At 66.0% G+C, this 46,493-nt stretch carries 42 protein-coding genes; 21 read left to right on the top strand and 21 right to left on the bottom strand.

The features are described from left to right. Positions 1–284 precede the first annotated feature (284 nt). The 3 genes from ACIPVK_RS17295 (at position 285) to ACIPVK_RS17285 (ending at position 2,191) form a co-directional block, all read left to right on the top strand. Positions 285–1,307: an NAD(P)-dependent alcohol dehydrogenase gene (locus ACIPVK_RS17295; RefSeq protein ID WP_407613223.1), complete on the top strand. Its 1,023-nt coding sequence runs from the start codon at positions 285–287 to the stop codon at positions 1,305–1,307. 289 nt (positions 1,308–1,596) lie between these two features. Then, complete coding sequence (locus ACIPVK_RS17290; RefSeq protein ID WP_407613222.1) at positions 1,597–1,740, top strand: GntR family transcriptional regulator; 144 nt, start codon at positions 1,597–1,599, stop codon at positions 1,738–1,740. Then, complete coding sequence (locus tag ACIPVK_RS17285; RefSeq protein ID WP_407613221.1) at positions 1,727–2,191, top strand: FadR/GntR family transcriptional regulator; 465 nt, start codon at positions 1,727–1,729, stop codon at positions 2,189–2,191. Before ACIPVK_RS17290 ends, ACIPVK_RS17285 begins: the two co-directional genes overlap by 14 nt. A 317-nt stretch (positions 2,192–2,508) precedes the next feature. Here the strand turns inward: ACIPVK_RS17285 and ACIPVK_RS17280 are convergent, their stop codons facing one another. From ACIPVK_RS17280 to ACIPVK_RS17265, 4 genes are all read right to left on the bottom strand, one after another. Then, positions 2,509–2,907, bottom strand: coding sequence for a universal stress protein (locus tag ACIPVK_RS17280; protein ID WP_407613220.1), 399 nt, complete (start codon positions 2,905–2,907; stop codon positions 2,509–2,511). Then, positions 2,904–4,433 (bottom strand): tripartite tricarboxylate transporter permease, encoded by a 1,530-nt coding sequence (locus ACIPVK_RS17275; RefSeq protein ID WP_407613219.1) that lies wholly within the window; start codon positions 4,431–4,433, stop codon positions 2,904–2,906. Before ACIPVK_RS17275 ends, ACIPVK_RS17280 begins: the two co-directional genes overlap by 4 nt. A 24-nt stretch (positions 4,434–4,457) precedes the next feature. Beyond that, entirely contained in the window at positions 4,458–5,003 is a 546-nt protein-coding gene (locus ACIPVK_RS17270; RefSeq protein ID WP_407613218.1) for a tripartite tricarboxylate transporter TctB family protein, read from the bottom strand. Between the two features lie 68 nt (positions 5,004–5,071). After that, positions 5,072–6,073, bottom strand: coding sequence for a tripartite tricarboxylate transporter substrate binding protein (locus ACIPVK_RS17265; RefSeq protein ID WP_407613217.1), 1,002 nt, complete (start codon positions 6,071–6,073; stop codon positions 5,072–5,074). A 153-nt stretch (positions 6,074–6,226) separates the two neighbouring features. On the opposite strand from ACIPVK_RS17265, the gene ACIPVK_RS17260 reads away from it, so the two are divergent. From ACIPVK_RS17260 to ACIPVK_RS17240, 5 genes are all read left to right on the top strand, one after another. Further along, positions 6,227–7,114: a LysR family transcriptional regulator gene (locus ACIPVK_RS17260; protein ID WP_407613216.1), complete on the top strand. Its 888-nt coding sequence runs from the start codon at positions 6,227–6,229 to the stop codon at positions 7,112–7,114. Positions 7,115–7,303: 189 nt separating this feature from the next. After that, positions 7,304–8,254 carry a 5-dehydro-4-deoxyglucarate dehydratase gene (gene kdgD, locus ACIPVK_RS17255; RefSeq protein WP_407613215.1) on the top strand — a complete coding sequence of 317 codons (951 nt, stop codon included), beginning with the start codon at positions 7,304–7,306 and terminating at the stop codon, positions 8,252–8,254. Positions 8,255–8,320: 66 nt separating this feature from the next. Continuing rightward, positions 8,321–9,928, top strand: a complete 1,608-nt coding sequence (locus tag ACIPVK_RS17250) for an aldehyde dehydrogenase (NADP(+)) (protein ID WP_407613214.1) — start codon at positions 8,321–8,323, stop codon at positions 9,926–9,928. Then, positions 9,925–11,256: an enolase C-terminal domain-like protein gene (locus ACIPVK_RS17245; protein ID WP_407613213.1), complete on the top strand. Its 1,332-nt coding sequence runs from the start codon at positions 9,925–9,927 to the stop codon at positions 11,254–11,256. Before ACIPVK_RS17250 ends, ACIPVK_RS17245 begins: the two co-directional genes overlap by 4 nt. A 133-nt stretch (positions 11,257–11,389) precedes the next feature. Continuing rightward, positions 11,390–12,331, top strand: coding sequence for an AEC family transporter (locus ACIPVK_RS17240; RefSeq protein WP_407613212.1), 942 nt, complete (start codon positions 11,390–11,392; stop codon positions 12,329–12,331). Here ACIPVK_RS17240 and ACIPVK_RS17235 read toward each other — a convergent pair whose 3' ends face one another. After that, positions 12,332–13,258 (bottom strand): NAD-dependent epimerase/dehydratase family protein, encoded by a 927-nt coding sequence (locus ACIPVK_RS17235; RefSeq protein WP_407613211.1) that lies wholly within the window; start codon positions 13,256–13,258, stop codon positions 12,332–12,334. Between the two features lie 158 nt (positions 13,259–13,416). Here ACIPVK_RS17235 and ACIPVK_RS17230 point away from each other — a divergent pair, with 158 nt between their 5' ends. From ACIPVK_RS17230 to ACIPVK_RS17220, 3 genes are all read left to right on the top strand, one after another. Beyond that, the gene (locus ACIPVK_RS17230) at positions 13,417–14,598 is read left to right on the top strand and encodes a mandelate racemase/muconate lactonizing enzyme family protein (protein WP_407613210.1); all 1,182 of its coding nucleotides are present in this window, start codon (positions 13,417–13,419) and stop codon (positions 14,596–14,598) included. A 73-nt stretch (positions 14,599–14,671) separates the two neighbouring features. After that, the gene (locus ACIPVK_RS17225) at positions 14,672–15,484 is read left to right on the top strand and encodes a MerR family transcriptional regulator (protein WP_407613209.1); all 813 of its coding nucleotides are present in this window, start codon (positions 14,672–14,674) and stop codon (positions 15,482–15,484) included. 54 nt (positions 15,485–15,538) lie between these two features. After that, a complete protein-coding gene (locus ACIPVK_RS17220; protein WP_407613208.1) occupies positions 15,539–15,874 on the top strand; it encodes a nuclear transport factor 2 family protein in 336 nt (111 codons plus the stop codon). A 2-nt stretch (positions 15,875–15,876) separates the two neighbouring features. Here the strand turns inward: ACIPVK_RS17220 and ACIPVK_RS17215 are convergent, their stop codons facing one another. Beyond that, the gene (locus ACIPVK_RS17215) at positions 15,877–16,824 is read right to left on the bottom strand and encodes a LysR family transcriptional regulator (RefSeq protein WP_407613207.1); all 948 of its coding nucleotides are present in this window, start codon (positions 16,822–16,824) and stop codon (positions 15,877–15,879) included. Between the two features lie 102 nt (positions 16,825–16,926). Here ACIPVK_RS17215 and ACIPVK_RS17210 point away from each other — a divergent pair, with 102 nt between their 5' ends. From ACIPVK_RS17210 to ACIPVK_RS17180, 7 genes are all read left to right on the top strand, one after another. Continuing rightward, positions 16,927–18,255, top strand: coding sequence for a glucarate dehydratase family protein (locus ACIPVK_RS17210; RefSeq protein WP_407613206.1), 1,329 nt, complete (start codon positions 16,927–16,929; stop codon positions 18,253–18,255). A 5-nt stretch (positions 18,256–18,260) separates the two neighbouring features. Beyond that, positions 18,261–19,268, top strand: coding sequence for a 2-hydroxyacid dehydrogenase (locus tag ACIPVK_RS17205; RefSeq protein WP_407613205.1), 1,008 nt, complete (start codon positions 18,261–18,263; stop codon positions 19,266–19,268). Between the two features lie 208 nt (positions 19,269–19,476). Continuing rightward, complete coding sequence (locus ACIPVK_RS17200; RefSeq protein WP_407613204.1) at positions 19,477–20,772, top strand: glycosyltransferase; 1,296 nt, start codon at positions 19,477–19,479, stop codon at positions 20,770–20,772. A gap of 117 nt (positions 20,773–20,889) precedes the next feature. Beyond that, positions 20,890–21,342, top strand: coding sequence for a universal stress protein (locus ACIPVK_RS17195; RefSeq protein WP_407613203.1), 453 nt, complete (start codon positions 20,890–20,892; stop codon positions 21,340–21,342). Positions 21,343–21,377: 35 nt separating this feature from the next. Continuing rightward, positions 21,378–22,289, top strand: a complete 912-nt coding sequence (locus tag ACIPVK_RS17190; protein ID WP_407613202.1) for an ABC transporter ATP-binding protein — start codon at positions 21,378–21,380, stop codon at positions 22,287–22,289. Then, the gene (locus ACIPVK_RS17185; protein WP_407613201.1) at positions 22,289–23,908 is read left to right on the top strand and encodes an ABC transporter permease; all 1,620 of its coding nucleotides are present in this window, start codon (positions 22,289–22,291) and stop codon (positions 23,906–23,908) included. The genes ACIPVK_RS17190 and ACIPVK_RS17185 overlap by 1 nt, the downstream gene beginning before the upstream one ends. 394 nt (positions 23,909–24,302) lie before the next feature. Continuing rightward, the gene (locus tag ACIPVK_RS17180; RefSeq protein ID WP_407613200.1) at positions 24,303–24,428 is read left to right on the top strand and encodes a hypothetical protein; all 126 of its coding nucleotides are present in this window, start codon (positions 24,303–24,305) and stop codon (positions 24,426–24,428) included. Positions 24,429–24,464: 36 nt separating this feature from the next. On the opposite strand, the gene ACIPVK_RS17175 is transcribed toward ACIPVK_RS17180, so the two are convergent. The 14 genes from ACIPVK_RS17175 to ACIPVK_RS17110 all read right to left on the bottom strand — a co-directional run bounded on the left by ACIPVK_RS17175 (position 24,465) and on the right by ACIPVK_RS17110 (position 40,961). After that, on the bottom strand, positions 24,465–25,235 hold the full coding sequence (locus ACIPVK_RS17175; RefSeq protein ID WP_407613199.1) for an SDR family NAD(P)-dependent oxidoreductase: 771 nt from the start codon (positions 25,233–25,235) through the stop codon (positions 24,465–24,467). Positions 25,236–25,329: 94 nt separating this feature from the next. Beyond that, positions 25,330–26,970, bottom strand: a complete 1,641-nt coding sequence (locus ACIPVK_RS17170; RefSeq protein WP_407613198.1) for an FAD-dependent oxidoreductase — start codon at positions 26,968–26,970, stop codon at positions 25,330–25,332. A 30-nt stretch (positions 26,971–27,000) separates the two neighbouring features. After that, positions 27,001–28,056, bottom strand: a complete 1,056-nt coding sequence (locus ACIPVK_RS17165) for an alcohol dehydrogenase catalytic domain-containing protein (protein ID WP_407613197.1) — start codon at positions 28,054–28,056, stop codon at positions 27,001–27,003. 38 nt (positions 28,057–28,094) lie between these two features. After that, positions 28,095–28,379 carry a YciI family protein gene (locus ACIPVK_RS17160; protein ID WP_407613196.1) on the bottom strand — a complete coding sequence of 95 codons (285 nt, stop codon included), beginning with the start codon at positions 28,377–28,379 and terminating at the stop codon, positions 28,095–28,097. Positions 28,380–28,436: 57 nt separating this feature from the next. Next, entirely contained in the window at positions 28,437–30,203 is a 1,767-nt protein-coding gene (locus ACIPVK_RS17155; RefSeq protein WP_407613195.1) for an FAD-dependent oxidoreductase, read from the bottom strand. 37 nt (positions 30,204–30,240) lie between these two features. After that, positions 30,241–31,092, bottom strand: coding sequence for an aldo/keto reductase (locus ACIPVK_RS17150; protein WP_407613194.1), 852 nt, complete (start codon positions 31,090–31,092; stop codon positions 30,241–30,243). Between the two features lie 17 nt (positions 31,093–31,109). Continuing rightward, the gene (locus ACIPVK_RS17145; RefSeq protein ID WP_407613193.1) at positions 31,110–31,955 is read right to left on the bottom strand and encodes a sugar phosphate isomerase/epimerase family protein; all 846 of its coding nucleotides are present in this window, start codon (positions 31,953–31,955) and stop codon (positions 31,110–31,112) included. 51 nt (positions 31,956–32,006) lie between these two features. Continuing rightward, positions 32,007–33,161, bottom strand: a complete 1,155-nt coding sequence (locus tag ACIPVK_RS17140; protein WP_407613192.1) for a Gfo/Idh/MocA family protein — start codon at positions 33,159–33,161, stop codon at positions 32,007–32,009. Positions 33,162–33,353: 192 nt separating this feature from the next. Then, on the bottom strand, positions 33,354–34,733 hold the full coding sequence (locus tag ACIPVK_RS17135; protein WP_407613191.1) for an MFS transporter: 1,380 nt from the start codon (positions 34,731–34,733) through the stop codon (positions 33,354–33,356). A gap of 242 nt (positions 34,734–34,975) precedes the next feature. Next, complete coding sequence (locus tag ACIPVK_RS17130; protein WP_407613190.1) at positions 34,976–35,776, bottom strand: IclR family transcriptional regulator; 801 nt, start codon at positions 35,774–35,776, stop codon at positions 34,976–34,978. A 173-nt stretch (positions 35,777–35,949) separates the two neighbouring features. Beyond that, positions 35,950–36,831 (bottom strand): shikimate dehydrogenase, encoded by an 882-nt coding sequence (locus tag ACIPVK_RS17125; RefSeq protein WP_407613189.1) that lies wholly within the window; start codon positions 36,829–36,831, stop codon positions 35,950–35,952. Then, positions 36,828–38,177: an MFS transporter gene (locus ACIPVK_RS17120; RefSeq protein ID WP_407613188.1), complete on the bottom strand. Its 1,350-nt coding sequence runs from the start codon at positions 38,175–38,177 to the stop codon at positions 36,828–36,830. The genes ACIPVK_RS17125 and ACIPVK_RS17120 overlap by 4 nt, the downstream gene beginning before the upstream one ends. A 99-nt stretch (positions 38,178–38,276) precedes the next feature. Further along, positions 38,277–39,194, bottom strand: coding sequence for a LysR family transcriptional regulator (locus ACIPVK_RS17115; RefSeq protein ID WP_407613187.1), 918 nt, complete (start codon positions 39,192–39,194; stop codon positions 38,277–38,279). A 3-nt stretch (positions 39,195–39,197) separates the two neighbouring features. Beyond that, complete coding sequence (locus ACIPVK_RS17110) at positions 39,198–40,961, bottom strand: FAD-dependent oxidoreductase (RefSeq protein WP_407613186.1); 1,764 nt, start codon at positions 40,959–40,961, stop codon at positions 39,198–39,200. Between the two features lie 451 nt (positions 40,962–41,412). Between ACIPVK_RS17110 and ACIPVK_RS17105 the strand changes: the two genes are divergently transcribed. Together ACIPVK_RS17105 and ACIPVK_RS17100 are read left to right on the top strand one after the other, a co-directional pair. Next, a complete protein-coding gene (locus ACIPVK_RS17105) occupies positions 41,413–42,015 on the top strand; it encodes an NADPH-dependent FMN reductase (protein WP_407613185.1) in 603 nt (200 codons plus the stop codon). A gap of 390 nt (positions 42,016–42,405) precedes the next feature. Next, positions 42,406–42,846 carry a hypothetical protein gene (locus ACIPVK_RS17100; RefSeq protein ID WP_407613184.1) on the top strand — a complete coding sequence of 147 codons (441 nt, stop codon included), beginning with the start codon at positions 42,406–42,408 and terminating at the stop codon, positions 42,844–42,846. A 135-nt stretch (positions 42,847–42,981) separates the two neighbouring features. Here ACIPVK_RS17100 and ACIPVK_RS17095 read toward each other — a convergent pair whose 3' ends face one another. Continuing rightward, complete coding sequence (locus ACIPVK_RS17095) at positions 42,982–44,529, bottom strand: M20/M25/M40 family metallo-hydrolase (RefSeq protein WP_407613183.1); 1,548 nt, start codon at positions 44,527–44,529, stop codon at positions 42,982–42,984. A 537-nt stretch (positions 44,530–45,066) separates the two neighbouring features. On the opposite strand from ACIPVK_RS17095, the gene ACIPVK_RS17090 reads away from it, so the two are divergent. Then, a complete protein-coding gene (locus ACIPVK_RS17090; protein WP_407613182.1) occupies positions 45,067–46,431 on the top strand; it encodes an MFS transporter in 1,365 nt (454 codons plus the stop codon). The last annotated feature ends 62 nt before the right edge of the window (positions 46,432–46,493 follow it).

Genomic DNA, 46,493 nt, shown 5'->3' with positions numbered 1-46,493 from the left:
GGACGCATCATCTCCCTGGACCACTACGGCGCCTCGGCCGACTACAAGCGCCTGTTCACCGAGTTCGGGATCACCGCGGAGGCCATCACCGCCGCCGCCCTCGACTCCATCTCGGCCGCCCTCGGTTTGAACCGCAACGATGGCATCGCGCGGTTCGAGGAAGCGTAAGGCACAGAAAATCAGTGACGTCCGAACCGAAGCCATCAACGAAGTGAAGAGCACACCAAATGAGCTTTGACAAAAGCCTGCATGACACCTTTGGAAGCCAAGATTAGGAAGCCGCGATGATCCCGGAAAACATGAGCGCAAGTATCTTAATTGCCCCAAAACGCGTACAAGTACAGACGGTACCCGTTCCCATTCCCGAATCCGATCAGGTGCTGGTTCGGATTGAAGCTGTGGGTGTCTGCGGTTCAGATACGCACTTTTACCTCGACGGACATATCGGCGACATGGTTGTCACGGAACCACTAATTCTTGGTCATGAAGCGGCCGGAACCATAGTCGCTGTTGGCAGCGACGTAGATTCAGCGAGAATCGGACAACGTGTCTCCATCGAACCTCAGAAACCCTGCACCACTTGTGAATATTGCCTGTCCGGACGATACAACCTATGCGTCTGCATGGAGTTCTACGCTGCGCCCCCGGTCAACGGCGCCTTCGCAGAATACGCCGTGATTCAGGCGAAATTTGCCTATGAAGTACCCGACTCGGTGAGCATCGAAGCCGCAGCCTTGTTGGAGCCATTGTCTGTGGCGATCGCTGCGTGTCGCTCCGCGCGGGTCACCCCTGGATCTCGTGTCTTGGTAGCAGGTGCAGGACCGATTGGGTTGTTGGTCGCCAGAGTTTCCGTCCTGATGGGTGCTTCTGAGGTGAAGATTTCGGATCCGGTCCAGCATAGAAGGGACATGGCAGTTCAAGGGTGGGCGACTGAGGCCATCGATCCCCGAACACCAAAGTCCGCCTCTGAAATACCCTGGGCGGACGTCTTCATTGACGCTTCTGGTGCCGCTCCGGCGATCCAAGCCGGCATCCGTTCACTAAAACCTCGTGGGCGCACAGTATTGGTGGGCATGGGAGCAGACGACGTGCTGCTGCCAGTATCAGTCATACAAAATCGAGAGATTGAGTTGACCGGAATTTTCCGGTACGTGGATACCTGGCCTGCTGCCATTGAAATGGTGGCTACAGACGCCGTGGACATTGACGCATTGATCACGAACAGGTTTGGGCTGCATCGGGTCGAAGAAGCGCTCCTTTGCGGATCTGAGGATCCCTTTGCCATTAAGTCTGTGATCATTCCTTAATTCCGCAATTCAGAAGCACCAAACTCCCTTTGAGGGGGGCGCTATGACCTTAGGCGCCGCGTCCATTGGTCGTTTTGGCCATCGCGTATTCTCTAGCACCGAGTTATTGCGGCGGCGGCACCCGACGGTAACAACCGCGGTGCCGCCGAAGGGCCGATGCAACAATTGCTACATGGGAAGATGCAGAACATGAAGCGCAATTTCACCGAATCCCTCGCCGATAACATACGCACCCAGATCGTCGGGGGGCATTGCGCCCCCTGACCGGCTTCCCAGCGAAAACACGCTCATGGAGGCCCACGGTGTCAGCCGTACCGTGGTTCGCGAATCGATTACCCGTCTCCAGGCTGAAGGTCAGGTCCAGACGCGCAAGGGCAGCGGATGCTTCGCGGTTACGCATCCAACTGAGCCCTGCTTCCTTGCACAGCGCTAAAACCTTGTCTGATTGTCTGCACTTGCTTGATTTCCGCGCCGGAATCGAAGCAGAAGCCGCTTCGATGGCCGCCCGCCACCACGGACCTGAGCAATTGGACGAGTTGTCCGGGGCACTTAACCGTTTCCAGGCGGGCGGCAACAATCCTTCTGCTCGGCTCAATTGCGATTTCGAATTTCATCTGGCCATCGCGCGGGCCAGCCAAAATCCTTACATCATTGATGCCGTCTCCAGTCTGCGACCGAGCATGATTTCAATGCCGCTACGCCGACTGGAAACTCATGATGCTGCTTCGTCAGGTGACCGCCTCCTATTCGTCAACCAAGAGCAACGCAGTATCTTTGATGCAATCATTGCCAACGATCCTATGGCCGCGGCAGCGGCCATGCGTAGCCACCTAGTCAATTCCAAGATGCGTTTGGCCTTCGAAGCAGGTTGCCGCAAGGCCTGATCTAGATCAGCGGCGATATTGCCCCAGCAGCGTCACAGGATGCCATGTCGTTTTGGATTTCCTGCGGTGCCCACGCATAGCGTGGGAAGAAAAGCCCTCCGGTCCACGGTATGAAGGTGGACCCATTGCAAACCTGCAACGAAAAAGCCGAGCACGACTTTGGATGCAATTCGGAAGTCACCCTCGTTGCATTAATTAGAACTTCCTACAGATCAAAACGTTTCTAACGAAGGAGCCGCGTCACAGAGTTCGTTCACCAGCCCAAACCAGGGCAGGTAATGGGCCGGCCCGCCCTTGAATGTCCTGCTGGAGTCCTTCTAGACCTGGTCCGCCTTCACGGCAAGCACCGGGTGTTCGGCCTGCAGCAGGATGCGCTGGGCGTGGGAGCCCATGATGAACTTTCCCACCTGGGAGCGCTGGCGCAGCCCGATCACGATCAGCGAGACGTCGTGCTTCTCGGCCAGGTCCAGGATCTCCTCGGCCAGGTCGTCGCGGTGTACGGACTCCAGGATCCGGGCCTTGATGCCTGCGTCCACGGTGGACTGCTTGACGCGTTCGATGTCCTCCGGGCTCGCGACCGACTTGTCCACCAGCGCGCCTTCGCGCACCGAGTTCACGATCAGCAGCTCCTCGTCGCGAAGCTTGGCCTCCTTGATGGCCGCACGTACCGCCGCCTCACCGACCTTGGTCGGAACGTATCCAACTAGGATGCTCATACCTTTTCCTTAACCTTGGTTTCGGACAAGAGGGCGTTTGCCGTCTTGCGCTTGTTGATAACCGTCTTGACCATGGGCCATACCGCGACGAACACGAAGATCACCAGCAGGGTGCCGGAAATCGGACGGGTGAAGAACCCTCCGGCATCTCCTTCGAGCACCAGCAGCGAACGGCGTAGGGAAGACTCGAGCAGGCTTCCCAGCACGAACGCCAGTACCAGCGGTCCGGGTTCGAAACCGAACTTCTTCATCAGGTAGCCCAGGGCACCGAAGAGCACCACGAGCATGACGTCGAACATCGAGTTGCGGATCGTGTAGGCACCGAGCATGGTGATCAGCGCGGTGATCGGCGCGAGGATCGCGGCGCGGATCCGCAGGATTTTCACGAATAGGCCCACCAGCGGGATCGACATGATCAACAGCAGGATGTTCCCGATGTACATGGAGTTCACCACGCCCCAGAACAGCTCGGGCTGCTCGGTGATCAGTTGCGGGCCCGGGGTCACGCCCTGGATGAGCAGGGCCCCGAAGATGATGGCCATGGTGGCGTTAGCCGGGATGCCCAGGGTCAGCAGCGGGATGAAGGAGCTGGTGGCCGCCGCGTTGTTCGCGGATTCCGGTCCGGCAACACCTTCGATGGCGCCCCTGCCGAAGCGCGAGGGATCCTTGGCACGTTTCTTCTCCACGGCGTAGGCGGCCAGCGAGGCAATGGTTGCGCCTCCGCCGGGCAGAATGCCCAGGAAGAAGCCCAGCACCGAGCCGCGCCCGATGGCGCCCGAGGACTGTTTCAGGTCCTTGCGCGAGGGCCAGACGTTGGCCACGGCGACCGGGGCCGCTGCGGCGCGGTGGCGTTCCTCGAGGTTGTAGAGGATCTCACCGACGCCGAACAGGCCCATGGCGATCGGCACGAAGTCGATGCCGTCGGCCAGCGGCAGGCTGCCAAAGGTGAAGCGCTCGGCGCCTGTGAAGATGTCGCGTCCCACGGTGGCCAGGAACAGGCCGAAGGCCGCAGCAATCAGCGCCTTGATCTTGGAACCGCCGGAAATGGTGGCGACCAGCAGGATGCCCAGCAGGGCTAGGGCCGTGTACTCGGGCGGACCGAAGTCCAGGGCGAACCCTGCGACCAACGGGGCCAGGAACGTCAGGCCGATGATGCCCACGGTTCCGCCGATAAACGAACCTATGGCGGCAATGCCCAGGGCGGTGCCCGCACGGCCCTGCTTGGCCAAAACGTAGCCGTCAAAGACGGTGACCACGGAGCTTGCCTCGCCGGGAATGCGCAGCAGCACCGAGGTGATGGTGCCACCGTACTGGGCGCCGTAGAAGATGCCGGCCAGCATGATGATCGCGGTGACCGGCTCGACCCCGTAGGTCATGGGAAGCAGGATCGCTATGGTTGCTGCCGGGCCTAGGCCTGGCAGCACGCCGATCAGCATGCCGATGGCGACGCCGAGCAGGCAGTACAGAAGATTGGTTGGGTCCAGGACAACACCAAAGCCGTCCAAGACCGGGCCGAAGAAATCCATGCCGTTTACCTTTAGGTCTGTGACTTAGAAAAGTCGGGGGATGGTGGTTCCGAGTGCGGCAATGAAGATCGCGTAGAACGCAGCAACAATCAGGATCGAATACATGGTTGCCGAGCGCCAGCTCTCACCACCGAGCCACCTCATCCAGATGAAGCACAGCAGCAGCGAGGGGATCTCAAAACCAACCACCGGCATGAGCAGCACCATGCCAATCAGCGTGGCAAACCCAATGGCCGCGTACCAGGAGTAGGAGGAAAACTTTTCCCCGTCCTTGCCGCCGGTGCGCCCGATGACGATCTGGACCACCGACAACACGGCAACGACGAGGCTGACAACGAATGGCCACATGCCCGGCCGTGGTTCGGCCGGCGTTCCCAATCCCAGTTTCAGCGAAAGCAGCAGACCTGCAACACCCAGCGCCAGGCCGAACAGTGAGGAGACCGTGTTGGCCACGGGTCCCGCGGGCTCGGGCGCCTCCGCGGCCCATTGGGCCGCGAGCTGCTCGGGAGTCAGGATTTCTTCTTCCGGAATCGCGGCTTCTTCGACGTGCGGCGCTTTATCGGCTCGCATAACGTGCTTCCTTTGGATCTGGCGTGCGCCGCATAGGTGGCGCGTGGGGATTGGGAACGGGCTTCAGGCTACTTGGACGCCAGCGAGATGTTGTACTGCTCGGTCAGCTTCTTGTACTTGGCGGCCAGCTCGGTCCACTCGGCGACAACTTCCTCACCGGTGATTTCCTTCGGGGTCAGCAAGGTCGACTCATTGAAGGACTTGTAGGTGTCCTTGGCAACCGCAGCCTTGACCGATTCGGCCAGCGCGGCCTTGGTCTCGGCGCTCAGGCCCTTGGGTGCGGCAATGGCGCGGTACTGCGAGACCGGAACGTCGTAACCGGCTTCAACTGCGGTAGGGACGTCCGGAAGGAATGCATTGCGTTCGGACGAGAATACAACCAGAGGGGTCACGGTGCCCGCATCGATCTGCGGCTTGGCCTCGCCGAGCTGGATGGTGGAAACCTGGACCTGGTTGCCCATGACGGCGGTCAGGGCCGGGGAGCCCGAGTCGAAGGGAACCGTGGTGCCCTCGATCTTGGCCTGGGCCAGCAGCAGTGCCTGGGCCAGCTGCGAGCCGGTGCCCACGCCGGTGGTTCCGAAGGAAAGCTTGGAGGCGCTCTTCTTCAAGTCCTCCACGGACTCGATGCCGGACTTGGTGCTGGCGACCATCACATAATCATCCTGCGACAGGCCGGCAATGACATCCAGTTTGTCCAGGGAAACGGCTTCGTCTGCCGACACAGCCAAGGGGGTGATGGTGATCAGCGATGCATTGAGCAGGATGAGGTTCTGGCCGTCGGCCTTCATCGCGGCAACTTCCTCGGTGGCCAGGGCGCCGTTGGCGCCGGGCTTGTTGACCACAGGCATTGCAACGCCAAGTTTCTCTGCCATGCCTTCCGCTGCGGCGCGGGCGATGAGGTCGGTGGAACCACCCGGGGCCTGGCCGACGGTAAGGGTCACCGGACCGCTTGGGAACGTGGCACCCTCGGCCGAGCCGCCTCCGACGTTGCCGCCACAGGCAGCAAGGGAAAGAGCCGCGGTGGCCGCGGCCAGGGACAGCATTGCACGGCGTGTGAATTGCTTATTCATTGCGAGATCTCCTTGTTGGCGATGCGTGTTGCTTGGGGCATCCCACCTGCGAGTGAGTCACAACACGTTTCTTTCTTCTCCTTGAGCCTAGAAAGTAGTTATGATGCTTGTCCAACCCCATCTATGCATGGAGTGATTCCCGAAAGGTATCAATTGTTCACCTTGGACCAAGCCCGCAGTTTTGTCGCCGTCGCCGAAGAGCTGCACTTCGGCCGGGCCGCCGAGCGACTGAATATGACCCAACCGCCGCTGAGCCGGCAGATCCAAAAGCTCGAACGCAGCGTCGGGGTCGAGCTGCTCGAGCGCGACAACCGCAAGGTGTCTCTCACCGCCGCCGGGGAGGCGTTCCTGATCGACGCGCGGCGCCTGGTGGTTTCGGCCGAGCGCGCTCCGCTGAACGCCCGACGCATTGCCTCGGGACAGTTCGGCGAGTTGCGCATCGGGTTCACCGCGGCATCCGGCTTCAGCCTGCTCGGACCCCTGTTGTCGGAGATCTCCACGCACCTGCCCAATGTGCACCTCGAGCTCTTTGAAATGGTCACGGGCGAACAGGTTGCGGCGTTGGCCGACGGGGACATCGACCTGGGACTGGCCCGGCCGCCCTTCGACGAGAAGGTCCTTGAATCACAACTGCTCTTCTCCGAGTCCCTCTGCATTGCGGTGCCGACCGGACATCGGCTGGATCTGCTGCCGCGCGAGATCGTTGTCGAAGACCTGGCGGGCGAGGCCTTAATCATGCACTCGCCCACCAAGGCCCGCTATTTCTATGACCTCGTGGTGCGGCAGATCGACATCGAGCACCAGAACGTTGTCCATTCCGTCAGCCAGGTCCTGACCATGATCACGCTGGTCGCGGCCGGACGCGGCATCGCCTTCGTGCCCGAGAGCGCCAAGCTGCTCGGCGTTGAGGGCGTGAGCTACCTGCGTCTCGATGACATCGCGGAGGACGCGGTGGAATTGCACGCGATCTGGAACCGGGACGCCCGGAATCCCGCGATGGCCAAACTCGCGCAGATCGTGCGCGGCTCCCTGCAGGCCTAAGATGCCGGCATTCCAAGCCCCGGCGGCATCGCCCATTCCTGCGATACCCGACGGGTATCAAACAATACAAATATGGGCTTGGACATGCATCGATGGTGCTACCTAGGCTGGGGGTCAACGAACAACACCGTCGTCCACCGCCACCAATCCACGTCGTCGTGGAGGCGCCCCATCTTTAGGAGTATCCCCATGGCCACGTACACCCCCTTCGAACTTGCCGCCAAGCTCAAGGACGGGCTGCTCTCCTTCCCGGTGACCGCATTCGACGCCAACCTGGAAATCGACGAAGCCGCCTACCGCAGCCACCTTGACTGGCAGTCCAGCTTCGGCGTCGCCGGCCTCTTCGCCGCAGGCGGCACCGGCGAGGGCTTCACCCTCACCGCTGAGGAATCGGCCCGCGTGGTGCGCATGGCAGTCGAGGAAGCCGGCTCGCGCGTGCCGGTGCTCGGCTCCGCGGGCGGCTCCACCAAACAGGCCATCGGCAACGCCCAGGACTCCGAGGCCGCCGGTGCCGAGGGCCTGCTGCTGCTTCCGCCGTACCTGACCGAGTGCGACCAGGAGGGCCTGTTCCAGCACGTCTCGGCCGTCTGCGCCTCGACGTCCACCGGCGTGATCGTCTACAACCGCGCCAACGCCATCTACTCGGCCGAGACCGTGGCCCGCCTGGCCGACACCCACGAGAACTTCATCGGGTTCAAGGACGCCACCGGCAACATCGAGCACCTGACCAAGGTCTACGCGAAGAACGGCGACCGCCTCTTCTACCTCGGCGGCCTGCCCACCGCAGAGACCTTCGCCCTGCCGCTGCTGCAGCTGGGCATGAGCACCTACTCCTCGGCCATGTACAACTTCGTTCCGGAGTTCGCCCTGGACTTCTACAAGGACGTGCGCAACCAGGACCACGCGGCCGTCACCGAGAAGCTCAAGCGATTCGTGCTGCCGTACATCGACATCCGCGACCGCGTGGCCGGCTACGGCGTCTCCATCGTCAAGGGCGGCCTGAAGGCCATCGGCCGCGACGCCGGCTCGGTGCGCCCGCCGCTGCAGGACCTCACCGAGGCCGACCTGGCGGACCTGGGCGCCTTGATCCAGAAGGCGGGCCTGATGCCGGCCGCCTCGGCCGCAGCCGCGGCCCTCTAGGGAACCCACGCAGGACGCACCGAACACCACCACCGACACTCCCCACCTTCCGACGCAGGAGCAGCAATGTCCACGGATACCCAGCAACTCACCGGCCAGTCCATCCTGGCCGGGACCACGACCCACGGCAACGGAGGCGAGGTGCGGGGCTTCAACCCCGCCACCAACCAGGCGCTCGATCCGGCCTACTCGCTGATCGACACCGACCAGCTGCAGCTGGCCACAATCGCAGCCGAAGACGCCTTCGAGTCCTTCCGTTCCCTTGACCCGGAAACCCACGCCGCCTTCCTCGAGGCCATCGCCGCGAACATCGAGGCCGTGGGAACCGAGCTGGTGGCCCGGGCCATGGAGGAGACCGGGCTTCCCGAGGCACGGTTGGTCGGCGAGCGCGGGCGCACCTGCAACCAGCTGCGCCTCTTCGCCCAGGTTATCCGCCAGGGCGACCACCACGGGGTGCGGATCGACCCGGCCCTGCCCCAGCGCACGCCGATGCCGCGGGTGGATATCCGCCAGCGCAAGATCCCGGTGGGTCCGGTCGCGGTGTTTGGCGCGTCCAACTTCCCCCTGGCCTTCTCCACCGCGGGCGGTGACACGGCCTCGGCCCTGGCCGCCGGCTGCCCGGTGGTCTTCAAGGCCCACAACGCCCACCCGGGCACCAGCGAAATCGTCGGCCGGGCCATCACCCGGGCCATTGCGGAGGCGAACCTGCACCCGGGCATCTTCTCGCTGCTCTACGGACCGGGCGCAAGCATCGGCCAGGCACTGGTCTCCGACCCGCGCATCAAGGCCGTGGGCTTCACCGGTTCCCGCGGCGGCGGCACCGCGCTGATGGCCACCGCGGCCGCGCGGCCGGAGCCGATCCCGGTCTACGCCGAAATGAGCTCCATCAACCCGGTGATCTTCTTCGCCGGGGCCCTGGCCGAGGACGCGGCCGGACATGCCAAGGCCTACCTGGGATCGGTCGTTGGTTCCAGCGGCCAGCTGTGCACCGCACCGGGCCTGGTCTTCGTCCCTGCGGGGGCCGAAGGCGACACGTTCGCCGAGGCGCTGCGCACCCAGACGGCCACCGCCGCCGGACAGACCATGCTCACCCAGGGCATCTACAACTCCTGGGTCCAGGGCGTGGAAAACCTTGGACAGCAGGCTGGTGTCGAACTCTTGGCCGAGGGCACCAAGGGGGCAACCGAAAACGCCCCGGCCCCGACCATCTTCTCCACCGGCGTGGAGCAGCTGCTGGACAACCCGGTGCTGCACGAGGAAATCTTCGGTGCAGCGTCCCTGGTCATCCGTTACGACGACGCGGCCGACCTGGCAGAGGCCCTGTCCAAGCTGGAGGGACAGCTCACCGCGACCCTGCAGCTGAACGAGAACGACCACGAGGCCGTCGCGGCCGTGCTCCCTATCCTGGAGCGCAAGGCCGGACGCATCCTGGTCAACGGCTGGCCCACCGGGGTCGAGGTCGGACACGCCATGGTGCACGGCGGACCGTTCCCGGCAACCTCGGACACCCGCACCACCTCGGTCGGAACGCTGGCCATCGAGCGCTTCCTGCGCCCGGTCGCCTACCAGAACATCCCCGATTCCTTGCTTCCGGCACCCTTGCAGCAGGCCAACCCCTGGAAGCTGACCCGCCGCATCGACGGCACCCTGAAGACCGCCGGAGAACAAGCATGAGCACAGTACAACCCACCATTGCGGCCATCGAGGTCGTCCCGGTTGCCGGGCACGACTCGATGCTGCTGAACCTCTCCGGAGCCCACGGCCCGTTCTTCACGCGCAACATCGCCATCATCACCGACTCCGAGGGCCGCACGGGCCTGGGCGAGGTGCCCGGCGGCGAAGCCATCCGCGGCACCATTCAGGAGGCCGGCGAACTGCTCGTCGGCGCCCCGGTGGCACGCTACCGCTCGCTGCTGCGCGAGGTCGCCACCCGGTTCGCGGACCGGGACGCCGGCGGCCGTGGTGCGCAGACCTTCGACCTGCGCACCACGGTGCACGCGGTCACCGCCATCGAATCGGCGTTGTTGGATTTGCACGGCCAGTTCCTCGGCGTTCCCGTCGCGGAGCTGCTCGGAGACGGGCAGCAGCGCGATGCGGTGCCGATGCTCGGCTACCTCTTTTATGTCGGCAATCCCGATGACACCGACCTGCCCTACCTGCGCGAGCCACACGGCACCGATGACTGGGAGCGCGTGCGCCGCGAAGAGGCCATGACCCCTGAGGCCATCGTCAGGCTGGCAGAGGCAGCCCAGAAGCGCTACGGGTTCAAGGACTTCAAGCTCAAGGGCGGCGTGCAGGAAGGGGATGCGGAAGTCGATGCCGTCATCGCCCTGAAGCAGCGCTTCCCCGAAGCCCGCATCACCCTGGATCCCAACGGCGGCTGGCTGCTGAAGGATGCCATCCGCCTGGGCAAGCGCATGGCCGGCGTCGTGGCCTACGCCGAGGACCCCTGCGGCGCCGAGGGCAAGTTCTCCGGGCGCGAGGTGGTGGCCGAGTTCCGGCGCGCCACCGGCCTGGCGACAGCCACCAACATGATCGCCACCGACTGGCGCGAAATGGCCCACGCGGTGCGCACCAATGCCGTGGACATCCCGCTGGCCGACCCGCACTTCTGGACCATGGCAGGTTCGGTGCGCGTGGCCCAGCTCTGCAAGGAGTTCGGGCTGACGTGGGGTTCGCACTCGAACAACCACTTCGATATTTCCCTGGCCATGTTCACGCAGGTCGGTGCCGCGGCCCCGGGCGAAATCACGGCCCTGGACACGCACTGGATCTGGCAGGACGGGCAGGGGTTGACCGAGGAGCCGCTGCTGATCCGCGACGGCGAGATCAAGGTGCCGGCACGTCCGGGCCTGGGCGTCACCCTGGACCGCACCCGCCTGGCCGAGGCACACGAGCTCTACCTGGAGCACGGGCTGGGCTCGCGCGACGACGCCGCATCCATGCAGTACCTGATTCCCGGATGGGAATTCGACGCCAAGTCCCCGGCGCTGGTTCGCTAACGCCACTTCTTGAAAAGAACCATGTAAAGGCAGGGATGGTGGGGTCGTTCAACCGAACGCCCCGCCATCCCTGCCATGCTTAATCGCGGACCCTCGTCGCGTCCGCTTTTCCCGACGCCTGTTTGGAGGCCATGTGCAAGGAGTTCTCCAGGGCTTCACCATCGTGCTGATCCTGATCTTCATCGGGCTGGCCACCGCACGGTTCCTGCCGCGCAAGCGCGAATCCATCGCCACGGGGTTGACCCCGCTGATCTACTACATCACCAATCCGGCGCTGATGTTCACGATGCTCGCCGACACCGACCTGCGCTCGGTGATCGGCGTGTACACCCCGATTGCGCTCATCACCGCCGCACTGACCGGCGGCCTCTACGCGCTGAGCGCCAAGCTGTTCTTCAAGGTGCCGGCGGCCCGGCTGCCGGGCGCTGCCATGTCCACCAGCTACGTCAATGCAGGAAACATCGGTGTCCCGCTGGCGCTCTACGCGGTGGGCAGCACCAACCCGGTGGTCTCGGTCCTCATCGCCCAGCTCCTGATGATCGCCCCGGTCTATCTGTGCCTCTTTGCCTTGGCGGCCAGGGCCAAGGGCAACCAGGAAAACAAGCCCCCGCTGGCCAAGACCATCCTTCGCTCCATCGCCAACCCCGTCACCATCGCCACGTTCGTCGGTGCGCTCTTCGCCGCCTTCAACCTCCGCCTGCCCGAGGTCATCAACATCCCGCTGAACATGTTGGGCCAGGCCTCCATTCCGCTGCTGTTGATGGCGTTCGGCATGGCGCTCTTCGGGCAGCGCCCGCTGGCAGAGAAATCCCTGCGCGGCGAGGTCTTTTTGGCCACCGGATTCAAGATGCTCTTCATGCCGCTGGTGGCCTGGGTGTTTGCCGCTTTCGTCTTCAGATTGCAGGGTACCGCCCTGCTCGGGGTCGTGATCATGGCGGCGCTTCCCACCGCCCAGAACGTGCTGCTCTTTTCCCAGCAGTTCCGGCTGGAAACCACGGTGGCCCGCGAAGTGGTCCTCTGCAGCACACTGCTGGCCCTGCCGGTGACGCTGGGGATTACGCTCCTGCTGGGCTAATCAGGCACCGTGCCCGGGCCCCGGCTGGTTGAGAAGTTCGGTGCGCCAGCTTCGCTTGGGCTCCCAGCCCAGGACGGTGCGGGCGCGCTCGATGCTGAAGGCCGGGGAGGTCCCGACCAACCCGGCGGCCAGCTCCTCGCTGCCCGGCACAAAGCGCGGCAGCAGCTCGCTCAACGGCTTGGTGGCCAAGGCATCGGCGGCCCCCACGAAGAAGGTCGAACCGTTCTCGATGATGTCCATCTTCTCCAGAAGCAGCAGAAGGAAATCGGTGACGTCCCGGGCATCGACGTAGTTGAACAGCGAGGGCGCCGCCAAATCCGGGTCCTGAAGCCGTTCGGTGACGGTGTGCCCTTGCTGGGTAGGCGCGCCCTCCCATTCCTCGGGGGCAATCACGTAGCAGGGGCGGAAGGAGGCGAACCTGGCCTCTTTGCCGCGCGCCGCGGCGAACATTGAGGCAACCTGCTCGGCCACCAGCTTGGACAGGCCATAGGCGTGCCACGGTTTTGTCGGGGTGTCCTCGTCCAGCGGGAATCGCGCGGGCAGCCAGCCGGCGGGCGCCCCGTAGCCAATGACGGTGGGGCTGGAGGCCAGCACGATCTTCTTGCATCCGGCCTCCAGCGCCGCCGAGGCCACATTGTGTGCAATGGTCGCGTTGGTCTTCAGGATCACCGCTTCCGGGGCGCTGAAAGGCACCGCGATGGCGGCCAGGGAGATGACGGCGTCCGGACGGACCGAGGCAAAGGCCTCGAGGGTTTGGGCGGTGTCCAGAAGGTCGACGGAGAGGTATTCGGCCCCGGGCTCCGGGGCCTCGGGCAGGCGTTGGTCAACGGACGTGACGGCGTGGCCGGCTGCAAGCAGGCCTGCGACAACGCTGCGTCCGAGTCGTCCCGAGCCGCCGGTTACCAGAATATGTTCGGTGAGTCCCATGTCCTGAACATTACCTCCCGGCCGGAACCTGTTGCGGGCAATCCAGTGTTGGTCCTAGACAACCATCGGGCCCGACCCTATATTCGGGTGAAGTGGGAAGCCTCATGTCCGCCCCGATATCTGCCACGCAAAACCAATCCTTCAAATGGAGCACCCGCATGCCAGCGTCAGATCCGCGAGCCGAACAAACCATTGAATCGGTTCAGCTGCTCCGGGTGCGAATGCCCTTCAACGCGGCCCGCAGCGCGGAGCCCGGCAACGAGAGCATCGATGAGTTCAATGCCTCCTCGCGCACCTTCACATCCATGGAATCCCTCATGGTCAAGGTGACAACCAGCGAAGGCCTCATCGGCTGGGGCGAGGCCTTCGGCCACAAGGTCAACGACGTCACCTGGGCCGCGCTCGAATCGCTCGTCGCCCCGTTCTACCTGAACAAGCCCGCGGATCCGGAAGCACTCAACGACCAGGCCCAACGCGCCTTCCATGCCTTTGGCCGCACCGGCCCGGTCCTCTATGCCATTTCCGCCCTCGACATCGCCCTGTGGGACATCAGGGCGCAAATTGCCGGCAAACCCCTGCGGCAGCTGCTCAACCCGGTGGCACGGAACAGAGTCCGGGCCTACGCCAGCCTGGTGCATTACGGGGAAGACCCGAGAGAGGTGACCCTGCAGATTTCCCGTGCCCAGGGTCTGGGTTTTGAGGCATTCAAGCTGCATGAGTCCAGCTACCCGGCCGTTGCCGCGGCCCGGGCACAGGCGGGGGCCGCCGCGCCGCTGATGGTGGACGTCAATTGTCGGTGGAATGAAGCGGACGCGGCGGCCGCCATCGATTCCTTCCTGCCGTTGAACCTGCGCTGGCTGGAGGAGCCGCTGTGGCCGCCGGACGACCTCGATGCCCATCGCCGACTGGCCGCCCGGGGAATTGCGCTGGCCGGCGGCGAAAACGCTTCCGGCGCCGAGGCCCTGGATGCCGCGCTCGCCGCCGGTGCCCTGTCCGTGGCCCAGCCGAGCATCGGCAAGATCGGCGGATTCAGCGCCATGCTGCGTTACCTGTCGCCCCGCACCGACGCGGCGGTGGTGGTGCCCCACTGTTTCTACTACGGACCGGCGCAGGTTGCGACCGCCCAGTTCATCGCCGCCATGTCCCGGGAGGTCCAGCTGGAAGTCCCGCTGCTCATCTGGGACGAGCACCTGCATCCCTTGCATGCCGCCCGGGCAACCCTGGACCTACCTGACATCCCGGGACTTGGATTCACCCCGGACATGGAGGTGCTCGAAAGGCACCTGATCGACAGCCGCCTCTTGGGCGCGCGAGACCCGGCGGGACGGGGTGAGCGGTAGCGGCGGAAACTCCGGCGGCGGCGCGCACACCACTGGTGGACCTTCCCCCCAGAGGAAGGTTGATGATGGACCCATGAGTGCTTCAATGTCCATTGGCGATTTTTCGCGGGCAACCAAATTGAGCGCAAAGACCTTGCGCTTCTACCACCAGGTCGGCCTGCTCCTGCCGGCACGCATCGATCCCTCGAATGGGTACCGTTTCTACGAGGCTGGACAAGTCTCTGACGCCCAGGTGATCCGCAACTTCCGTGCGCTGGATATGCCGGTCGACTTGGTTCGAGCTATCCTCTCGGCGCCGGACAGCCCGGATCGGGATCATCTGATCGAGGGGCACTTGGCAAGGATGGAGGTCCAGCTCGAGGCGACCCGCTCCGCGGTGGCCTCCCTACGGAGCATGCTCGATCCATCGAAGGTTCCGTTCGAAGTCATGCAGCGACGACTGCCGCCGATCAATGCGGTGGTCATCCGCGAAACGATCAACCTCTCCGATCTCGGAAACTGGTTCACCCAGGCCATGGAGGAGCTGGATTTCCTGATAGCCACAACCAGCGTGATTCCCAGCGGACCACGTGGCGGCATGTGGGACACCGAGCTCTTCCTGGACGAGCGTGGACAGGCAGCCCTCTTCTTTCCAACCCATTCATTGGCGACGCTTCTGCCCGGGCGAGCCAGGGCAGAGCCCTTGCCTGCAATTGACGTCGCCATGGCGACGCACCGGGGAAGCGACGACACGATCTTGGAGGTCTATGGGGCACTGGGACGCTATGTCGCCCGCCATGGCATCAGCGTTGACGGCCCCATCCGGGAAACCTACCTCGAAGGGTTGCCGGGCGGTTCGCAAGAAACGGTCACCGAGATCGGCTGGCCGATCCGCGCCATTGCCTAGCAGATGGAGCATGCGGTTTGACTCTCCCCGTAGGGGAAGGGCGAGGGTTGAAGCATGAACAGCAAAGACCTTTTCACTTCAGCAGCAACATACTTCGACCTCATGGAAGGAAGCGACAAGACCCAAGTCGTCACCGTGTTCACCCCTGACGCCAAGGTCTTCGACGATGGCCGAAGCTACACCGGGCACAACGAGATCCTCGGCTGGCTCACCGGACCCGCAAGCGAATTCACGATCATCTCAACGTGTATCGCAAGCAGTCGGACCGAAGACGTCGCCGTCGCCATCATTCGATTGGAAGGCAATTTCCCCGGCAGCCCCGTGGACCTGCGCCACGAGTTCACGCGGAGCACCACCGGGCTGATCAGCTCATTGCAGATCACTGCCTGAGCTCAGGACGTTTTCTTCGGGTCAGTCGAATCGCTGGGCTCCCTGGCTTCCGGAGCGAGCGATTCCAGGAAGATCTTGCGCAGCATTTCCGCGGCCGGGTTGGTGGACGACTCGTCCCAGGCGAGGTACATGTCCGAATGGTTCAGGTTCGACAGCCCGTTGGCCCCGGTGATTTCCTCGAACACCACTCCGCGCGGGGTGAATTCCATGGCCGTTGCCGGAACCAGCGTGACTCCCAGGCCGGCGGCCACCAACGCCAACAATGCCGGGATCTGGCTGGCGATCTGGGCGATGTTTGGCCGCGCCCCGACTGAGTCGAAAAGGCGGAGCACCAGGTCGTAGAAGTATCGGGCCTCGCCCGTCGAATACATCATCAGCGGCAGGCCCACGAGTTCCTTGATGAACACGCCCTTGCCGGTGGCCAGGTGGTGGCCCTCCGGAAGTGCCACCACCAACCGGTCCTTCTTGATGAGTTGCGTGACCACGCCGGGTCGCGTGACGATCGGGCGCAGGATCCCGATGTCGATCGCACCCTTGCTCAGGGCCTCCAGCTGCTCGACGGAGACGGCCTCACGCAGCACCAGGGTGACGTTCGGCAAGCGCTTGTGGGCCAGGGCCAACAAGTCCGGCAGCACGGCTTGGCCGGCAACGGCCGTATAGCCGATGACCACGGTTCCGGCGTCGCCGGTGGCCACCCGGGAGACCTCCAAACTGGTCTTGGCGCTCAGGTCGAGGATCCGCCTGGCATTGGGCAGCAGGACCCGACCTGCCGCAGTGAGCTCCACGCGCCGGGAGTTGCGGATGAAGAGCTGGGCCTGGAGCTCGCGTTCAAGGAGTTGGATCTGCCGGCTCAGCGGCGGCTGGGTCATGTTCAGCCGGTCCGCGGCTGCACCGAAGTGCAATTCCTCGGCCACCGCGACGAATGATTCGAGCTGGATCAGCGAAAACATCGATTCACTCCTTGAATGATTGGTTGTCATTTTTAGCTTGGACATGCATCGATGCAAGCTCCTAGGGTGAGTCTAACCACCCCATTGATACGGAGCCCCCAAATGTCGGAATCCAATCCAGACCTCTCGCTCTCCACCCTCGATCCCGTCGCAACCGCCGCGAACCGTTGCCGCATCACCGAGGTCAGCGTGACTCCCGTGGCATTCGCCGATCCCCCGTTGCTGAACTCCGTGGGCGTGCACGAACCCTTCGCACTGCGCGCCATCGTGGTCATTCGCACGGAGGACGGTCTCTATGGACTGGGTGAGACCTACGGCGACGAGGCCCACGTGGCCCGGCTGAACCGCGCGGCTGCGCTGCTGGTCGGAGCCGACGCCTTCAACATCAACCAGATCTCTGCCCTCGTGACCGAATCCCTGCGTGAGGATTCGGGCCTCGGCGGGCACGGAACCGGCGGTATGGTCACCACCACCTCGTTGGAGGACCGGGTCCTGTCGGCATTCGACGTGGCCTGCCTCGATATCCAGGGCAAGGCACTCGGCGTTCCGGTCAGCACGCTGCTGGGTGGAGCCGTGCGCGACGAGGTCGCATTCAGCGGCTACCTCTTCTACAAATGGGCGGGACACCCGGGCCATGCACCCGATGCCTGGGGCGAGGCCCTGGACCCGGCAGGAATCGTGGCCCAGGCCCGCAAGATGGTCAACGACTACGGTTTCACCGCGCTCAAGCTCAAGGGCGGGGTCTTCGAACCGGAAATCGAGGCTGCCACGATCGAGGCCCTGCGCGAAGCGTTCCCCGAGATGCCGCTGCGCATTGACCCCAATGGCGTGTGGACCGTCGAGACCGCCATCAACGTCGGCAAACGCCTGGAAAAGGTGTTGGAATACCTCGAGGACCCGTGCCTGTCCATCGAAGAAAACGCAGCGGTCCGCGCCGCAGTCGACCTGCCCATCGCCACCAACATGTGCGTGGTGTCCTTCAAAGACGTGCCGCCGGCCATCGCCGCGGGCGCCGTGGATGTCGTCCTCTCCGACCACCACTTCTGGGGTGGGCTGCGGCGCTCGCAAGCGTTGGCCGGCATTGCCGAGACCTTCAAGCTTGGCCTGTCCATGCACTCGAACTCGCACCTTGGCATCAGCTTTGCCGCGATGATCCAGCTGGCAGCCGCCACCAGGAACATCGACTACGCCTGCGACACCCATTGGCCCTGGAAGCTGGCCGGCGATGACGTGATCGTCCCCGGGGCCCTGGAAATCAGCGGCGGCTCGGTCAAGGTTTCCACCAAGCCGGGGCTCGGCGTGGAACTCGACGAGGAGGCGCTGGCCCGGATGCACCAGCAGTACCTGGATTGCGGACTGACCAAACGCGACGACACCACCTACATGCAAAGCATCCAGCCGGACTTCAAGCTCACCACCCCGCGCTGGTGAACGCCATGCGCATTGTCGTCACCGACCCCATCATCTCCAGGTTTGCGAGCCTGCTGCAGGAAACGGCCCCCGGCAACGAATGGGACTTCGTGGCCGCTCTTTCCCCCGAGGCTCAATCCGAAGCCATTGCCCGTGCCGAGGTGTTGGTGTGCGCGAAGCTAAGTGCCCGCGATGCAGCTGCCTGCACCGCCGGGTTCGTGCACATCACCGGTTCCGGTGCCGACCGCGTTGCCATCGCCGACCTCCCAATCGAGACGGTGGTTTCGCGGACTTCCCACCACGAGCGCTCGATCGCCGAACACATCCTGATGGCGGTGCTGGCACACCAACGCCGGCTACTCTCCGTGACGGAACAGATGCGCTCCGGCAAGTGGCGGTCGGTGGCCACCGAAACAAATACCGCCCTGCACCGGACTCTGGATGAACTCACGATCGGGTTCGTGGGACTTGGCGGGATCGGCACCGAGGCGGTGCGCCTCTGCACCGGACTGGGAATGACGGCAGTGGCCGTGCGCCGAAACCCCGCAACCACGCAGGAGGCCCACGCCAACCTGAAGTGGGTCAAGCCAATGGGCGCCCTTCCCGAGTTGCTGGCGGTCTGCGACGTGGTCGTCCTCTGCCTGCCGCTGACGGATGAAACGCGAGGCCTGATGGGAACCACCCAGCTCGAGCAGATGCGCAGCGATGCCCTGCTCATCAATGTCTCCCGCGGAGACATCGTTGACGAGGAGGCGCTCTACGAGGCACTTGTGAAGGGAGAGATTGGAGGCGCGGCCCTTGATGTTTGGTGGGAGGCTCCCGACGGAACCGACGCACCCGAATCGGTGTCGCGTTTCGCGGCCCTGCCCCATGTCATGGCAACGCCGCACCATTCGGGCCATGCCGGGCAGACATTCGCCCGTCGCGCGACGGAAATCGCCCGGAATATCAACGCGTTCAAGGAAGGCCGGACGCTGAGCAACATCGTCGGCAGCGGACCAGATCCGCGGGCGGCGCCACCGCTTCCGCTCTGATGGCGTCCCGGGTGAAACCATCCGAAGTCTGCCGATAGCGCGATTGAGGCACCTGACAGGCCGGAACACCTCCGAATCCGACCGGGACCCGCCACCGGATTGAGGCCGCCGACGCGGGGGTAGCATTGGCGGTGTGCCCGGAAACCCGGTCGGCGGACCTGCCGCCGCGCCGCCGGGTGAGCGCGGTACCCGTCCGGAGGAACCTGCCTTGCGCGTATTGATCATGTCGTTTGGCACCCGCGGCGACATCCAGCCCTACGCCGCCCTCGCCGGTGCGCTCGCCCGCGCGGGCCACGATGTCACCCTCGCCGTCCCCGCGGGCTTCGCCGACCTGGTGCCGCACGGCGGCCCCGGGACCATCACGCACCACCGGGCCGGTTCCACGATGCTGCGCCTGCTCCGGGATGTCATGCCCGAACTCAGTGGCCCCCTGGATGCGTTGCGAACACTGGGGATCATGACCTCCGCGATGCGCGAGCTGAACGCGGAGTGCTGGGCCGCCGCACAGTCGGCGCGCCCGGACGTGGTCGTGCACCACCCCAAGTGCCTCGCCGGGGCGCACATCGCCGAGGCACTGGGCGTGCCCGGCGTGCTGTCCCTCCCGCTGCCGTTCTTCACCCCGACGCGTGCCCACGCCATGCCGCTCTTCGGCGGCGCCTCCCTCGGGGCGTGGGGAAACCGCGCAACCTATGGGTTCAGGCGGATGGCCGGTGCCATGTACGGCGGCATGGTCAATGACTTCCGGCGCGAGATCGGCCTGGGTCGCGTCGGCCTGGGTCGCGTCGGCCGCCTCGCGGACCCCCTGCGGAATCCGGACGGCAGTCCGGTCCACGTCCTGTACCCGTACAGCCGGCACGTTGTACCGGTCCCCGCGGACTATCCGCCTTCGGCCCATGTCACCGGCTACTGGTTCGCGGAACACGCCGACCAGGATGTCTGGGAGCCGCCCGCGGACCTGGCGGACTTCCTCGCGGCCGGGGAGCCCCCGGTCTATGTCGGGTTCGGCTCCATGGGCTTCGGCAAGGGAGCGGACGGGCGCCGGGACGCCATCCTGGCCGCGCTGCGGGTTCACGGCCTGCGCGGGATCGTCGCGACCGGGTGGGGCGGCATCGCCCCCGGTCGGGCCGGAACCGACGACGTCCTGGTGCTGGAGGGCGCGCCCCACGAATGGCTCTTCGAGCGGGTCGCGGCGGTCGTGCACCACGGCGGTGCGGGCTCGACCGCCGCCGGTCTCCGGGCCGGTCGCCCGACGCTGGTCGTGCCGTTCCTGGGCGACCAGCCGTTCTGGGGCGCGCGCGTCCACGCGCTCGGCGCCGGACCCGCCCCGCTCCCGGCCAGGAACCTGCGCACGGGCCTGGCCGACCGTCTGGGCGACCTCGTCCACACCGACTCCTACGCCTCCCGTGCCCAGGAGGTGGGCGCCGCCATCCGCGCCGAGAACGGCCTCGCCGCCGGGGTGCAGGTCCTGGAGCAGATCGCCGGTGCGGCCGCCACCGACGCCTAACTCCCGGCAGGCGCGCCCACCCAAGGATGTTGGCCCAATCGTTGCGCCGCTTCCCTACGCATGGCCGGGCGCCGCGGGTACGGTGAAGGGACCAACCAGCGAACATCGGGGACTTTCATGGGGCAGGAATCCGGAACTCAGAAGATCATCGTGGGCGTCGATGGATCGGAGGCATCCCTCGAAGCCCTGCGCCAGGCCGGGAACCTCGCACGTTCCCTGAACGCCCTGATCGAGGCGGTCGGCTGCTGGGAGAATCCCCGCATGTATGACGGCTACGTGCTCATGGGCATCGAAGGGTTTCGCGAAAGCGCGGAGAAGGTCGTGACACAAGCGGTGAGGACGGTGTTCGGGCCCGACGTGCCACCACACGTCACGATCAACCTGATCCAGGGCGACCCAAAATCCGCACTCGTCAAGGCCAGCGGGAATGCCGACTTCCTTGTCGTGGGAAGACGCGGACACGGCAAGCTGGGCAAGCTGTTGATCGGCTCGGTCAGCGCATCCTGCATCGCCCACGCCAAGTGCCCCGTCCTGGTGGTTCACAGCCGGGACGACGGAAACAGCCACTAGCGCGCCGATCACAGGGCGGAAGCAGCAGGTCTACCATGAGTGCAACACCCGATGCGGTGGTTGAGGTCAGGTCCCTCACCAAGGACTTTGGCCGGAAGCGGGCTCTCGATTCCCTGGACCTCAGCGTCTCGGCCGGGGAAATCCACGGATTCCTGGGGCCGAACGGCGCGGGCAAGTCAACGACCCTCAGGGTGCTGCTCGGCCTGATTCGACCGACATCCGGTTCCGTCCGTGTCTTCGGATTGGACCCCTGGCAGGAGCCGGTCACGACCCACCGGGACATCGCCTATGTGCCCGGGGACGTAAGTCTGTGGCCGAACCTGTCCGGAGGCGAGGTCATTGACTTGTTGACGTCCCTGCGCGGCGGCGCGGACCGGGCACTGCTCCGCCGACTGGTCGAGGACTTTGAATTTGACCCGCGGCGCAAGGCCCGCACCTATTCCAAGGGCAATCGGCAGAAGGCCTCGTTGATCGCGGCGCTTGCGTGCCCCGCACGCCTTTATCTGCTGGACGAGCCCAGTGCCGGCCTGGATCCGCTGATGGATACCGTCTTCCGGCGCCATATCCGGCGGGTTGCTTCCGAGGGTGCGACGATCCTGCTCTCCAGCCACATCCTCAGCGAGGTCGAGCAGCTGTGCAACCGGGTGACGATCATCCGCTCCGGCCGGGCGGTCGAAACTGGGACCCTGGAGGACTTGAGGCATCTGAAGCTCACCCACTTCAGGATTGAAGGCGCCGACAATGCCGCCCGGATGGTGGAGCTGCCCGGCGTGCTGAACATCCACCGACGGGGCGACGTCCTGGAGTTTGATGTCGACGCCGCAGACCTTGGATCCGTGCTGCCCCTCGTTGCCGCGTCGGGCCCCAGCGGCCTGGCGGTTTCCCCGCCGTCGCTGGAGTCGTTGTTCCTTCGGCACTACGGCGACCGGAACGGGCAGGCGCTCTGATGCCGGGCCTGATCCGCCTGGCGCTCGGCCAGGCGCGGAGGGAGCGGGTGCTGCTGCCCCTCTGGATCCTCGGAATCGCCTTGCTGGGATTTTTCACGGCCAGCGCCGTTTCCAGCCAGTTCGGTGGCGAATCGGAGCGGACCGCGATCATCGCCGTGGCCGCGGCCAACCCTGCCTTCCTGTTTGTTCGCGGGCTGCCCGACGGCACAAGCCTCGGTGCGGTGGTGTTCTTCCAGGGGTATGCCTTCACGGCAGTGCTCGCGGGACTGATGAGCACCTTTTTGGTCATCCGCCATACGCGTGCCGACGAGGAACTGGGCCGCGCCGAACTCATCGGGTCGACCCCGCACCGGCGGGCCACACCGCTGGCGTCTACGCTTCTGCTCGGCACTGCCGCGAACCTTGCCCTGGCTGCGGCAGTTGCCGGCGGTTTCATTGCGGCGGGGCTGCCCCTCGTGGGCTCGGTGACTGCCGGGGCCGCCGTGGGGGCGGTGGGCCTCTTCTACGTGGGGCTCGCGTCCACGGTGGCCCAGGTCATGCCCTCGGGGCGCAGCGCAAACGGCGCGGCAGCCGGGTTGGTCGGCGCGGCGTACCTTCTGCGCGGCGTGGGCGATGCCTTGGGAACCCCCGGCGCAGACCTCACGCGGGTCACCGGCCACTGGATTTCACTGCTCTCGCCGATCGGCTGGGGCCAGCGTTCCCGGCCCTTTTCCGCCGCGGAACCTGCCCCGCTCCTGGTCCTGGCCGGGATCGCGCTGGTGCTGGCAGCGGCCGCGATGTTGATCAGGCACCACAGGGATCTGGATGCCAGCCTGCTGCCCGAACGTGCGGGCAGGGAACATGCGGGACTTGGCGGCGCCTCCTTGCTGGGCTTGGCCTGGCGGCTTCAACGGCCCACACTTGTTGGTTGGTGCGTCGGGGCGGCAACGCTGGGAGGCATCGCCGGCGGTTTCGGACCGGTTGTCGCCGATGCGGTTTCCGGCAATGACTCGCTGCGCGCATTGATTGGCAGGCTGGTACCCGGAAGCCAGGTGGAGATCATTGACGTGTTCGCCACCGCATTGCTCGGCGTCGTCGGCATTCTCGCCGCGGCGGCCGGCATCCAGACCGTGTTGCGGCTTCGGGTGGAGGAAACGGAGGGACGGGCGGAACTGCTGCTCTCCACCGCGCGGTCCCGGGCACGCTGGCTCGGGGCGAACGCCGTCCTTGCCGCCGCGTCGGCGGTGGCGGTGGCCGTGGTCGCGGGCTCGGCAGCGGCCATCGGTCTCTCGTTGTCGGGGGCGGGGTCCGGCGATCCCGGCCTGATGCTGCTGGCCGCCCTGTCACACGTCCCGGCGGCGGCCGTCTTCATTTCGGCAACCGTCCTGGTCTTCGCCGTCGTCCCCGGGATCAGCATTCCGGCGGGATGGGGCATGCTGGCGGTCGGCCTGGTCCTGGGCCAGTTCGGCGAGCTGCTGGGGTTGCCCGTGTGGCTGCAGGATTTGAGTCCGTTCCGGCATTCCGCCGCGATGCCGTTGGAGCCCTTCGACCCCGCGGGGGCCTGGATGATGGGTGCCGTCGCCTTGCTGGGAGCCGGCCTAGCCGCCTTCCTGATCGGTAAACGCGATCTTTCGGCTTGAGGCGGGACACCACGGGCAAGACTGAGGAGAGCCGGACGGGCCCCGACGTCCCCCCGACCGTATGCTGAGACATGGACTTCGCTGACATCGTGGGAACAGTCACCGGGGCAGGACTGATTCTGCTGACGCTGACCGACGTCTTTCACACGCTCCTGTTGCTCGTGGACCTGGACCCGGCCCGCGTTGCCGAACGGGTCGCGGCGCTGTCGGTAACCGTCCCCGGTTCGACCGTCTCCGCGGGACCCCGGATGAGGTGCCGGCCGAGTTGGCCGCCTCCAACGGATTGGTCAACGCCACCCCGGTGGGCGTGCACTAGAACCCGGGAACGCCGATCGATGTCTCCCTGCTCATCGCCGCCCGTGCCGCCGGATGCCGCACGCTGGATGGCGGGCACATGGCTGTGGGCCAGGCCGTTGACGCATTCGCGCTGATCACCGGGCTCGAACCGGACGCCGGGCGCATGCGCGCCCAACTCCTGGACCTCCTGGACCTCCTGGACCTCCTGGAACACGGTCTCTGAGACCCGCTCCCCGGCACCCCGGTCGGCGGGTGCACGCTAGGCACTGTTGCGTCCGCCGCTGAGGTCCAGCGTCTGCCCCGTCATGTAACTGGCTTCGGTCGAAAGCAGCCACGTGGCCAACGCGGCAAATTCCGCCGGATACCCGATGCGACCCATGGGCACCCGCGCGAGCAAGGCCTCATTGCGCTCGGGACTCAGGTCCTTCAGGAGCGGTGTCTGGAACATGGAAGGAGCCACACAGTTGATCGAGATCCCGAAGCGTGCCGTTTCCTTGGCCGTCGACTTGCCCAGGGCAATCAGTCCCGCCTTCGACACGGAGTATGCCGCCATGTTCTCGTTGCCGTCCCGGCCGGCGATCGAGGAAAGCATCGCGATGCGCCCGTACCCCGCCGAACGCATCACCGGCACCAAGGCCTGCAGGCCATGGAAGCAACCGGTCAGGTTGATATCCAGGGTGCGTGCCCAGCCGTCAAGCGGCACCTCTCCCACTGGGGACTCCGGACCCTGGACGCCATGGCAGAACAACGCGCCGTCGAGCCGCCCGAAGGCCTCGAGGGTTTGTTCCACCACCCGGGTCCAGGCCACGGGGTCGGTGACATCCAGGGACAGCGAAAGCCCGATGTCCCCATCTGGCAGGGCGGGGACCGAGACGTCGGTGGCCACCACGGTGGCACCCTCCGCGCGCAGCCGCTGAACCGCCGCGGAGCCCAGTCCGCCCGAAGCCCCGGAGACCAGGATGACGCGGTCGGTGAAACGGCCAGGCCAGGGACCGGAATCGGCCAGGGGCACACCAACGTATTCGTTCATGGGGATTCCTTCACATTCGGAGGGCACCGGAAGATTCCGGTGGCGGACGAGCAGTGGGCACACAGTGGGCAAGTTCGCGGGCGCGGGTATGTCGTTACGTGGCCGAACCCAGGCGTTTGGCCGAAAGATGCCGTCCCGCCGCATAGGCCCGGGTGACGGCGGAGCCGAGCGTGGCCCCTCCGCCCGGATAGTTGTTGCGGAACACGCTCGCGGCAACGTTCCCCGCGGCGTAGAGCCCGTCAATCGGCTCGCCATGCCGATCCATGACCTGCCCGTCCTGGTTGGTGGCAAGTCCGCCGGAGGTCCCGAGCATGCCCGCGTGCAGCGCCACGGCGTAGAACGGGGCGCGCAGCAACGGAGCCAGGCAGGGGTTCGGCAGGTTGGAGCCATCGCCCAGGTGGCGGTCCTGTTCGCTGGACCCGCGCCCGAATTCGCTGTCGATGCCTTCCGCGGCGTCAAGGTTGAACCTGCGCACCGTCTGCGCCAACGCCTCGGCGTCGATCCCGGTGTTGCGGGCCAGCTCCTCCAGGGTCGCGGCGGACTCCATCCAGTCGGCCCGTACCCCGGGGGTGGATCCGGCGACGGGATACTTTTCCAGGTAGGTCGTGTCGAACACGAGCCAGGCCGGGTTGTTTTGCTGCTTGCTTGTCACCGGGTCGATATTCGCGAAGACGCGCGAGACATCGTGGTAGTTCAGTGCCTCGTTGACGAAGCGACGGCCGGAGGCATTGACCGTGATGGAACCCGGCAGCGTCATTTCCACGTTGGCCATGCGCCCGGAGGGCTTGCCCCCGTAATGCGCGGTCGGCGGGGTGATCACCGGTACGCCCCATACCGCCGTCATGTCCCGCACGGTGGCCCCGGCGGCCAACGCCAATTCCAGGCCGTCGCCCTCGTTGGACGGCGCCCCGATGGGCGTCACGGGCAAGGGAAGGAAGGCTTCGCGCAGGCGGGCATTGAATTCGAACCCTCCCGAGGCGATGACCACCGCATCGGCACCCACCTCCACGCGGCCGTCCACCACCAGGTTCCAGCCCGCGGACCCGCGCACCATCTCCGTCACCGGGGCGTTGGGCACCAGCGTGACGCCCAGGTCCAGGGCACTGGCGGCCAGGGACCCGACCAGGGCGCCACCCATGGTGCGCACCCCGTTTTCCGCCCGCTGGCGCAGCAATTCGGCATCCGGGGCCCGCCCGTTGAGGGTGTCGCGTTCGATCATGCTCAGCAGCGGGAAATAGCTTGGCGGGCGCAGGAGCCCGGAGAGTCCCGGGTGGTCGGTATCCGCCCAGGGCAGGTTGTCCAGGCTGCGTCCGCCGGCCGCCGCTCCGTCCCATTCCATGTGGTAATCGGGACGGGCCAACGGCACCAATTGCACCCGGGTGTGGGTGTCAAGGAATTCGACGGCCTCGGCCGCGGTGGCGACGAACCATCCGATGTCTGCTTCCTCCATGGCGTGCCCGGCCGCGGCCCGCACGTAGGCGGTGCCCAAGGGCGCCGAGTCGGCAAAGCCCGCCTCGGCGGCGAGGTGGTTGTTGGGCGCCCAGATGACCCCGCCTCCCGCGGCGCTGGTGCCGCCGAGCAGGCCGGCCTTTTCCAGCACCAGCACGCAGGCGCCGTCGTGGGCCGCCCGCACCGCGGCCGTCAGGCCGGCTGCCCCGGAGCCGATGACCACCACGTCGTAGCGGTCCAAAAGGTCCTTGGGCGCCGTGGCGAGGGAGGTGTTCGGGGACATCATGGTTTTCTGCTTTCCTGGTTGGGCGGTGCGTTAGGCCGGATTGCCGGCGGGCATGTCAATCACGATTTTTCCGACGTCCTGTGCCGGATCCAGCATGGTCCTGAACGCCTCGTCGAGCTGTTCCAGCTCGAAGCCGTGGGTGATCAACTGGTAGGCGAGGTCCTGGTGCCGGTTGAGCACCTCGAGGGCGGCCGGGATCAGGTTCAGGCTGTTGCGGCTGCCGCGGATGTCGAGTTCCTTGAAGGGCACATCCCGCATGGACAGGGCGGCGGTATGCGTGGAGATGCCCACCTGCACGATGCGCGCGGTGGGGGCCGCCAGGCGGACCGCGTTCTCGAACGAGGCGGGAACGCCCGTGGCCTCGATGACCAGCGTGGGGCCCGAGAGCGGGCACAGGGCATCGATTTGTTGCTGCTGTTCCTGACTGGGGAACGGCCCGGAGCCTGCCTGCAGGGTGGCCACGGCCCCGAAGGCGCGCGCCAGCTCCAGCCGCGAGGCCGAGAGGTCCGAGGCGATGACCTTCACGCCGCGTTCGCTCAGGAACAAGATGGCCAGCAGGCCGATGGGTCCGCAGCCGAGCACCAGGGCGGTTTCCCCGGCCTCGGGGGTGCCGCGGTTGACCGCCTGCATGGCGATCGAACCGGGCTCGCCCAGCGTGGCGAGCCTCGGCGGCATGGACTCGGGCAGCACATGGAGCTTGTCGACCGGCACGCGCACCACCTCGGCCAGCGCACCGTCCTCGTAGCAGCCCAGGCAGGAGATCGACTCGCAGACGTTGAAGCGCCCGGCCTTGCAGGGCCCGCACTCGTTGCAGTAGACCATGGGGCTGACCGCCACCGCGGTTCCGATTTCCGGTCCGGCAGTACCGTCCCCGGTGCCGAAGTCGATGGCCTCGATCCGGCCCACGAATTCGTGGCCCTGGACCAGCGGCAACTCGCTCGGGTAGTCGTCGTCCCAGATATGCAGGTCGGTGCCGCACAGCGCCACGTGGTGCACGCGCACCAGGGCATGTCCGGGGGTGAGGTGCGGGACATCTTCCTCGCGGAATTCGATGCTCCGGCGGCTCACGGTATGGGCTCTCAGCATGGTTTCGTCCTTGTCCTGTCCGGGTCCCCGGCGGGGGCCTAGAGCTTGTCCTTGCCGAAGAAGACGTCCCAGCGGCGGATGCCGCGTTCGGTAATCAGCCCGGCCTTGGCAAAGGGGTCCTCATCCATCAGGGCCAGCGCGTCCGCCTCGTCGGTCGCGCTGATGACCAGCAGGGCCCCGGCCCCGGAGTCGACGGGACCGCTGATCAGCAGCCGGCCCTCGTTGAAGCGTTCCTTCAGGAACTCGACGTGGGTGGGACGGACCGTATCGCGGTCGGCGGCGGTCTGCGCGGAGTAGGTGTAGCTGATGGCGTAGGTGTTCATGATGGTGCGCTCCTGGGTGGGGATGAATGGGGTGGGGATGAATGGGGTGGGAAGGATTTATCTGCTGCTGGTCTTGGCGGACGGGGCTTCGGTGCCGTCGTCCTCGTAAGCGGTGGCACCGGCCATCTCGCGCCCGGCGACATAGCCGAAGGTCAGTGCCGGGCCGAGGTTGATGCCGCCGGCCGGGTAGTGCCCGCCCATGACGCTGGCCTGGTCGTTGCCCGCCGCGTACAGGCCGCCGATGACGGCCCCGGACTCGTTGAGCACGCGGGCGCTGGCGTCCACGTCGATGCCCGCGAAGGTGCCGAAGCTGCCGGGCACGACCCTGACGGCGTAGAACGGCCCCTTTTCGAGGGGGCCCAGCGACGGGTTGGGGGTGGTTTGGGCATCCCCGCCGTAGCGGTTGAAGGGGGTTTGTCCGCGTTCGAAGTCCGGGTCGATGCCCTTGGCCGCGTTCCGGTTGAAGTCGGCCACGGTCCGGGAGAGCTGCTGCGGGTCGATGCCGCATTTGGTGGCCAGTTCCTCGATGGTGTTGCCCTTCACGAGGTAGCCGCTACGCAGGTAGGGGGTCAGCGGCACGGGCAGCGGCTTGGCCATGCCCAGCGGGAAGCGGCGCACGAAGCGCGAGTCGGCGATCTGCCAGGACTGCACGGTCTGGCCTGCCTCGGTGGCCTTGATCATCGCGTCCACGTAGTCGTAGTAGCCGTTGGCCTCGTTGACGAAGCGCTTGCCGTTGGCCAGCACGCCGATGCTTCCGGGCTTGGCGCGGTCCATGATGTGCGGGAAGACGCCCTGGGTTCCGTTGGGGTAGCGGATCAGCGACACCGGGCACCAGGCGGCGGGCGAGGCCACGTCGGTGTTGAACCTGGCGCCGACCTCCAGTGCCATGTCCAGTCCGGAGCCGTTGGCCTCGGCCGGAGCCAGGGACCAGTGCTCGGTGCCGGTGGGGGTCTGGGGGAAGAGCGCGGCGCGGCGGGCAGTGTTCTGCGGGAAGCCGCCGGTGGCCAGCACCACGCCGCGGCGGGCCGTGAGGGTGTAGCTGCCCGAGGGCCCGGAAAGCCGCACCCCGGTGACGTCCCCGGATTCATTTGTCATGAGTTTTTCGGCCGTCGTGGAGACACGGATGTCCACGCCCAGGTCGTCGGCGGACTTCATGAGGCGGGCGGTCAGTGCGGTGCCATTGACCAGTTGCATGTTCCGCCGGTGCACCGCCAGGGAGAACAGGTGCGCGCCCACGCGCTTGGCGGCGTGGAGGATGCCGGGGATGCTGCCGCGGGAGGCCGAGAGGAACTTGGCCAGGTCCGGGCCGGCCATGATGCCCATGCCCAGGAAGCTGGTGGCGTAGAGCTGGTGGCGCATCTTGGCCCGCAGCTCCGGTTTCACGTTGCGGGCGTGGTACGGGGCCGGGCCCACCGAGCGGTGTCCGGTGCCGGCCCCGGGGGTCTTGCCGTAGATGTCGTTGATCTTGGCGCCGGGGGTGAATTGCAGGGAGGTCTTGTGGTGGAAGAAGCCGACCATGTGCGGCACCGCTTCCAGGAAGGCCTCGATGCGCGCTTCGTTGTAGTCTTCCCCGAGCCGGTGGCGCAGGTAGGTGCGGAATTCCTCGCGGTCCTCGTTGACCCCCTCGGCCTTCGCCAGCGGGTTGCCCGGCGTCCAGGCCCAGCCGCCGGAGAAGCTGGTGGCACCGCCGCAGACATCTGCCTTTTCCACGACCACGACCTTCAGGCCGTGGTAGGCACCGGTGACGGCGGCGGAGAGTCCGCCGGCGCCCGAGCCAACCACGACGACATCGACTTCGGCATCCATCGGGGAACTATTGCTCATGGGATTCATTCCGTTCATTCAAGATCTGTTGAAGTGCTCAGTGGCCGTATTCATCGGAGTCCAGGCGCGGGCCTGCCCCGGTGTCCAGTGCGTCGATCGCGGCCAATTCCGCCGGCGCCAGGGTGAAGTCGAAGACGTCGAGGTTTTCGCGCTGGCGCGCATCGCTGGCGGACTTGGGCACCGCCACGCGTCCGGAGTCCAGGTGCCAGCGCAACACGATCTGGGCAGGGGTCTTGGAATATGTGGCGGCCGGTCCGGTGATGGCGGGGTCCTTGAGGAAGTCCCCGGCGCGTCCCAGCGGGCTGTAGGCCGCTGTGGGGATGGAGCGTGCGGCGTGGTGCCGGAGTTGGGCGGACTGCAGGTGCGCCGGATCCACCTGCACCTGGTTCAGCGCCGGGCGCAGCCCGGCGGCATGCACCCGGTCCAGGTGGGCGGGCTTGAAGTTGGACACGCCCCAGGCCCGCAGCCGCCCGGCGTCAACCAGGTCCTGCAGCCCTTGGCAGGATTCGACGTAGCCGTCGTGGCCGGGGTTGGGCCAGTGGATGAGGAACAGGTCCAGGTAGTCCAGGCCCATGCGTTCCAGTGCCTGGGCGTAGACCTCGGCGGCGCCGGCGCGGGAGTGTCCGGGAAGCGACAGCTTGCTGGTGACCCAAAGGTCGGAGCGGTCGATGCCGCTGCGCACGATGCCCTCACCGATGGCCTCCTCATTGCCATAGCTGTGCGCTGTGTCGATGTGGCGGTAGCCGTTGGCGATGCCGCGGGTGACGGAATCGGTGGCCTCCTCGCCCAGCAGCGGCCAGGTGCCAAGGCCGATCATCGGGATCGAAACGCCCTGGGAGAGTTCGAGGGCCGGTTGGTTGGCGGTGTGGTTCATGGCGGTGTGGTTCATGGTGGCCTCCTGGCCCTTCACTTGGCCGGCTCGATGAGTGCGGCGGCACGCAACGCGTTCGCCTTGGCGATGACGGCATCGGCGCCCGCCTTGAGCCGGTTGGCCCAGGCCTGTTCGCCGATGCGGGCGAGCGTCGAATCCGAGGGGGTTTCCACGCTCAGGGGCGTGCCTTCGGGCAGGGCGGCCACCATTTCGGCCAGCCGGAACTCGCCCTCCCCGGGCACCGCGCGCTCGGAGCGGGACTCGAGCACCAGGGCGTCGCGGTCCGCCGGGGCCGTCGCCGGGCCGTCGCAGAGCTGGAGCATCGGGATCAGTGCGGCGTGTTCGCGCAGCTGCCCGTCCGTGGTTCCCACCCGGCTCAGGTGCAGGGTGTCGGCCACGATCTTGGCCCCGGCCTCGGTGGCCAGTTGCGCGGCCAGCGGCAGTGAGTCGACGCTTTGGTAGGAGATGACTTCCAGCGTCGGGACGATGCCGTGGTCCCGGCCGTCGCTGGCCATCCGCCCGAGGATGTCGGCCAGCAGGCCGTGGTCGGTGAGCGAGGCCGCGACCGTGAGGGTGGAAGCGCCCAGCGCCGCACCGGCCTCCATCATGCGCAGCCAGGCTTCGCGCTGGTCACTGCCGTCCAGCAGCAGGAACTCGATGTCCTTGATCCCCACCCCTGTCTCGGCAACCGCACGCAGCGTGTCGGCGAGCATGGCCGAGCCCGGCTGCAGGTCATAGGCACGCTCCGCGGCGGTGACCTGGCGGACCCGGGCACCGATGAAGTCGAAGCCTGCCATTGCGGCGATGCGCACCAGCTGCGGAGGCGCGGTGGACACCAGGGAGAGTTGGGCCAGGCCCAGCTGCGGGGAATTGTTGGTCATCTGCTCGCTCAAATCGTGGGAAGGGATATATAGGGAAAGAATCCGGCTGTCTCAGGAGACCGGGGCCGTGGCGTCCAGCCGGGCGATGACCGCATCGGGGGCGCTGGGCACGAGGGTCGGGAACGGGGCGAAGCGAACGGGTTCCCCGGTGCGCGAGGACTTGTAGATGGCCAGCAGGATGCGCAGCGCGTTGGTGGCGTCCTGGCCGGTGACCGCCGGGTCGTGGCCGTGCGTCACGGCGTGCACGAACTCGCGGATCTGTTCGCGGTGGTGCGGGATCAAGGCGGCGTTGATGGTGGACAGTTCCACGTTGGCGATCGCCCCGGCCGGGTGTGCCGGGGTGGAGGTGATGGTCTCGCCTGCGGCCATGATGGTGATGCGTCCGTCGCTTCCCTCGGGGAATTCGCTCAGTTCCGCGGTGGCGCCGGTGGATCCGGTGATGCGGATCTGCACCCCGAGTGCCGGGTTGGCCGCGGTGGAGGCGTTAAGCGTGGCGATCGCGCCGCTGGTGAACTTCAGCACCGCGCTCGCCGAGTCCTCGACCTCGATGTGTTCCCCGTGCTTGAAGGTGTTGATCGCGCCGTAGACCTCGGCGATCTCACCCATGTACCACTGCAGCAGGTCGATGTAGTGGATGGCCTGGGTCATCAGAACCCCGCCGCCGTCGTTGTCCCAGGTGCCGCGCCAGGCGTCGGCCGAGTAGTAGTCGGGTTCGCGGTGCAGCAGCACCGAGACCTGGCCCATGACCGGGGTGCCCAGGGTGCCGTCGTCGATGGCCTCGCGCAGTGCCCGTGCCGCGGGCCAGAAGCGGCGCTGGAAGAGCACCCCGAGCTTGACCCCTGCGGTTTGGCAGGCATCGGCCATGCGCTCGGCGGAGGCGACGTCGATGGCGATCGGCTTTTCGCACAACACGTGGACGCCGGCCTCCGCGGCTTCGAGCACCACCGCCTCGTGGGTGGGGTGCGGGGTGCACACCGAGACGACGTCCAGGTCCAGTGCCAGCAGTGCCGCCACCGAATCCACCGCGGCGGCAATGTTCCAGGTCCCGGCCGTTGCCCGGGCACGGCTGATGTCGACGTCGCAGACGCCCACCACGTCGGTTCCCTCGATGGCGTTGAAGGCATCGATGTGGTTGCGGCTGATGTTGCCGCACCCAACGATGCCCACGCGCAACCGCGCGGCAGGTGCTTGGGTGGATTCAGTCATGGTTCTTGGCCTTTCTTTTTCGGTGCCGGGGCGGTTCCCTCGCCGGTGCTCCCCACCAACTCTAGGAAGCGGTGCACACCACGTGTCAGCATTGCCCGTTGAATGGGAAGCAAGTTCTAAATATCGGACATGACAAGGGTTTATTCGATTTCCCGAGAAGACGGACCCGTCCGCAGGGAGGGCACGAATTGCCTAGTTCTTGCGCTTCCAGCCCTTGCTGCCAAGATCCTCCATCGGGGTGAACGCGGTTTCCCGGGCGGTCATCACGAAGAAGGCGGAAATCAGCGCGCAGCTGACCGCAAAGATCGCCACCGGCAACCAGCCGAAGGCACCCGGTCCGGCCAGCAAGGTGGCCACGGCCGGGGCGAATCCGGTGAGGACCAAGCCGAACTGGTTGCCGATGGCCATGCCCGAGTAGCGCACCGGCGCGGCAAACATCTCCGGGAAGAACACCGTCCACACGCCGTTCCAGGCCGAGTAGAACACCGACATATTCAGGAAACCGAAGACGAAGATGAGCGGAATGTTCTGTTCGCTGATGGCCCAGAAGTATCCGAAGATGGTCACCGAGCAGCCCAGCATGCCGATCAGGAGCACCGGCTTGCGGCCGAAGCGGTCAGAGAGGTGGCCGGCCAGCGGGATGGTGAAGATCGACAGCCCGATGGTCAATGCGTTGACGAGCAACATGGTGGTGCGATCGATACCCACCTGCGGGCCAGTGGCATAGGCCAAGGCGTAGACCGTAAAGATGGTCTGCATCACCGAATACACCGTAATGAACACGATGCGTAGCACGTCGCGCCACTGGGTGCGCAGCACGACCACGCCCGGGGCGCTCTGCCGGACGCCGACGCCCTCCACCTTGACCTCTTCCTCGAAGACCGGGGTTTCATCAAGGTGTGTGCGCACCCAGTAGGCCACGGCCAACACGACGACCGAGAGCAGGAACGGAATGCGCCACCCCCAGCTCATCAGCTGACCTTCGGGAAGCGCAGCGATGGGAATGAACACCAAGGTGGAGAGCACCATGCCCGAGGCGTAGCCGGTCATCACGAACGAGGTGAAGAAGCCGCGCTTGCCCTCCGGGGAGTGCTCCACCGTCAGGGTGGAGGCCCCGGCCGCCTCGGCTCCGGCAGAGAATCCCTGGGCAAGCCGGCCGATGATCAGCAGTGCGGTGGCCCACCAGCCCAGCTGTTCGTAGGTAGGCAGCAGGCCGATGCCCAGGGAGGCGACGCCCATGATCACCAGCGTGATCATCAGGGCCTTCTTGCGCCCCACGCGGTCCCCCACATGGCTCATCACGATGCCGCCCAGCGGCCGGGCCAGGTATCCGACGCCGAAGGTCGCCATCGACCCCAGCAGTGCGACGGCCGGATCCGCGTCCGGAAAGAACAACTTGTTGAAGACCAAGGCGGCGGCGGTGCCGTAGATGAAGAAGTCATAGTACTCGAGGGTCGAGCCCAGGAAGGAGGCCAGGGCCGCCTTGCGCGGGCTGCGCACCGCCGGCTGCGGCGCGGCCTCGGCGGCTGCGCCCGAAGCTTCCGGGGTGGGGTCGATCGCATGGTGAGACATGGGCTCTCCTGGGGTGCATGGGGGATTCTGGATTCGAGCAGGAAGTCAGGCGTGGCGATGACGGGGGCGAGTGTGATCTCGCGTGGCTGCGTCGCAGAGAACGGGTGCTTGTGATGCCCGTCTCACGCTCAGGAATACCACTCTAGGAAGCCTTCGAACCGCAAAGTTCCACTTTCCCGCCCAATGGGAACGTGTCAGGATTTCGATGGCCGCAAGAATACCCGAGTGGCTTATTTTTGCTGCTATTTGCCTTGGGACAGCCAGGTGCGTGATCCGTAGGGGCGCCGCTCGGCTCCCATGGAGCGAGAGAGCGAACGGCCGGCGGAAACCAGCACCGTAATGACCAGTTGCGGGTCTTCGTCGGCGAGCGGGGTGACCACGGTGATCGCACCGATCACCTCGTTGCCCCGGCCAAAGACCGGCACCGCATAGGCGGCATTCTCCTTGACCAGGTCCCCGGCCAGCCGGGCAAAGCCGCGATCGCGGATCTGGGCGAGGTGGGCTCGGATCCGCCCGGGATTGGTCTCGGTGCGCGGCGTCGACTTCGCCAACGGGCGGGCGAGCAGCTCGGCCTGGATGCGGTGCGGTGCATGCGCCACCATGCACAGGCCCGCGGAGGTCGAATGCATGTCCAGCCGCCCGGCCACCTCGGCGAGGTTGACCGCTGCGCCGAGCTTGTCCAGGCGTTCAAGGTAGAGGACGGTGAAGTCCTCGAAGCTGGGAATGGCCAGCGAGACGTGCTGGCGCACCGCCTCGTGGATGCCCTCGAGCACCGGCAGTCCGCGCCGGCGGAACTCCTCCACCGGGTTGGATCGGGCGGCCAGTTCCCACATCTTCACCCCGATGCCGAAGCGGCCCTCGGCATCGCGGTCCAGGAACCCGGCGTCCAGCAATTCGGTGGCCAGCCGGTGGGTGGTGCTGGTGGGCAGGTCGGTGGCGCGGGCGAGCTCGCTCATGGTCAGCACCGGGGTTGATCTCTCGAAGGCGCTGAGCAGCTTAACGATCCGGTCAACCACCGATTCGCCGGAGCCGGAGTTCGCCATTGCCTTTCCCTTCCTTCCCCACGCCTTGTGGTCCCCACAGATTCGAGCCTAGCCAATGATCAACCGTTTCCACTCCACCGGCGCCCACAGCCGGCAACCGGGCGCCACGCACCCGAAGGTCCGAAAGCCGGATACCGGCTTCCGGGCCCCAGGGGCTTCCTGTGCGGGCGGTGTTACCGGGAGACCGGCGACAGCAACCCGGCCAGGTGCGCCCGCATCCGCTCGCGCTCCGGCTGCACCCCGGTCACCAACACAAAGGTGTCGGCGGCCTGCTCGACGAGCATGGTGGTGCCGTTGACCACCGGGCATTGCCGTGCGGCTGCAGCGGTGAGCAGCTGGGTCATCACCGGGCGGTAGACCACGTCCGCCACCCAGTGGGCGGGCCGCAGCCAGGCGGTGTCGAACGGGGCTCCGGGAAGGTGTTCCATCCCGATCGGGGTCGCGTTGATGACCCCGTCGGCGGCCCCGACCCAGTCTTCGGCGCGCTCCGGGCCCCCGGTTTCGATTCGTGCGCCGCCGGCTGGAAGTGTCCGCTGCAACGACTCACGCAACGCCTCCAGCCGGCCCGGGTCGGTGTCGATGACCCGCAACTCCCGCACCCCGAAGTCCAGCAGTGCGGCGGCAACGGCCGATCCGGCGCCGCCGGCCCCGAAGAGCAGCGCTGACCGGTGACCTGTGCCCTCGGGCAGCGTCCGGCGCAGTCCGGCCAGAAATCCGCTGCGATCGGTGTTGTGCCCCACCAGTTTGCCGCCCCGAAGCACGACGGTGTTGACCGCGCCGAGCGCCGCGGCTGAAGGTGCGATGGAATCCAGGAAGGGCATGATCGCCTGCTTGTGCGGGTGGGTGACGTTGAAGCCGGTGAACCCTTGCGCCAGTGCCCGCGCCAGCACCTCGCCCAGGTCCGGATCGACAACACCTGCCAGGTCGATGGGTTCGTAGCGATAGCCGGCCAATCCCAGGGCCGCGGCCTCGGCCTCGTGGATAGCCGGCGAGAGCGAGGTGCCCAGCTCGTTGCCGATCAACCCGATACGAAGGGGGCGGGGATCGCTACTCACTTGCTGTTCAGCGCTTCGCGCTCGGCACGGCCCAGGCCCAGCTGTGCGGTGGGGATCTTGTAGGTTTCCGGGCCGGTGGCGAAGGCGATGGCCGAGACCACGGTGAAGCCCAGGCACATGAAGGCAACCGGCATCCAGTTGGCGAGGTCGCCCGCTGTCATCATGGTGCCGATGGCCGGGGTGAAGCCGGAGACCAGCAGGCCGAGCATCAGTCCGATGGCCATGCCGGAGTAGCGCACCGTTGCAGGGAACTGTTCCGGGAAGGATGCCATGTAGGAACCATTGGGTGCGGCATAGAACCCACCGATGAGGATGATCGAGGAAATGAAGATCAGCGCGACGTTGCCAGTGCCGATGGCGTTGAAGAACACGAACACCATGGCCCCGGCGCCCAGGGCGCCTCCGATGAAGACCGGCTTGCGCCCGATCTTGTCGGCCAGCAGGCCGTAGAGCGGCTGGGTGAGCACGGCGGTGAAGTTGGCCGCGGCGATCGCTGCCAGCATCGTGGTGCGTTCGATGCCGTTGTGTTCCACCGCGTAGGCCAGGGCGAAGACGTTCACGATGGTGTTGATCATGGCGAAGGTGGAGGAGAACATCACGCGGATGACTGCGCCCCAGTGGTGCCTGAAGAGCTCCACGAGAGGTACCTTGGCGACCTCGTCGGCCTCCTTGGCGTCGGCGAAGACCTCCGGTTCCTCCAGGTGGCGGCGGATCCAGAACGCGAAGAAGGTCAGTCCGATGCTGATCCAGAACGGTACTCGCCAGCCCCAGGTCAGCAACTGCTCATCCGGAAGCGAGGCCACGGGAATGAAGACCAGGGTGGCCAACACGATGCCGAACATGATCCCGCTCATGGTGAAGCTGGCGAAGAAGGAGCGGCGGTGATCCGGTGCGTGCTCCATGGACAAGGAGGCGGCGCCCGGGGACTCGCCCCCGGCAGAGAGGCCCTGCATCAGTCGCAGAACAACCAGCAGGAGAGGAGAGAAGATCCCGGCCTGGTCATAGGTCGGCAGGCAGCCGATCAGGAAGGTCGAGATGCCCATCAGCATCAGGACCGCCATGAGGGTTTTGCGCCGGCCGAACTTGTCGCCCAGGTGCCCCCAGATCACCGCGCCGAGAGGTCGGGCGATGTAGGCGACGCCCAGGGTGGAGATGGACAGCATGACGCTGTTGGCACCGCCGCCGGGGAAGAAGACGTGCGAGAAGACCAGTGCGGCGGCCGATCCGTAGATGAAGAAGTCGTAGTACTCAAGGGTGCTGCCCAGGAAGCCGGAGATCGCGGCGCGGCGTGCCTGCGGCGTGGCCTTGGCCCGAACGGGCGCAGTGGTGATTGTGGAGGTTTTCATTGGATGGTCCTTTCTCCCCCGGTGGAGGAACTTCATCCAGTGTGACCTCGCGCACTTATTAAGTCCACGACCTAATTACACATAAACCATGTGCCATTTCTACATTATTATTTTCGGGGTCGGCAGGATCTTCTCACTGAGTTCCAGCACCGCATCCCGGGCCTTGGAGCCGGGGCGGATCGACCAGGCCAGGCCGTGGTTCATGTAGTGAGGCTTGCCGCCCAGCGGGACGTAGACGGCTCCCGGGGGCAGCATGGCGGAAATCCCCTCGGTCAGCACCGCGACCCCGATGCCCGCGGCGACCAGCATCATGACCATGTAGGGGTCGGTGATCTCCTGGGCCACCTTGGGATAGAAGCCGGCCTCCGTGCACGCCCGCATGGTGTCCTCGTAGAGCACCGACCCGGCGCTCATGGGCGGCAGGAGGAACGATTCGTCGGCAAGGTCCGACAGGTCGATGGACGCCTTGCCGGCCAGCCGGTGCCCGGTGGGCAGCACCGCGCCGAGCGCCTCCTGGGCCAGCAGCCGCGCGTTGATCCGCGAGGAGTCCACGGGCAGGCCGACGAAGGCCAAATCGAGGGACCCGGACTCCAGTTGGTGCACGGCGTCCTGGGTCATGATGCGCCCAACCAGAGCCAATTGGATGTCGGGATAGGTTTGCTGCACCGCCCTGGCCAGTGGCGGCAGGGAAAGGTGGTTCAGCACGCCGGTGAACCCCAGGGTGAGGCTGCCGTAGACCCGACCCTGGGGCAGCTTCACGGCCTTGGAGGCGATGTTCAACTGCTCCAGCACCTCGCGGGCGTGTGGAAGCAGGGCGTGCCCGGCGGCCGTCAGTTCCACCGAGCGGGTGCTGCGATGGAACAGCTCGGCACCCAGCGAGCGCTCCAGCTTGCGAATGGTCTGGCTCAGCGGGGACTGGGCCATGCGCAGCCGGGCCGCGGCATTGCCGAAGTGCAATTCCTCGGCCACCGCAACGAAGGCCTCCAGCCAGCGGATTTCCACATTGACCCCGTTCATTGCCTAGATGGTCTCAAACTCCTCAAGACTACCGGCCGCCCGGCCCGCTGCGGCGGCGTGGCGAGCAGCTGCCCAGCCAAAGGTCATCCCGGAGGCAACTTGGACGCCGGCACCCGGGTATTCCGATCCCATGACGGAGGCGGCATCGTTTCCCGCGGCATACAGTCCTGCCACCGGCCGGTCCTGTGCATCCAGCGCCTGCCCGTTTCCGTCGGTGAGCACACCGTAGGCGGTGGCCAGCGGCGTGGGCACCACGGCCATGGCGTAGAACGGCGCTTTGGCCAGCGGCCCGACGTTCGGGTTGGGTCCGTGTTCCGGGTCCCCTGCGACCTGCCCGAAGAGCAACTCTCCCTTGTGGAAGTCCTCATCCACGCCGGTGACGGCAAAGCCGTTGTAGCGCTGCACCGTCGCTTCAAGACCTGCGGCATCCACGCCGATCTGCTCCGCCAGGCCGGCCAGGGTATCGGACTCGTAGAGGTAACCGTCCTTGACGTAGCGCCGCAGCGCAGCCCTCGGCAGGTGGGGCATGGTGATCATGCCCAGCCCGTACTTGGCCAACGTGCGCGAGTCCACGATCAACCAGGCCGGCACCGCGGCGGCATCCGCCGAGGCGAACATGGCCCGCACAAAGCGGTGGTAGGAGCAGGACTCGTCCACGAAGCGCGAGCCGTTCGAGTCCACGGCGATCACGCCGGGGCGCGCGCGGTCCCAGATGTGCGGGAATACGACTTGGGAGCCGTCCGCGCGCCGGCCGATGGAGCTGGGGAACCAGAGGGCGTTTTCCCCGTTGTCCCGGCCCAGGGCGGCGCCGGCGATCTGGGCCAGGGACAGGGTGTCGCCGGTGGCGCCTTCGCCTGCCCGCGAATAGAGCGGGGTAGGGGACGGCAGCAGCTTCTCGCGCATCTCGGGACTCTGGGCGAAGCCGCCGGCGGCGAGCACCACGCCCTGTCGGGCATGGATGCGCAGGGACTTGCCGTTGTGCATGACCACCGCCCCGATGACCCGGTCCCCGCCCTTGAGCAATTCGGTGGTGTGCGCACCAAAGAGGAATTGCGCCCCGCGCTTGAGCGATTCGTGGAACATCCGGGCCACCAACCCGTTGCCCATCACCAAGCGGGTGCCGCGCGGGCGCGTGAGCCGGTCGAGGGCCCACTGCAGTCCGAGCTTCGCGGCCAGCGCCACGGCCTTGCCGCGTTCGGCCAGCGAACCGTTGTACAGCTTGAGCAGGGCTGCAACATCCGGTCGGCGCAGCATCAGGGTGCCGCCCATGAGCGCGAACTCGGGAACGGGAGGACGGACGCGACGAAAGTCGGATTTCCCCAGTAGGCGCCCGTCGAAGGGCTCGGGCTCCAGGGCCCGTCCGGTCTTGCCGGTCTCCGGCATCTCGGAGTGGTAGTCGACCACGGCCGGCGAGCGCCGGAAGGTGATTCCGAGGTCATGCATTGCGTCCAGCATCTTCGGGGCGGCATCCAGGTATGAGAGCCAGCCTTCACGTGGAGCCTTGTCCCCCACCACGGCGTCCAGGTAGCGCACGGCCCGCTCGTAGTCGTCCCGGATTCCGTCTTCGTGCTGGAAGCGGTTGTTGGGTACCCAGCAGGTGCCGGCCGAATACGCAGTGGTGCCACCGAGGAATTCGGTCTTTTCGAGGGCAAGGACTTCGGAGCCCAGCGCGGCCGCGGTCAACGTCGCCGAAAGACCTGCCGCACCGGTGCCGATCACCAGGAAGTCGACCTCCTGGTCCCAATGTTCTGCCGGGGAATTTTTCATGTTTCTCCTTCGCGCACAACATTGCGTGCGTCACTGCCTTTTCGTTCTCCTCAGTATGGTCGCCACACAATGTAGTGTCCATGACTAATTGAGTCATTTATTATGTAGAAAATGCGGATAGTTGAATCGCGGTATGCCCGGAGGGGCATTGTCGGCGGAAAGGGCCATGTTCCGGGACCGGCGCAATCCGCACAGGTCAAGGTGATCCAACGCAGGTAGTGGCCGCAAGACGCAGAACACAACGCGATACCGGAGAGCCAACGCATGAACTTGCAGCACTTGCAGGGATTCTTGCGGTTCCATCCACGTTCCCGCTCCGCTGTTCTGTCCGCCGTCCGATTCGAGGAATGCGTGACGACGCAAACGTGAGGATTCGTGAACGCCGAAAGTTGGCAAACCTTTCAGCCCGGAACTCTGGACGTCCACGTAATGCGCGTGTTGAACTGTCCCCATGACTGAATACAACATTGGTTATATCGTCGGTTCCCTGTCCACCGGATCCATCAACCGCACTCTTTCCAAGGCGTTGATCAAGCTCGCTCCGGACAACCTTAAATTCACCGAGATCTCCATCAAGGATCTCCCGTTGTACAACTACGACTTTGACGCCAGTTACCCGCCCGAGGGCACGGCGTTCAAGACGGCCGTCGAAGCTTCCGACGGATTGCTGTTCATCTCCCCCGAATACAACCGTTCCATTCCCGGCGCGCTTAAGAACGCCATCGACTGGGGATCACGTCCCTGGGGTGCCAACTCCTTCGCCCGCAAGCCCAGCGCCATCATCGGTGCCTCCGTCGGCGCCATCGGCACCGCGGTCATGCAGTCCTCCATGCGCAGCGTGCTCAGCTTCTTGGACGCCCCGCAGCTGAACTCCCCCGAAGGCTACATCGCGTTCAAGCCCGAGATCTTTGATGCCGAGGGCAATGTGTCCGACAGTGGGACGGCCGATTTCCTCGGCCACTACATGAGCGAATTCGGCGCATTCGTTGCACGCGTCCTGGATGCCAACGCCGAAGGCCACATCGGCGACGAGGACCCGGTCGAAGCTCCATAACAGCGATCCTGGAGCGCGTGGCCGGGGCGGTCTTCCTGCCCCGGCCACGCGCTCCCGTTGTGTTTGCGGGCTCTGGTTCCGGACGGCCGGGGCACTGTTCAGTGCGCGGCTCCGACTGGAAACCCGCTCGCCCGGACTACCTGCCCCTTCAAAGGCTCCCCGTGCGAGTCGGATCGCGCCCGTGGCTCGCTGTCTATCGCGCAGCACCACGACAGACATGCAGAGCGTTCGTTTTATGGTGAGCCGGAAGCCCTTGCCACCTGCGAAGATCATGGCTAGCGTACGACGATGAAGGGTGGAGCCAACATGCCAGGAGTTCAGCGCTGGGCCGTGATCGCGGCATGGGGAGCTTTCCTCGCGACTGTGCCCTCTGCGCTGTGGCGGGTTCTCATGATCCTCGGACTGCTGCCCGGGACCGAGCAACTTCGGCAGTTTGAACTCGGTGGCGACCCGGCAGCGGGCTACGTTTACGTCTTCGCCTTAAGCGTGGTCCAACTCACCACGGGCTTCCTCACGATCGGGCTTGTTCGGCCGTGGGGCGAGAGACTCGTTGGTCGGCGGGTACCTCTCGCACCGGTACTCCTGGTCGCCACACTGGGTGGGCTTGCTGTGACATGGCTGTTCACTATTGCGATGACGACGCAGGTTCTTGCCGGCCACCGTCCAGACGCCGGTCTGGTCTCCGGGATCCCGTTGGCCATCATGGTTGCCTGCTATGTGCCGATCCTGGCCTGGGGACCGCTCGAGCTGGTGGCAACCGCCGGTTACTGGATGCGACGCGCGGCTTACCGCGGCGCCGATCAGGGCATTGGCAGCGCAGATCGCGCCTAATGCGGCTTCCCGACTGTCGCGCAGCGGCACCACGCAGGTGTCCACGTTGCGGACGACGATTCGCCGAGCGGCTGGCCTCCCGCCACGGAATGAGCCCGTAGCGGGAAACCAGCCTCCTTCTTGGGGTACGCCGGATCAGCTGCGGAAGCGGGCGAACACCTTGTACATGTAGTCACTGCCCTGGCGCAGCGCCTCGACGTAGATCCGCTCGTCGTTCCCGTGCATCCCGATGAGCTGCTCGTTGTCCAGCACATAGGGGTAGACGCCGTATCCGGGGATGCCGCGGGCCCGCCACGGCGCCAGGGACGTGCCGGCCTCGAAGAGCGCCGGGGCGAAGGCCGCGTCGGGGTAGGTCTCGGCCGCCGCTTCGCCGAGGGCCTTGAACAGCGGGGTGTCGATGTCCGCCGGAGGGGTGGACCAGGTCTTGTCGAGCTCGGCCAGCGTCTCCTCCTCGCTCACTCCCTCGGCCACGGCCAGGGCCACCTCCACGTCGCGTTCGGCCATCATCTTGCGCACCTGGGCCAGGAACTCGCGCGGCTTCTGGCCACCGGGGATCGCCCGGCAGTTGATGCGCACGTGGGCCGAGGAGGGAATCACGTTCTCCTTGTAGCCCGCATCCTCGATGACGAAGGCGTGCGTGGTCCGCAACAGGGCGCTGTGCAGCCACGGGTAGCTGGACTTGGACACCATGACGCGGGCCGCGCGCTCGCGGGCGTTCTGGCTGCGGGCCGAGAGCAGCAATTCGACGGCCCGCTTGAATCCCGCATCGTCGGAGGCCTTGGCCAGCGCGGCAAAGTACTCCCGGGTCACCTCGGTGAGGTGCACCGGGGCCTGCCAGTCGCCGAGTTCGGCCACCGCACGGGAGAGCGCGACGATGGCCGAGTCCGGGTTGGGCTTCGAAGAGTGGGTCGCGGTCCCGCCGGCGGTCAGATCCAGGTTGAAGTAGACCTTGTCCTGCCGTGTGGCGGTGATGAGCATCGGGGTGGTCTTGTCCTTTTGCGCCAGGAACCAGCCGCCCTCGGTCAGCACCATTCCGGCATCAAGCTTGTCCCAGTGGTTGGTTGCCAGCCACCTCGAGCCGAAGGAACCGGCTTCCTCGTCGCAGTCGGTGAGCACGATGATGTCTCGGTCGAAGGTGGCGCCCTCGGAGATGTGCCGCAGCAGGGCGCTGATGGTGGCCGAGTTGGCGCCCTTCATGTCTAGGGCCCCGCGTCCGTAAACCTCGCCGTCGCGGACCTCGCCGGAGAACGGCTCCACGGTCCAGTTCTCGCGTTCCACCGGAACCACGTCCGAGTGGCCGAGGATGAGCAGCGGTTTCTCGGTGCCGGTTCCGGGGATGCGCGCAATCAGGTGCACGTTGTCCGGCTGCGGGGTGTCGATGATTTCCGCGGCCACCCCCGCGTTCTCCCAGACGGCCTTGAGCATCTCTGCGTGAGGCCGGGTGTCCGCTCCCTGGCCGAAATTCTGTGTGTCGAAGCGCAGCATTCGCTGGAGCAGGTCGAGCGCGTCCTTGTCGGCCTCCGGGATCGCCGTCGCGGCCGCGGCGGGGTTCGCGCCCGCAGTTCCGGCGAACACGCCGGCGCCGGCGATGCCGGCGGCACCCAGGGCAGCGACTCCCCCGAGAAACGTGCGGCGGCGAAGCGGCGTCATTGCAGCTTCGCCCAAGTCACGTGTAATTTCCATGCTTCTACCCTCTTCTGTTCTTGTGCAGTGCGAGTGCAAGACCAACGCTTGCCCAGCGCCCCGCGTCGGTCAATGGGTGACCGGCATCACGTGCGACAAGCGGCCGCAGTGGCGAGACGAACGGCGCGCTGGGCCCATTCGTGACGACCATACGACGCCAAAACCGCACTCACATGGGTTTCTCCCGGATCGGCGGCGACTACGGAGCGGCTCGGGGTGCGAATATGTGCCCGACAGCGATATTCTCTCTACGAAGCGACCAAGGACAGGTATTTTCTTTCCTGTGGACCGGGAATCGGGCGAGAATTGGCGAGCACATTTCACCGATTTCCTTCTAGGCTTGCCCTATGTTCCCTTGGGCACGGAGGCTGGCTCGTGCATCTCCGTATCGTTTTCGATCTTCCGATGTCCCCGAGGCCTGCAGGCCGGAGCTCGCCCGCGGCTCCGGTTCCATGGAAGCCACGCGACACACTTCGACCAATTGTTCCCGGATGTGCAACCGTTGTATCAGTCCCGCCCTGCCAGAAAGCCAAGCCCTTGACACTGCCCTCATCGCCCGCAGACCCCGCCCGCAACGCGGTGCCGCGCACATCACCTCGCATCCACCGCGCCTGGCTCGTGGCCGCGGTCACGGTTCTCGCCCTCGTGGCGGCCGCCGCCTTCCGCTCCACCACCGGCGCGTTCTTCGAGCCGCTGGAATCCGAATTCGGGTGGACCCGTTCCCAGCTGTCCACCGCGGTGACGATCAATCTCGTGGTCTACGGATTGGTGGCACCGTTCGCGGCGACGCTGCTGGAGCGGTTATCGATGCGCTTCGTTGCGGCCCTGGCCCTGGGCCTGGTCTCGGCCGGCGCCGGGCTGGCGGTCTTCGTGTCCGAGGTGTGGCAGCTCTGGCTTCTGTGGGGCGGGCTGGTGGGAATCGGCACCGGTGCCATTGCCTTGGTCTTCGGTGCGGTGGTGGCGAACCGCTGGTTCGCCGCGCGGCGAGGCCTGGTGATGGGAATCTTCTCCGCGGCCAACGCCTGCGGACAACTCATCTTCCTCCCCACCATCGTCCATCTGGCCGGCCACCACGGATGGCGCATCGCCTCCCTGCTGGTGGCGGGATTCGCCTTGTTGATCGTGCCGCTGTTGTTCTGGCCCTTTGCCAACAGCCCGGCCGAGGCTGGGACCACGGCCTATGGGTCCGCCGATGACGCCAGCCCCGCGACGGCACCGGCCAAGGTACGTCCCGCCGGCAATGCCATGGCCGAGACCATGGGCGTCCTGCGACATGCCATGCGGTTCCGGGCCTTCTGGATCCTAGCCTTCACGTTCTGGATTTGCGGCTGGTCGACCAACGGGCTGATCCAGACCCATTTCATTCCGGCGTCCCATGACCATGGCATGCCGGCGACCACCGCGTCCGGGCTCCTGGCGCTGATCGGTGTCTTCGACATCATCGGCACCATTGCCTCGGGCTGGCTGACCGACCGGGTGCGGCCGTGGCTGCTGCTGGTCTTCTACTACGGCTTGCGCGGGGCATCGCTGCTGACCGTCCACTCGCTGCTCGGCCCCACGGTCGAGCCGGTGCTGTGGATCTTCATCCTGTTCTACGGGCTGGATTGGGTGGCCACCGTTCCGCCCACTGTCGTGTTGTGCCGGCAATATTTCGGCCCGGTGCGCGCCGCGGTGGTCTTCGGTTGGGTCTTCGCCTTCCACATGGTCGGCGCCGGTGTGGGCGCACTGACCGCTGGCATTGGCCGGGACCTCTCCGGCAGCTACCTGGTCGCGTGGATCACCGCCGCGGTCCTTTGTTTCCTCGCCGCGGCAAGCCTGTTCCTGCTGCCGGGTTCCCGGAAATCGGTCGAGGCCGACCCGGAGTTCGTCCCCGACGAACTGGATCCCTCGCGGGTGGACTAGACACACGGAAGGGGGGGGGGGGGGGGGGGGGGGGGGGGGGGGGGGGGGGGGGGTGTGGGGGG

Origin of the sequence: Paeniglutamicibacter sp. MACA_103, from assembly GCF_045798555.1 — a bacterium.
Lineage (GTDB): Bacteria > Actinomycetota > Actinomycetes > Actinomycetales > Micrococcaceae > Paeniglutamicibacter.
Note: the sequence above shows the minus strand (reverse complement) of the source record. Positions and strands in the feature narration are given on the sequence as shown.

Coding starts and splice junctions, on each gene's coding strand:
- ACIPVK_RS17295 (WP_407613223.1), top strand. CDS start 285: ATGATCCCGGAAAACATGAGCGCAAGTATCTTAATTGCCCCAAAACGC.
- ACIPVK_RS17130 (WP_407613190.1), bottom strand. CDS start 35,776: ATGGCGAACTCCGGCTCCGGCGAATCGGTGGTTGACCGGATCGTTAAG.
- ACIPVK_RS17135 (WP_407613191.1), bottom strand. CDS start 34,733: ATGTCTCACCATGCGATCGACCCCACCCCGGAAGCTTCGGGCGCAGCC.
- ACIPVK_RS17150 (WP_407613194.1), bottom strand. CDS start 31,092: ATGAACCACACCGCCATGAACCACACCGCCAACCAACCGGCCCTCGAA.
- ACIPVK_RS17210 (WP_407613206.1), top strand. CDS start 16,927: ATGTCGGAATCCAATCCAGACCTCTCGCTCTCCACCCTCGATCCCGTC.
- ACIPVK_RS17145 (WP_407613193.1), bottom strand. CDS start 31,955: ATGACCAACAATTCCCCGCAGCTGGGCCTGGCCCAACTCTCCCTGGTG.
- ACIPVK_RS17140 (WP_407613192.1), bottom strand. CDS start 33,161: ATGACTGAATCCACCCAAGCACCTGCCGCGCGGTTGCGCGTGGGCATC.
- ACIPVK_RS17250 (WP_407613214.1), top strand. CDS start 8,321: ATGTCCACGGATACCCAGCAACTCACCGGCCAGTCCATCCTGGCCGGG.
- ACIPVK_RS17185 (WP_407613201.1), top strand. CDS start 22,289: ATGCCGGGCCTGATCCGCCTGGCGCTCGGCCAGGCGCGGAGGGAGCGG.
- ACIPVK_RS17110 (WP_407613186.1), bottom strand. CDS start 40,961: ATGAAAAATTCCCCGGCAGAACATTGGGACCAGGAGGTCGACTTCCTG.
- ACIPVK_RS17195 (WP_407613203.1), top strand. CDS start 20,890: ATGGGGCAGGAATCCGGAACTCAGAAGATCATCGTGGGCGTCGATGGA.
- ACIPVK_RS17095 (WP_407613183.1), bottom strand. CDS start 44,529: ATGGAAATTACACGTGACTTGGGCGAAGCTGCAATGACGCCGCTTCGC.
- ACIPVK_RS17205 (WP_407613205.1), top strand. CDS start 18,261: ATGCGCATTGTCGTCACCGACCCCATCATCTCCAGGTTTGCGAGCCTG.
- ACIPVK_RS17115 (WP_407613187.1), bottom strand. CDS start 39,194: ATGAACGGGGTCAATGTGGAAATCCGCTGGCTGGAGGCCTTCGTTGCG.
- ACIPVK_RS17120 (WP_407613188.1), bottom strand. CDS start 38,177: ATGAAAACCTCCACAATCACCACTGCGCCCGTTCGGGCCAAGGCCACG.
- ACIPVK_RS17245 (WP_407613213.1), top strand. CDS start 9,925: ATGAGCACAGTACAACCCACCATTGCGGCCATCGAGGTCGTCCCGGTT.
- ACIPVK_RS17100 (WP_407613184.1), top strand. CDS start 42,406: ATGATCCTCGGACTGCTGCCCGGGACCGAGCAACTTCGGCAGTTTGAA.
- ACIPVK_RS17290 (WP_407613222.1), top strand. CDS start 1,597: ATGGAGGCCCACGGTGTCAGCCGTACCGTGGTTCGCGAATCGATTACC.
- ACIPVK_RS17220 (WP_407613208.1), top strand. CDS start 15,539: ATGAACAGCAAAGACCTTTTCACTTCAGCAGCAACATACTTCGACCTC.
- ACIPVK_RS17190 (WP_407613202.1), top strand. CDS start 21,378: ATGAGTGCAACACCCGATGCGGTGGTTGAGGTCAGGTCCCTCACCAAG.
- ACIPVK_RS17160 (WP_407613196.1), bottom strand. CDS start 28,379: ATGAACACCTACGCCATCAGCTACACCTACTCCGCGCAGACCGCCGCC.
- ACIPVK_RS17215 (WP_407613207.1), bottom strand. CDS start 16,824: ATGTTTTCGCTGATCCAGCTCGAATCATTCGTCGCGGTGGCCGAGGAA.
- kdgD (WP_407613215.1), top strand. CDS start 7,304: ATGGCCACGTACACCCCCTTCGAACTTGCCGCCAAGCTCAAGGACGGG.
- ACIPVK_RS17105 (WP_407613185.1), top strand. CDS start 41,413: ATGACTGAATACAACATTGGTTATATCGTCGGTTCCCTGTCCACCGGA.
- ACIPVK_RS17180 (WP_407613200.1), top strand. CDS start 24,303: ATGGCTGTGGGCCAGGCCGTTGACGCATTCGCGCTGATCACCGGGCTC.
- ACIPVK_RS17165 (WP_407613197.1), bottom strand. CDS start 28,056: ATGCTGAGAGCCCATACCGTGAGCCGCCGGAGCATCGAATTCCGCGAG.
- ACIPVK_RS17175 (WP_407613199.1), bottom strand. CDS start 25,235: ATGAACGAATACGTTGGTGTGCCCCTGGCCGATTCCGGTCCCTGGCCT.
- ACIPVK_RS17270 (WP_407613218.1), bottom strand. CDS start 5,003: ATGCGAGCCGATAAAGCGCCGCACGTCGAAGAAGCCGCGATTCCGGAA.
- ACIPVK_RS17155 (WP_407613195.1), bottom strand. CDS start 30,203: ATGAGCAATAGTTCCCCGATGGATGCCGAAGTCGATGTCGTCGTGGTT.
- ACIPVK_RS17265 (WP_407613217.1), bottom strand. CDS start 6,073: ATGAATAAGCAATTCACACGCCGTGCAATGCTGTCCCTGGCCGCGGCC.
- ACIPVK_RS17275 (WP_407613219.1), bottom strand. CDS start 4,433: ATGGATTTCTTCGGCCCGGTCTTGGACGGCTTTGGTGTTGTCCTGGAC.
- ACIPVK_RS17225 (WP_407613209.1), top strand. CDS start 14,672: ATGAGTGCTTCAATGTCCATTGGCGATTTTTCGCGGGCAACCAAATTG.
- ACIPVK_RS17280 (WP_407613220.1), bottom strand. CDS start 2,907: ATGAGCATCCTAGTTGGATACGTTCCGACCAAGGTCGGTGAGGCGGCG.
- ACIPVK_RS17170 (WP_407613198.1), bottom strand. CDS start 26,970: ATGATGTCCCCGAACACCTCCCTCGCCACGGCGCCCAAGGACCTTTTG.
- ACIPVK_RS17235 (WP_407613211.1), bottom strand. CDS start 13,258: ATGGGACTCACCGAACATATTCTGGTAACCGGCGGCTCGGGACGACTC.
- ACIPVK_RS17230 (WP_407613210.1), top strand. CDS start 13,417: ATGCCAGCGTCAGATCCGCGAGCCGAACAAACCATTGAATCGGTTCAG.